At 66.7% G+C, this 48580-nt stretch carries 40 protein-coding genes and 1 tRNA gene; 19 read left to right on the forward strand and 22 right to left on the reverse strand.

Features of this window, described 5'->3' with window-relative positions:
* From FJ386_06485 to ruvA, 6 genes are all read right to left on the reverse strand, one after another.
* Window positions 1-217 (reverse strand): gfo/Idh/MocA family oxidoreductase (locus FJ386_06485; protein MBM3876350.1); only part of this gene is annotated, 217 nt, incomplete at its 3' end.
* 83 nt (window positions 218-300) lie between these two features.
* Window positions 301-747, reverse strand: a complete 447-nt coding sequence (locus FJ386_06490) for a hypothetical protein (protein ID MBM3876351.1) — start codon at window positions 745-747, stop codon at window positions 301-303.
* A 17-nt stretch (window positions 748-764) separates the two neighbouring features.
* A complete protein-coding gene (locus FJ386_06495; GenBank protein MBM3876352.1) occupies window positions 765-2225 on the reverse strand; it encodes an arylsulfatase in 1461 nt (486 codons plus the stop codon).
* Window positions 2226-2248: 23 nt separating this feature from the next.
* Window positions 2249-2899 carry a DUF1080 domain-containing protein gene (locus FJ386_06500; GenBank protein ID MBM3876353.1) on the reverse strand — a complete coding sequence of 217 codons (651 nt, stop codon included), beginning with the start codon at window positions 2897-2899 and terminating at the stop codon, window positions 2249-2251.
* A 109-nt stretch (window positions 2900-3008) separates the two neighbouring features.
* Window positions 3009-3716 (reverse strand): DUF374 domain-containing protein, encoded by a 708-nt coding sequence (locus FJ386_06505; protein MBM3876354.1) that lies wholly within the window; start codon window positions 3714-3716, stop codon window positions 3009-3011.
* Window positions 3713-4312 carry a Holliday junction branch migration protein RuvA gene (gene ruvA, locus FJ386_06510; GenBank protein ID MBM3876355.1) on the reverse strand — a complete coding sequence of 200 codons (600 nt, stop codon included), beginning with the start codon at window positions 4310-4312 and terminating at the stop codon, window positions 3713-3715. The genes FJ386_06505 and ruvA overlap by 4 nt, the downstream gene beginning before the upstream one ends.
* A gap of 375 nt (window positions 4313-4687) precedes the next feature.
* Here ruvA and FJ386_06515 point away from each other — a divergent pair, with 375 nt between their 5' ends.
* A complete protein-coding gene (locus FJ386_06515) occupies window positions 4688-6214 on the forward strand; it encodes a sialate O-acetylesterase (protein ID MBM3876356.1) in 1527 nt (508 codons plus the stop codon).
* A 28-nt stretch (window positions 6215-6242) separates the two neighbouring features.
* Here the strand turns inward: FJ386_06515 and FJ386_06520 are convergent, their stop codons facing one another.
* The 7 genes from FJ386_06520 to FJ386_06550 all read right to left on the reverse strand — a co-directional run bounded on the left by FJ386_06520 (window position 6243) and on the right by FJ386_06550 (window position 11956).
* Window positions 6243-7472 carry a class I SAM-dependent rRNA methyltransferase gene (locus tag FJ386_06520; protein MBM3876357.1) on the reverse strand — a complete coding sequence of 410 codons (1230 nt, stop codon included), beginning with the start codon at window positions 7470-7472 and terminating at the stop codon, window positions 6243-6245.
* Between the two features lie 84 nt (window positions 7473-7556).
* Window positions 7557-8675, reverse strand: a complete 1119-nt coding sequence (locus FJ386_06525; GenBank protein MBM3876358.1) for a flippase-like domain-containing protein — start codon at window positions 8673-8675, stop codon at window positions 7557-7559.
* Window positions 8672-9595, reverse strand: a complete 924-nt coding sequence (locus FJ386_06530; GenBank protein MBM3876359.1) for a sugar phosphate isomerase/epimerase — start codon at window positions 9593-9595, stop codon at window positions 8672-8674. The genes FJ386_06525 and FJ386_06530 overlap by 4 nt, the downstream gene beginning before the upstream one ends.
* A gap of 3 nt (window positions 9596-9598) precedes the next feature.
* Window positions 9599-10057 (reverse strand): hypothetical protein, encoded by a 459-nt coding sequence (locus tag FJ386_06535; GenBank protein ID MBM3876360.1) that lies wholly within the window; start codon window positions 10055-10057, stop codon window positions 9599-9601.
* A 69-nt stretch (window positions 10058-10126) separates the two neighbouring features.
* The gene (gene rpsU, locus FJ386_06540; GenBank protein ID MBM3876361.1) at window positions 10127-10324 is read right to left on the reverse strand and encodes a 30S ribosomal protein S21; all 198 of its coding nucleotides are present in this window, start codon (window positions 10322-10324) and stop codon (window positions 10127-10129) included.
* A gap of 121 nt (window positions 10325-10445) precedes the next feature.
* Entirely contained in the window at window positions 10446-10895 is a 450-nt protein-coding gene (locus FJ386_06545) for a phage holin family protein (protein MBM3876362.1), read from the reverse strand.
* Window positions 10896-10978: 83 nt separating this feature from the next.
* The gene (locus tag FJ386_06550; protein ID MBM3876363.1) at window positions 10979-11956 is read right to left on the reverse strand and encodes a mannose-6-phosphate isomerase; all 978 of its coding nucleotides are present in this window, start codon (window positions 11954-11956) and stop codon (window positions 10979-10981) included.
* 197 nt (window positions 11957-12153) lie between these two features.
* Here FJ386_06550 and FJ386_06555 point away from each other — a divergent pair, with 197 nt between their 5' ends.
* Window positions 12154-13254, forward strand: a complete 1101-nt coding sequence (locus FJ386_06555; protein ID MBM3876364.1) for a hypothetical protein — start codon at window positions 12154-12156, stop codon at window positions 13252-13254.
* Window positions 13251-14324, forward strand: a complete 1074-nt coding sequence (moaA, locus tag FJ386_06560) for a GTP 3',8-cyclase MoaA (protein MBM3876365.1) — start codon at window positions 13251-13253, stop codon at window positions 14322-14324. The genes FJ386_06555 and moaA overlap by 4 nt, the downstream gene beginning before the upstream one ends.
* Window positions 14325-14356: 32 nt before the next feature.
* On the opposite strand, the gene FJ386_06565 is transcribed toward moaA, so the two are convergent.
* The 3 genes from FJ386_06565 to FJ386_06575 all read right to left on the reverse strand — a co-directional run bounded on the left by FJ386_06565 (window position 14357) and on the right by FJ386_06575 (window position 19161).
* Window positions 14357-15586 (reverse strand): exo-alpha-sialidase, encoded by a 1230-nt coding sequence (locus FJ386_06565; GenBank protein ID MBM3876366.1) that lies wholly within the window; start codon window positions 15584-15586, stop codon window positions 14357-14359.
* Between the two features lie 104 nt (window positions 15587-15690).
* Window positions 15691-17136: a DUF1501 domain-containing protein gene (locus tag FJ386_06570; GenBank protein MBM3876367.1), complete on the reverse strand. Its 1446-nt coding sequence runs from the start codon at window positions 17134-17136 to the stop codon at window positions 15691-15693.
* Window positions 17137-17319: 183 nt separating this feature from the next.
* Entirely contained in the window at window positions 17320-19161 is a 1842-nt protein-coding gene (locus FJ386_06575) for an ABC transporter ATP-binding protein (protein ID MBM3876368.1), read from the reverse strand.
* 62 nt (window positions 19162-19223) lie between these two features.
* On the opposite strand from FJ386_06575, the gene FJ386_06580 reads away from it, so the two are divergent.
* The 10 genes from FJ386_06580 to FJ386_06625 all read left to right on the forward strand — a co-directional run bounded on the left by FJ386_06580 (window position 19224) and on the right by FJ386_06625 (window position 30192).
* On the forward strand, window positions 19224-19448 hold the full coding sequence (locus tag FJ386_06580; GenBank protein ID MBM3876369.1) for a hypothetical protein: 225 nt from the start codon (window positions 19224-19226) through the stop codon (window positions 19446-19448).
* Between the two features lie 23 nt (window positions 19449-19471).
* On the forward strand, window positions 19472-21130 hold the full coding sequence (locus FJ386_06585) for a hypothetical protein (protein ID MBM3876370.1): 1659 nt from the start codon (window positions 19472-19474) through the stop codon (window positions 21128-21130).
* Window positions 21131-21163: 33 nt separating this feature from the next.
* A complete protein-coding gene (locus tag FJ386_06590) occupies window positions 21164-23530 on the forward strand; it encodes a hypothetical protein (protein ID MBM3876371.1) in 2367 nt (788 codons plus the stop codon).
* 72 nt (window positions 23531-23602) lie between these two features.
* Window positions 23603-25975: a hypothetical protein gene (locus FJ386_06595; protein MBM3876372.1), complete on the forward strand. Its 2373-nt coding sequence runs from the start codon at window positions 23603-23605 to the stop codon at window positions 25973-25975.
* Window positions 25976-26001: 26 nt separating this feature from the next.
* The gene (locus FJ386_06600) at window positions 26002-26940 is read left to right on the forward strand and encodes a hypothetical protein (protein ID MBM3876373.1); all 939 of its coding nucleotides are present in this window, start codon (window positions 26002-26004) and stop codon (window positions 26938-26940) included.
* A 110-nt stretch (window positions 26941-27050) separates the two neighbouring features.
* Window positions 27051-28121 carry a zinc-binding dehydrogenase gene (locus FJ386_06605; GenBank protein MBM3876374.1) on the forward strand — a complete coding sequence of 357 codons (1071 nt, stop codon included), beginning with the start codon at window positions 27051-27053 and terminating at the stop codon, window positions 28119-28121.
* Between the two features lie 188 nt (window positions 28122-28309).
* Window positions 28310-28936, forward strand: a complete 627-nt coding sequence (locus tag FJ386_06610; GenBank protein MBM3876375.1) for a hypothetical protein — start codon at window positions 28310-28312, stop codon at window positions 28934-28936.
* A gap of 19 nt (window positions 28937-28955) precedes the next feature.
* Entirely contained in the window at window positions 28956-29549 is a 594-nt protein-coding gene (locus tag FJ386_06615) for a hypothetical protein (protein MBM3876376.1), read from the forward strand.
* A 104-nt stretch (window positions 29550-29653) separates the two neighbouring features.
* Window positions 29654-29728 (forward strand) — tRNA-Glu (locus tag FJ386_06620).
* Between the two features lie 98 nt (window positions 29729-29826).
* Window positions 29827-30192, forward strand: a complete 366-nt coding sequence (locus FJ386_06625) for a hypothetical protein (GenBank protein ID MBM3876377.1) — start codon at window positions 29827-29829, stop codon at window positions 30190-30192.
* A 40-nt stretch (window positions 30193-30232) separates the two neighbouring features.
* Here the strand turns inward: FJ386_06625 and FJ386_06630 are convergent, their stop codons facing one another.
* Window positions 30233-30847, reverse strand: coding sequence for an HNH endonuclease (locus tag FJ386_06630; protein ID MBM3876378.1), 615 nt, complete (start codon window positions 30845-30847; stop codon window positions 30233-30235).
* A gap of 180 nt (window positions 30848-31027) precedes the next feature.
* Here FJ386_06630 and FJ386_06635 point away from each other — a divergent pair, with 180 nt between their 5' ends.
* Both FJ386_06635 and FJ386_06640 read left to right on the forward strand, forming a co-directional pair.
* On the forward strand, window positions 31028-36154 hold the full coding sequence (locus FJ386_06635) for a DUF1553 domain-containing protein (protein MBM3876379.1): 5127 nt from the start codon (window positions 31028-31030) through the stop codon (window positions 36152-36154).
* 155 nt (window positions 36155-36309) lie between these two features.
* Complete coding sequence (locus FJ386_06640) at window positions 36310-37773, forward strand: DUF1501 domain-containing protein (protein MBM3876380.1); 1464 nt, start codon at window positions 36310-36312, stop codon at window positions 37771-37773.
* Between the two features lie 132 nt (window positions 37774-37905).
* Here FJ386_06640 and FJ386_06645 read toward each other — a convergent pair whose 3' ends face one another.
* The 5 genes from FJ386_06645 to FJ386_06665 form a co-directional block, all read right to left on the reverse strand.
* On the reverse strand, window positions 37906-39381 hold the full coding sequence (locus FJ386_06645; GenBank protein ID MBM3876381.1) for a M81 family metallopeptidase: 1476 nt from the start codon (window positions 39379-39381) through the stop codon (window positions 37906-37908).
* 90 nt (window positions 39382-39471) lie between these two features.
* Window positions 39472-40698 (reverse strand): c-type cytochrome, encoded by a 1227-nt coding sequence (locus tag FJ386_06650; protein ID MBM3876382.1) that lies wholly within the window; start codon window positions 40696-40698, stop codon window positions 39472-39474.
* Window positions 40647-42752, reverse strand: coding sequence for a hypothetical protein (locus tag FJ386_06655; protein MBM3876383.1), 2106 nt, complete (start codon window positions 42750-42752; stop codon window positions 40647-40649). The genes FJ386_06650 and FJ386_06655 overlap by 52 nt, the downstream gene beginning before the upstream one ends.
* 323 nt (window positions 42753-43075) lie before the next feature.
* Window positions 43076-43885 (reverse strand): diaminopimelate epimerase, encoded by an 810-nt coding sequence (locus FJ386_06660; protein MBM3876384.1) that lies wholly within the window; start codon window positions 43883-43885, stop codon window positions 43076-43078.
* Window positions 43886-43962: 77 nt separating this feature from the next.
* Window positions 43963-45045, reverse strand: coding sequence for a hypothetical protein (locus FJ386_06665; GenBank protein ID MBM3876385.1), 1083 nt, complete (start codon window positions 45043-45045; stop codon window positions 43963-43965).
* A gap of 149 nt (window positions 45046-45194) precedes the next feature.
* Between FJ386_06665 and FJ386_06670 the strand changes: the two genes are divergently transcribed.
* The 4 genes from FJ386_06670 to FJ386_06685 all read left to right on the forward strand — a co-directional run.
* Complete coding sequence (locus FJ386_06670; protein ID MBM3876386.1) at window positions 45195-46964, forward strand: phosphoenolpyruvate carboxykinase (GTP); 1770 nt, start codon at window positions 45195-45197, stop codon at window positions 46962-46964.
* Window positions 46965-47055: 91 nt separating this feature from the next.
* Window positions 47056-47394, forward strand: a complete 339-nt coding sequence (locus FJ386_06675; GenBank protein ID MBM3876387.1) for a Rieske 2Fe-2S domain-containing protein — start codon at window positions 47056-47058, stop codon at window positions 47392-47394.
* 267 nt (window positions 47395-47661) lie between these two features.
* A complete protein-coding gene (locus tag FJ386_06680) occupies window positions 47662-48198 on the forward strand; it encodes a GDSL family lipase (protein MBM3876388.1) in 537 nt (178 codons plus the stop codon).
* A 201-nt stretch (window positions 48199-48399) separates the two neighbouring features.
* On the forward strand, window positions 48400-48580 hold a 181-nt coding region (locus FJ386_06685; protein ID MBM3876389.1), incomplete at its 3' end, for a gfo/Idh/MocA family oxidoreductase.

Genomic DNA, 48580 nt, shown 5'->3' on the forward strand with positions numbered 1-48580 from the left:
TGTTGGCGCGCAGGTCGCAGATGTGCGTGATCTCGCAGTCCGGCTCGGCGAGGAAGCTGCCCATCACCGAATTGCCGCGCCCGCGCACGCCGATGCAGGCGACGCCGATCTTGCTGTTGGGCTTGGCACTGATGACCGCTGGCGCCGAGGCGAGGAAGATGCTGGCCGTGGCGGTGGTTTTCAAGAATGCACGGCGAGAGGAGGTGTCGGTGTTCATGTTGGGGGGACGTCGGGTGACGGGGGAATAGACGCCGATGCAGCCGCTCGTTGTTCGACGATTCCTGCACAACCGAGCCACGTTCAACGGCCTCGGCTGCTCGGCGAACAACCACGCGCCCGGCGCGCGCTGCATGGCCACCGGCAGGCTCGACAAGCCTGGCGTACCGACCTTCGCCGCGCTTGTCGCCGCCGCGAAGAGGCCGGCGTGCCCGCTGTCGAGTCGTCGAGCCCCTCGATTTCCCAAAGCGTCGCCTTCCGCAGCGCGGGCAGTGCGGCGAGATGTCGGAAATCCGCTGCGCGCAGTTCGATATGCTTGTTGTCGGACTTGCGATGCCCGCCGAGGTTGACCTCGCTCAGGGTGGCGAGCTTTTCGACGGTCAGCCCCGGCAGGCGCGGTTGCTTGAACCGCGCGTCCACGGACTTGAGCCACGCGAGCGCGTCGTCAGCCGGGGCGGCAAAGGCGTATGCGCTGACGAACAGCGAGGCCGCAAACAGTATTGATGGAGCTAAGTTGTGGATGGCTCTCATGAGGCGTGATGGTTACGTCAATTGTCCTTCTCGCCCCAAACTTTCGGCGACTTGAATTCGGCGGACTTGGGGGCGGATTTGGGCGGGACGGCTTGTTTGGCGAGGGCTTCGAGGCGGGTGCGGAGTTCCTTCACCTTGTCGGGGTGCTTGTCAGCGAGGTTGGTTTTCTCGGAGAGGTCGTCTGCGAGGTTGAACAGTTCGATGCGCGGACCGGTTGCGTCGCTTTTCGTTTCGGCTTGCTTGGCTTTCTTTCCCTTCTTCGCCGCGTCGGCGGGCGCGGCGGCTTCATCGCTGTCGGCGAGGTTGCCGCCCATGACGAGTTTCCAGTCGCCCATGCGGATGGCGCCGTTGCGCGGCGTGGTGTTGAGCAGGATGGCGTCGTGCGGTGACTTGGCGCCGGCGGTGAGGACGGGCCAGATGTCGAGGCCGTCGGGTGCGTGCGGTTGTTCGAGCTTCGCGCCCGCGAGGCGCAGGAGCGTGGGGAACCAGTCCACCATGTGCAGTGGTTCGTGGATGAGCGTGCCGGGCTTGATGCGGCCGGGCCACGTGGCGAAGGCGGGCACGCGCACACCGCCTTCGTAGAGCGTGCCCTTGGCGGCGCGGAGCTTGCCGTTGGTCGCGCCCTGCGCGATGGGCCCGCCGTTGTCGCTGGAGAAGATGAAGAGTGTGTTGGCCGTCAGCCCGCGTTTCTCGATGGCGGCGGCGATGCGACCGATTTGCTCGTCCACGGCGTGGACCATCGCGCAGTAGGTGCGGCGCTGCTTGTTCTCGATGTGTTCGTAAAGTTTGAGGTGCTCGGGCAGCGCCTGCAGCGGCGTGTGCGGGGCGTTGAAGGGGACGTAGAGGAAGAGCGGCTTCGCGGCGTCCTGCTTCTCGATGAGGCGGACAGCCTCGTTGCCGAGCAGGACGGTGGCATAGCCTTCGTCGCGGCAGACTTTGTCGTCGCGGTGCCAGTCGAAGCCGCCGTCGCGCGTGTGCTCGAAGTAGTCCAGCGCGCCGTTGTAATGGCCGTATTGGTGCGTGAAGCCGCGGCGCGTGGGCAGATACTCCGGCGCGAAGTGGCCGAGGTGCCACTTGCCGCAGATGGCCGTGACGTAGCCGGTGTCCTGCAACGCCTGCGCGAGCGTGCGTTCGGCGAGGGGCAGGCCGTATTGCGCCCACGGGCGGACGACGCCGACCTGCAAGCCGTGGCGCATCGGGTAGCGGCCGGTCATCAGCGCGGCGCGCGTGGGCGAGCAGACGGGCTGGACGTAGAAGGCCTCGAGCTTCGCGCCGGCGGCGGCGAGGCGGTCAATGTTCGGCGTCTTGATTTCGCCGCCGTGATAGCTCACGTCGGTGTAGCCGAGGTCGTCCATGAGAAGGAAGATGACGTTCGGCCGCGGGGCGGCGGCGGAGGCGGCCCACGCAACACACAAAAGACACGAAAGGCCGAGAGCCAAAGCGAGGGCAGTCGTTGTTGGTTTCATGATGCAGTTCATGCCGGGTAGCGGGTGATTCCCGTTCACTTCTCGGGCAGCGGTTTCACGGAGATGTTGCGGTAATAGATTTTGCTGCCGGGATCGTGGCCTTGGAGCGCGAAGGTGCCGCTGGTGAGCCGGCGCGCGGGCGCGCGCTTCTTGCCTTCGTCGGGCTTGGGTTCGGCGGCGGCGGGCTCGGTCCACTCGATGATGGTCTTGCCGTTGACCTTGGTCGTGACGTTCTTTCCCTGCACGATGACTTCCATCGTATACCACTCCTCGTCCTTCGCGGGCGCGGTGGGATTGTCCTTGATGCCGTAGAGGCCGGCGCCGCGCTTGGGGTCGCCGTGCGAGTTGTTGACCTGCACCTCGAAGCCCTTGCGCGGGAAGCCCGAGTCCTGCCACTCGGTGTGGAAGTAAACGCCCGAGTTCGCCTTCGGAAACGTCATGATGTCGAGCTTGAGGTGGAAATTCTTGAAGGCGTGATTCTGCACCGGCCCGACGTAGAAGAGATGCGAGCGCGGGCCGGACACGACGATCTTGCCGTCCTCGGGCTTGAAGGTGTCGGGGTTCTCGTTGGCCTTCCAGCCATCGAGGGACCTGCCGTCGAAGAGCGAAATCCAGCCGTCCTTGTCGGCGGCGGTGCCGGTGGCGATGGCGAACAGCGTGGCGGCGAGGGTGAGGAGGGGTTTCATGGCTGAGTGGGATTGGCGATGGTGCGGACGCTAGTCGCCCCCCCGGCTGCGGCAAGCCCGGCGCGGGCTGGCTGAAGGCGAAGTGAACTGCACTTGGGCGCCCGCCGGATCAGTCGCGGGTGATGGCGGCCATGCGTGATTCGAGTTCGGCGCGCAGGGCTTCGCGCTCGGCGTCGGCCGCCTCGCGCGGGACGCGCAGCAGTTTGCCGAACGTGACCACACAGCGCGAGAAGGGGAGCGGCACCTGGAATCGGTCCCAACTGCGCGCGCGAATCTTCCATCCGAGCTCATACGACACGGGCACGATGGGCAGGCCGGTGAGCTGCGCGAGGCCGATGATGCCGTCCTGCACGGCGTAGCACGGGCCGCGGGGACCGTCGGGCGTGACGGCGAGGTCGCAGCCCTGTTCCGCCGCGGTGGTCATCTCGCGCAACGCCTGCGGGCCGCGCCGGCTCGACGAGCCGCGGACGGGCGTGACGCCGAACAGCTCGAGCACGCGCGCGAGCATGCCGCCGTCGCGGCTCGCGCTGACCATCGCGGCGAGTTTGCGGCCGGGGCATCGCGCCTGCACGTGGCGGCGATAGAGGATGAGCGAGAGCGCGAGGCGGTTGTGCCAGATGCAGAAGATGGCTCGTTCGCCCAGGCTTTCGACCAAGTGCCCGGAGTCATCGCGCCAGCGCCATCGCAACGTGGCGGCGAGCGCGCTGGCCGCGGACCAGATGAGCCGCGCCACGAGGCGTCCGTGCCACGGCGCCTGCCGGGGAATGACGACGCCGCCGGGAGGCGCTGGCTGCGGTGCGGGCATGGCAGCCGTCATTTGCGGAGCGCCGCCCGGACGAGGTCCTCGATGGTCGCGGACTCGCCGAGGACGGCGAGCGCGGCGCGGATGGATTCGTGGGCGTCCACCTGCTTGAAGCCGAGGGCGACGAGCGCGAGCACGGCGTCGTTGAGTTTCTGGTCGGCGGGCGAGAGCGAGCGGGCGGCGCTGCTGGCTTCCCACGCGCCCGCGGCGCCGATCTTGTCGCGCAATTCGACCACGATGCGCTCGGCGGTCTTGCGACCGACGCCGGAGATGGACGCGAGCGCCTTGACATCGCCGTTCGCGACCGCGCCGCGGAATGCGGTGGCGTTCATGCCGCTGAGGATGTTGAGCGCGATTTTAGGGCCGATGCCGCTGACGGTGTGGATGAGCAGCCGGAAGAGGTCGCGCTCGGCGGCGGTCATGAAGCCGTAGAGCACGTGGGCATCCTCGCGCACGACAAGGTGCGTGAGCAGGCGCACGTCGCCGCCGGGGGCGGGGAGTTTTTGAAAGCTCGAAAGCGGGATGAGCACCTCGTAGCCGGTGCCGTGGACCTCGACGGCGACCTGCGTGGGTAGCGCCTCGACGAGCTTGCCGTGGAGGAATGAAATCATGCTGGCGAGTTGATAGCGGGACGCGAGGCCGAGGACAACCCTGAAGCGCCGCGCCCGCGCTCACATCGGCCGCAGCATTTCGTGGAGCCTGGTGGGGCGATGCTCGGCGGTGAATGGCGTGCGCAAAAACGGTTTCACGCCGGGCGCCTCGGCCCCGGCGTCGGTCCTGGTTGGTCCCATGGGGCAGTCCGCACCCGGCGGACTCAAGCGGCCGCCTGATTTGCCACTGCGACCAACTTCGACTCCGGGCGTCCCGGCATCGCAGGGAAACTAGCGGAAGCGGCGGGGAGGACAAAGAAAAAGTTCCGTGGGCGAACCGGGCTAAATATCCCGCCGCCCCGCCCCGTCCAACGCCCCGGTGAAAGAACCACTCCCATGAAACCAATGCCACTGACTCCCCGAATCCTCGTCGCCCTTGCCGTCTCGATGCTCGCGGCTGCCGCGCGCGCGGATGTGAAACTCCCCGCCATCTTTGGCGACCGGATGGTGCTGCAACGCGACCAGAAAGTGCCCGTGTGGGGCTGGGCCGACGAAGGCGAGAAGGTCAGCGTCGAGTTCGCGGGCCAAAGGGTCGAGGCGGTCGCGAAAGGCGGCAAGTGGTCCGTCTCGCTTGCGGCGCTCAAGGCGAGCGGCACCGGCGCGAAGTTCACCGTCACCGGCAAGAACAGGGTTGAGTTCAACGACGTGCTCGTGGGCGAGGTCTGGTTTTGCTCCGGGCAGTCGAACATGGAATGGAGCATCCGCCAGTCGAAGGACGCCGCGGCGGAAATCGCCGCCGCGAACAACCCGCTCATCCGTCATTTCAAGGTCCCGCATGTGACCGCCGACAAGCCGCAGGACGAGGTCAAGACGACGGGCGGCTGGCAGCTCACCACGCCCGAGCATGCGCCGGGCTTCACGGCGGTGGGTTACTTTTTTGGCCGCGCAATCCACAAGGAACTCGGCGTGCCCATCGGGCTGATCGGTTGCAATTGGGGCGGCACGCGCATCGAGCCGTGGACGCCGCCGGTCGGGTTTCAATCCGTGCCCGCGCTCAAGGAAAACTTCGCGGACAAGCTCGCGAGTTTCCCCGCGAAGAACCCGGCAAAGACCAAGGACGGCAAGGACGTGCTCGACAAGGAGGGCAAGCCGGTGATGAACATCAGCAGCAGCTCGCCGCTCTCGATTTACAACGCAATGGTCCACCCGGTCATCCCCTACGGCATCCGCGGCGCGCTGTGGTATCAGGGCGAATCCAACAACGGCGAGGGCATGCTCTACTTCGAGAAGATGAAGGCGCTCATCGGCGGCTGGCGCGCGCTGTGGAAGCAGGGCGATTTCCCGTTCTACTACGTGCAACTCGCGCCGTTCCGTTACAACAACCCGGAGCGACTCCCCGGCATCTGGGAGGCGCAGACCGCCGCGCTGTCCATCCCCAACACGGGCATGGCGGTCACGACCGACATCACCACGCCATTGGACATCCATCCGCCCAACAAACAGGAAGTCGGCCGCCGCCTCGCGCTGTGGGCGCTGGCGAAGACTTACAACAAGCCCGTCGGTGCCTACGCGAGCCCGCTGTTCGACACGCTCAAAGTCGAGGGCGGCAAGGCGCGCGTGGCTTTCAAGAATGCCGACGGCGGACTCAAGTCGCGCGATGGCAAGCCGCTCTCGTGGTTCACCGTCGCGGGCGAGGACAAGAAGTTCGTCGAGGCGAAGGCGGAGATTTCCGGCAACGCGGTGGTCGTCAGCGCCGAAGGTGTCGCCAGGCCCGTGGCCGTGCGCTTCGGCTGGCACGAACTCGCCGAGCCCAATCTCTCCAACGGCGCCGGATTGCCCGCGTCGCCCTTCCGCACGGACAAGTGGGCCGACGCCGTGATGCCCGCGCCGTCGGCGCTGCCCGCCGCGCCTGCGAAGAAGTAGCGGCCCGGCACCGGTCCGCGCCGCCGCTTCACGCGCGCCGCAGGTAGATGCACTTCAAGTAGTGCGCCTCGGGGAAGGCTGGCGCGTGGTCCGCCGGATGAAACGTGGTGGCAATCTCCACGAACCCGCCGGCCGGACGCCGCGTCGCGTGGCGCACGATTCCGAAGAACTCCTCCGCGGGCATGTGGGCCGAGCACGATGCCGCCACCAACACTCCGCCGGGACGCAACAGCCGCGAGCCTTCCGAGGCGAGCCGCGTGTAGGCGCCGGTGGCCGCCGGCTTGTCCGCCGCGCGCCGCGCGAGCGTCGGCGGGTCGAGGATGACCAGGTCAAAGGACTCGCTTCGCGCCGCGCCGAGCCACTCAAACGCATCCGCCTGCACCGGCTCGTGCCGGCACGCAGCGACCTCCGGCACGTCGCGGTTCAACTCGAAATTCCGCCGGGCCGAGTCGAGCGCGTGCGCGCTGATGTCGAGGTCGGTGACGCTCCGCGCGCCGCCGCGCGCCGCGTGCAGCGAAAAGCCGCCGGAGAAGCTGAACGCGTTCAACACGTCGCGCCCGCGTGCGAGTGTGCCGGCGCGCACGCGGTTCTCGCGCTGGTCGAGGAAGAAGCCGGTCTTCTGTCCGCGGACGATTTCCGCCTCGAACGTCAACCCGTGCTCCAGGAACACCACCGGGCCGCCGGGCGGGCTGCCGCGAAGGATGCGTCCGTCTTCGAGACCAAACTCCCGTGACGCCACGTCCTGCATGTTGCGGCTGAGCCGCAGCACGACGCGAACCGAGGGGAGGGCGCCGCCGAGGAGTGCGGTCAATTCCCCGAGCCCCGGCAGCCAGGCGGCGGTGTAAAGCTTGAGCACGAGCGAGTCGCCGTAACGGTCGAGCACAAGTCCCGGCCAGCCGTCATTTTCGCCGTGAATCCAGCGCCAGCCGGTCGTGCTGGCGTCGAAAAGGGGCCGGCGTTTCGCGAGCGCGGACTCGAGGCGCGCGGCCCACCACGCGCGGTCGGCGTTGGCGGGTTTGCCGGCGTGGAGCACGCGCACGCGGATCGGCGAGTGCGGGTCGAACAAACCGAGCGCGAGAAAGCGGTCGCGACGGTCGAAGATGACCGCGAGCTCGCCCGCGCGGCCGGGGCGGTTTTGCTCGCGGATGCTTTGGTCGAAGACCCACGGGTGGCCCTGCCGGATGGTGTTCTCGGCGGCGGCGGTGAGGCGGAGTCGCAGCCGCGGTTGGGCGGGCTGGGCTGCGATGGATTCCGTCACGCGGCGAGGCTATTCGCGGTGAGGAAGGCTGTCCATCGCGTCGGCTGGCAGCGCGAGCCGTTCCACCTCCCAGCGCGCCCGGCGCTAAACATTGTCCTGCGGTCCGACTTGCTGCAGTTCGGCCTCCGTGAGGTGGTGCTTCTGCTTGAACCCGAGATAGACGAGCCCGCCCACGATGCTCCACGCGAGGCTGCCGGCGAAGGCCAGCAGCGAGAGCGACAGCGCGGCCGTGTGCGGCACGGCAAGGCCCGGCGCGGCCAGCATGAGCACGTAAAGATTCTCGCGCAGCCCGAGTCCGCTCGGGGTGACCGGAAGCGCCGCGATGCAGATGATGATCGGCACGATGACGAACAGTGCCGTCGGCGGCACGCCCAGCCCGAGCCCGTGTGAGAGCGCGAGCAACTGAAGCACGCACAGGGTGTTGAGCGCGAGCGAGAGCGCGAGGCTCTGCGCGAGAAAGGCCGGTCGCGCTCCGAACACGCGGCACGCATCAAGGCATTGCTCGATCACCGCGCCCCTGGGCAGGCGACGCAGCCACTCGCGGGCGCGGGGCACGCCCTTCGACACGCCGCCCCAAAACGCGAGGAACATCAACCCCCCGCAGGCCGCGAGCATCGCAAGCACGAGCCACGACACCGCGCCAAGCCGCCCGTGCGACGAGAGCAGTTCGCGGTTGGGCAGCATCATCACGCTCGCAAAGAGCAGCATGCTGAACAATCCAATGAGCCGGTCCGCGAACACCGTGACGGCCGCCTCGGTCTTCTTGTGGTGCGTCTCGCGCGCGGCGTAGTAGGCCTTCATCAAGTCGCCGCCGCTCGAGCCGAGCAGGAACGAGTTGAAGAAATGCGCAACGAGCGAAATCTCGGTGGCGCGCGCGAACGAGAGGTTGAGCCCGTGGACGCGCAGGACGAGCCGCCACCGGACGACCGAGAGGAAGATCGTCGCCCCCATGAAAACGAGCGAGAGCGCGAGCGGGCCGGGGCGAACCGCGCTGACATTGCGCCAGAGCTCGCGCGGGCCGTGGATCCACGAAGCTTCGAGCCGCTGGGCGCGCGTGAGTTCCTGCCACGCGGGCTGCTGGCCGGTCGACGTCCACGCGAGCTGGCCCTCGTGCCAGAAGATGGTCTGGAAAATCCACGCGAGCAGCAGCCCGCAGACGGCAAGCCGCCACGCGAGGGCCAGAAACTTGCGGGTGGAGTTCATTCCGCCGCGCCTTCGCCCCACAGGGACTTGATGTGCGCCACGCCTCGGCGCAGGTCTTCGGCGGACGTTGCCGGGTGAAGCTCGAAAACCTTGATGTGGTCGCGCCGCACGAACGGCTTGAGCGCGGCGAAATCCACCGTGCCCGCGCCGGGCGCGTGATGGTCCTGCGCGGGAAACGCGACGTCGTGAATGTGGAAGCCCAGCAGCTGCGGCGCGAGCGATTCGAGGTGCATCGCGTGGTGGAGGAAGCCGAGGTTCTCCTTGATCTGCGCGTGGCCGGTGTCGTGCCAGTAACCGATCGCGGGCGAAGTGAACTGGCGGAAGAACAGGAAGAAGTCGTCATCGAGCGGGAGCTCCTCGAGGGCCTCGCGGTTCTCGACGCCGAGCTGGAGCCCAAGACGCGAGGCTTCGGCCGCGACGCGCCCGAGCATCTCGACGACCCGCGCGAACGGCGCTTCCTTGATGGCCTCGCGCCGTTCGAGCAACTCGGCGCACAGGCGGTCATATTTCGGCGAGTTCCTTTCGCCGCGGGCGACGAGTTCCTTCAGGCGGTCCGTGTAGCCGGGCATCGGAAGGCTGCCGAGATGCAGCACGACGAGCCGTGCGCGGACGCGCGCGGCGGTTTCGAGCGTCTTGAGCGTGTGCTTCCACGCGCTGTCGCGCTCGCGGCGGTCTTCGGCGGAGAATTGAAACAGGTTGGGCGCCGGCTTGTTCACGCCGAGCGGCAGCGGGCAGAAGTTGTGGAGCGTGGAGATGCGGATTTCACCGGCGTCCACGGCGGCGAGGATGCCTTCCAGCAATGAGAGCCGGATGCCGTGGCTGAGTTCGGCGAACTCGAAGCCGAGGTCGCGAATCTCGCGAAGCATCGCGCGGCCGTCGGTGTGGCGGCCGGAGTTCCAGCAGGTGGAAAGGGAATACATGGCTTAGTCCCCGTGGCGGGCGGCGGGGGGGGCGAGTCGCGCCAGGAGCGCGCGGTAGCGGGACTCGATCGCGGCGGTGTCCCCCGGCGAGGCGTCGCGGTGTCCGCTGCGGCTGAGGACGGATTTGCAAAATCCGGCGAGCCGCGGCACGAGCGGGACCAGTTCGGCGCCGCCGTTGCCGAGGCGGAATTCGATCACGGCCGCGAAGGAATCCAGCGCGGTGCCGTCACCGAACGCGTCTCGCTCCATCGCCCGCAACGCGGCTTCGACGTAGAATTGAAATCCCCCGGCGCCCATCCACATCAGGTCCTCGGTGAAGTAGGGGGCGTTGTCGCGGAAGAGCGCCCCGGCCTGGTCGGGCGACTTGCCGAGGATGTGCTTCGCCGCGACGCGCTCGTCGGGCGAGTCGAACTCATTGAGGTCCCGCGCTGCGGGCAGCGTCGGGGGCGTCGGGGTGTCCATTGGTCGGAAAACCAAAAAGCCGGATGCCGCTCCGGGAGAAGACAGCATCCGGCTGTGGGAGTTCAAAGGTTAGAGGTCGGCGTAACGGGCCTTGAGCATGGCGGTGAACTTGGCCACTTTCATCTTGCGGCGGCGCTTCTCGCTGGGCTTCTCGAAGCGGCGGTGGTTGCGGACTTCCTTGAGGGTTCCCTCGCGGTCGAGCCGCTTCTTGAGGCGCCGAAGCGCCTTGTCCACCGGTTCGCCTTTCTTGAGCTTGATCTCGGTCAATCGAATGTCACCCCGTTCCTGCTGCACTGGAGCCGCCGCGCCGGCATGGCGCGGGGGCGTCGAGTCAGGGTGCGGAGCGTAGGGGGGGCGCAGGGGGGTGTCAACCGGAAGAAACGGCGTGTCACACGTCGATGACCGGGCCGTTGCCGTCGTCCTTTCGGTTGGGAACTTCGGGCTTCGAGCCACGGCGGGAATCCACGCGCACGCGGGCGCCGCCCGTGCCGGTGAGCGCGTTGAGCGCGATCGAAACGAGGCTGATGACGAGCGAACCCCAGAACGCCGCGCCGAAACTCTGCACCTCGAAGTTCGGCTTGAGCAGCAGTCCCACCAGATAAAGCAGTCCGGCGTTCACGATGAACATGAAGAGGCCAAGCGTGACCAGCACCAGCGGGAGCGTGAGGATCACGAGCAGTGGGCGGACAAACGTGTTCAGAATGCCGAGGAACAGCGACGCGACGAACAGCGCCACCACGTTTTCATAATGGATGCCCTTCACCACGTAGCCCGCCGCAAGCACGGCCACGGTGTTGATGAGCCAGCGCTGCAGGAAAGTCTTGGCTTCCTTGTTCATCAGTTCAGCCGCGACCGGGCGGGCGGCGCGCGGCGTTGGAATCGAATCGCACGGGGCGACGTTGCGGCGGGACGGCCGCGCGTTCAACAGCATTTCCCGGCCGTGGCCCGCAGCCAGGCGGCTTGTGCGGTTGTCGAGAGTGCGACGGTCGTGTCCGCCGGAATCAGGCAAAACTCTCCCGCCTCCCGCCGGACTTCGAATCCGCCGCCGGCGATCTGCAATCGCCCGTCGAGACACGCAATGATGGTCGGGGCCGGGTGGTTCATCGTGAGGTGCGATTGCTCGGTCAGTTGCTCGTGCGCGACGGAGAACAGGTTGTCATTTACGAGGCAACGCCGCAACCGCTCCGGACTTCCGCCGGGCCGACCCGTGACCAGCGCCGGCTCGAAGTCCCCGAAGTCGATCGCCTCGAGCGCCTGCCCGACGTGCAGTTCGCGCGGCTTGCCATCGAGCCCCGGGCGATTCCAGTCGAACACCCGGTAAGTCGTGTCCGAGTTTTGCTGCACCTCGATCAGCACGCAGCCCGCGCCGAGCGCGTGCACACGGCCGCCCGGCAGGAACATCGCGTCGCCGCGTCTCACGGGGATGCGATGAAAACACTCCGCAACGGTTCCGTCGCGGACGCGCCGCTCGAACTCCGCGCGTGTGACTCCGCTCCGGAGCCCGGCGTGGATGCACGCATCCGCGGTCGCCTCGGTGAAATACCACAGCTCTGTCTTGGGCTCGCCGCCAAGCGCGGCGGCCTTTGCGGCGGGCGGGTGGACTTGCAGCGAGAGCGCGTCCCGCGCGTCGAGCAGTTTCACAAGAAGCGGGAAGCGCCCGCCGGCCGGCGCCGCGGCGCCGAGCAGTTCGGAGCCGTGATGCTCCATGAGCCAGCGCAGGGTGCGGCCGGCAAGCGGGCCATTGGTGACCACGCTTTCATCGCCGGGCCGGTCGGAAATCTCCCACGACTCGCCGATGCGCGCGCCGGGCGGCAGCGCCTTGCCATACAAGTCCTGCAACCGGCGCCCGCCCCACACGCGTTCCTTGAAGATGGGCTGGAAAGTGAGCGGGTAGAGCATGGGCGCGCGCCGAGTAAACCGCCCGCGGGCGCGGGAGGGAATCAGGATTTTCCGCCCCGCGAGCGGCGCGGGGGTTTGGACAGGCCGCGGTCCGTGTTGTTCGGTTGCCGTGGCGCGCGGTGCGGCGCCGCCGGGATGCGGGAGACGAGCAACCGGCACTTGCCAAACTCATGTTCGATGCACACACTCCCGGCCCTATGGAAAAGTCGCCCCTTGGTTCATCGCCAGCTTCCGCCTCGCCGGGAGCGCCCGTCGAGCCTTCGATGAAGCAGAAAATGGCCATCCTCGTGCTGGTCGCTGTCATCCTCCTGCTCGGTGTCGCGCTGCTCATGGTCCACAACAACGCCGAGGAGCAGAAGCGCCGCGACGCGGCGACCAACATCGGGCTCTCGAACAACATCGTTGAACTCAAGTCGCTCCTCGAGGCGCAGAAGAAGGTCAACTCCGCGCTCGAAGGCGCGCTCGCGCTCAGGACCGACGAGGCGCGGTCCGCCACAAACACCCTGCTCGCCCTCTCGAACACGTTCGTCACCGTCTCCAACCGCCTCACCACGCAATTGCAAGCCACCAACCAGGCACTCGCGATGACCGCGGCGGAACTTGCCAAGACCCGTTCCGACGCCCAGTCCGCCGCGGCGAAGGCCGCCGCCGACCTGGCGCGCATCAAGCAGCAGAGCGAGGCCGACTTCGCGCGCGCGGCCGCCACCGACAAACAGCGCCTTGAGGAAATCGCGCGGCGGGACGCCCGCATCGCCGAGCTCAACACCAATCAGGAACAACTCGGCAAGCGCATCACCGGGCTCAACGACGCCATCACCGGCCTCAACACGCAAATCGCGAGGACCGAGAAGGAACTCGAGAGCACCAAGGGGGACAAGGAGTTTCTCCTCAAGGAACTTCGCCGCCTCCAATCCGAGAAGGCCGAGCTTGAGCGGCAGATGAACGACCTCGCCTTCCTCCGCGAACAGGTCAAGCACCTCAAGGAGGAACTCTCCATCGCACGCCGCCTCGACTGGATTCGCCGCGGCATCTTCGGCCCCGACGAGAAACGCGGCGCCACGCTGCTCTCCGAGGGCTGGAAACCGCAGGCCGTGAAGACCAACCCGCCTGCCGGCAACGTCCTCAACGTCGAGCTCAAGCGCGACGGCACCGTGAACGTCACCCCGCCCGTCCGGCCCGCCACCAACGCGCCGCCGCCCGCGCCGAAGGGTTCCACCAACCCGCCTTCAGGCAAGTCCGGCACCGTGACCCTCCCGCCCGGCGCGCCGCCCGCGGGCGCCGCACCGCCGAAGAAATGACCGCGTCCGCGCCGTTGGCGGATTCGTTTGGCCGCGTCCTGCGCGACTTGCGGGTCAGTGTCACCGACCGTTGCAACTTCCGCTGCCTCTACTGCCTGCCCGAGACCGAGGAGGCCGCGAATTTCTACCGCTCGAAGTTTGACGCGCTGAACAATCCACGGCCCGCCGCGCCCGTCCCCATCGCGCTCAACTGGAAACCCAAGTCGGAAATCCTCAGCTACGAGGAAATCGCGCGCGTCGTGCGCGTCTTCACCACGCTCGGCATCCGCAAGGTCCGGCTCACCGGCGGCGAACCGCTGCTGCGGCAGGACCTCGAACGCCTCGTCGCCGCAATCGCCGGCCTCGCGGACATCGAGGACCTCGCGATGACCACCAACGGCTTTCAATTCCCGCACCGCGCGGCCGCGTTGAGGCAGGCGGGACTCCGGCGCGTGAGCTTCAGCCTCGACTCACTCGACCACGACAACTTCAAGCGCATGACCGGCCGCGACGGGTTGCGCGCCGTGCTCGCGGGCATCGTGCTGGCGGGGGAACTCGGCTTCGCGCCGGTCAAGGTGAACGCCGTCGTCATCCGCGGCATCAACGACCACGAAGTCGAGTCGCTCGCGGCCTTCGCGCGCGAGCAGCGCGTGAGCTTCCGCTTCATCGAGTTCATGCCGCTCGATTCCGGCCGCGCCTGGCTCAAGGAACTCGTCGTGCCGGGGCGCGAGATTCTCGGGCGGCTGAGGGCCGCATTCGACCTGCGCCCCGTCGAGCCGGCGAACCAGTCCGAGACGGCGCGCCGCTGGGCGTTCGCCGACGGCCGCGGCGAAATCGGCATCATCGCGCCCGTCACCGAGCCGTTTTGCGGACACTGCAACCGCATCCGGCTCACGGCCGACGGCAAGATTCGCACCTGCCTGTTCAGCCTCGGCGAACACGACCTCAAGCCGCTGCTGCGCGGGGGCGGCACGGACGCGGACCTCGCCGCGAAGCTGCGCGACATCGCGGTGCTCAAGGAAGACCGCCACCACATCGGCGAACCGGGCTTCGTCCAACCCGAACGCACGATGAGCTGCATCGGCGGGTGACGTGTGATGCGGTGCGTCCGTTTGAGTTCCACTCACCTCTCCGGCGTGTTCGCGGGGAAGGAATCCTTCCCGTCCGTGAGCCATTCGAGGTTGAAGCGCGCGAGGGTGAGCGAGCCGGTCTTGTAAATGTTCGCGCCGTCGGTGCTGCCGCGCTCGTAGAAGAGCAGGATGGTGCCGTCGTTTGCCACGGCGAGGTCGCTGTAGCCGCTGAAGCCCGGCTCCACGGTCTTGCTCAACGGCCACGTCGTGGCCTCGTCGTAGCTGAGTTTCACGGAGACGTTTTTCCGGTCGCGGTTTTTGCCGGGCGCTTCCTTGCCGTCGGCGCGGGAGAGGTTGTGCGGGTTGGAGAAGAGCAGGCGGTTCTTCGCGGGCGCTTCGCTGAGGCGGATCATGCTGGCCATGCAGATGGGTTCGAGCAGTTGGTCGTGGAACTGCGGTTTGGTCCAGCCGGTCGCGCCGTTGCGGCTGGTGGTGAGCAGGCGGCGGTTGGGTTTCGATTCGCTCCGCATGTTCAAGAGCACCCGGCCGTCGGCGAGTTGCACGGCGCAGGTTTCATTGGGGATGTTCCACTCGCCCTCGTTCGGACCGGCAATCTCGCCGCGCGTCCATGTGCGCCCGAGGTCGTCGCTGTAGATGACCGATGTGACGGATGGCCGGTGCGCGTGGCCGCCGGTGCCGGTGGAAATCCACACGGGCACAAGCAGGCGTCCGTGCCGGAGCTGGATGCCGTGGCCGGGACCGGTGGCGAGCACCTTCCAGTCATACTCGGGGCGGAACGTGTCGAACGACGCGGTGATTTCGACGGGCTTGCTCCACGTGACGCCGTCGTCGTCGGTGCGAATGTAAAAGCAGCGCGCGTATTCGAGGCAGAAGAGAAAATGCACCGCACCGTCGCGGTCGGGGATGGCGACGGGGTTGTTGTAAGTGACCTCGCCGTCCGTCGCGAGTCGCTGCGCGAGGGCGACGGGGTTCTTGGCCTTGGGGCCGGGCACGTCGGCGATCTTCACGCGCGGCTGCCAGCTCGCGCCGTTGTTGGTGGAGCGGCGGAGCAGGATGTCGATCGTGCCCCAGTCGCCGCGGTCGCTTTTGCGCGCCTCGCAATAGGCCAGCACGGTGGCGCGCTTCGTGGTCACGATGCCGGGGATTCGGTAGAGCGCGTAACCGTCCTTGGCCGCCTCGAAGAGGTCCACCTTCTCGATGAACGGCGCGGCGGCGGGCGAACGGAAGGGAGCCGCAGTAAGGAGAAACGCGACAATCAACAGCCCCGCGCAGGATTCCGGGGAGGAACGTGTCACGCCGCGACATGTCGCCGCTTGCGGCGCGATGGCCGCCACCGTCGCGCGACGTTGCGGCTCGGCGGGCAGGTTCACGCCACAAGCTCCCGCATCACATTCCCGCTCACGTCCGTGAGCCGGAAGTCACGCCCCGCGTAGCGATACGTGAGGCGCTCGTGGTCGAACCCGAGCAGGTGGAGCATCGTCGCGTGCAGGTCGTGGACGCTCGCCTTGTTCTCGACCGCCTTGAATCCAAACTCGTCCGTCGCTCCATACGCGGTGCCACCCTTCACGCCGCCGCCGGCCATCCACACGCTGAAGCCGTAGTGGTTGTGGTCGCGGCCGAGCTTGGACGTGCCGTTGTTGTTGAGCTCGACCGTGGGCGTGCGGCCGAATTCGCCGCCGAAGAGGATCAGGGTCTCGTCGAGCATGCCGCGCTGCTTGAGGTCGGCGATGAGCGCGCCGATGGGCTGGTCGATTTCCTTCGCGAGCTTGCTGTGGTTGGCCTGGATGTTCTCGTGGTTGTCCCACGGCTGCCCCGCGCCGTGCCAGAGCTGGATGAACCGCACGCCGCGCTCGAGCAACCGCCGGGCGATGAGCGTCTGCCGCGCGTGAATGCCCTCGCCATACATCGCGCGCACGTGCTCGGGCTCGCGCGTCACGTCGAAGGCGTCCGCCGCCTCCATCTGCATCCGATACGCGAGCTCGAAAGACTGGATGCGCGCCTCGATCAGCGAGTCGCGCCCGCGCGCGGCGAGATGCTCGGAGTTGAGCCGCGCGAGCAGGTCGAGTTGCTGGCGCTGCTCCTTCAACGTCGCGTGGCCGCTGCGGATGTTTTCGATGAGCTTGTCGAGTTGCGTGAACTGCGAGTCAATGAACGTGCCTTGGAACACGCCCGGCAGAAATCCCGCGCTCCAGTTGTCGGCGTCCTTGATGGGGAAGCCGCGCGGACACATCACGATGAAGGCGGGAAGGTTCTGGTTTTCCGAGCCGAGCCCGTAAGTGACCCACGCGCCGACGCTCGGTCGGCTCTGCACGGAGTCGCCGCAATTCATGAGCATGAGCGACGGCTCGTGATTCGGCACCTCGGCGTGCATCGAGCGGACCACGGCGAGTTCGTCCGCGTGCCGCGCGATGTTGGGGAAGATGTCGCTGATCTCGAGCCCGCTGCGACCGTGCGGCGCAAACTTGAACGGCGTCGGAAACGCCATCCCCGTCTTGCGCTCGGTGCGGAGGTTCTCGTAAGGCAGCGCCCTGCCGGCGTGGACGGCGAGCGCGGGCTTCGGGTCGAACGTGTCCACGTGCGACGGCCCGCCGTTGAGGAAGAAATGAATGACGCGCTTCGCCCTGCCCGTGAAGTGTGGCGCGCGCGGGACGAGCGGGCTCGCTGTGGGCGCTGCAGCCGTTGCGGTTGCCGCGGCGCCGTTCTCGGCGAGCAACGACGCGAGCCCGAGCGTGCCGAAGCCCATCCCGCAGCGCGCGAGGAACTCGCGCCGCGGAATCAACGCCGCAGTCGGCGGTGGTGTGGCGCGGGGCATCGTGGACCCTTGGTAATCCGCCACGCGCGGAATGGCAAGGGCGGCGGATGCTCACCGCTGCCTTGTCCTAATCGTGATCTTGATCCTAATCTCGGGGTTCATGCCGGTTCAGGCCGGAAGATCAGGATTACGATTAGGACTAGGAACTGCCGCCACGCGCGTGAACCCTTCGCGCTCGCGCGGTTACTCCAACGCCGTCTGCCCGCTCACCACGCGCGCGTAATAGCCGCCCGTGCGGCGTAGTTCCTCGGGGGTTCCGTTCTCCGTCACGCGGCCGCCTTCGAGCACGATCACCCGGTTCACGCGCTTGATCGTCGGGAGGCGGTGCGCGACGAGGAGCGTGGTGCGGTTGGCCATCAACGTGTGCAGCGCCTCGACGACGAGCGCCTCGCTTTCGGCGTCGAGCGCGCTCGTGGGTTCGTCGAGCAACAGCACGGGCGCGTCCTTGAGGAAGGCGCGCGCGAGGTTGATGCGCTGGCGCTCGCCGACGCTGAGCTTGATGGCGCCCTCGCCGACGGGGGTGTGGTAGCGCGCGGGCATCGCCTCGATGAAGAGGTGCGCGTTGGCGGCCTGCGCGGCGGCGATGACCTCGTCGCGCGTCGCGCCCGGCCGGCCGCAGGCGATGTTCTCGTAGATGGTGGTGGGGAGCAGGAACGGCTCCTGCATCACCACGGCCACGTGCGAGCGAAGGTCCTTGAGCACGAGCGAGCGCAGGTCCGCGCCGTCGAGTTTCACGTGGCCGCGCGCGGGGTCGAAGAACCGTGGCACGAGATTCAGCAGCGTGGTTTTGCCCGCGCCGCTCGGGCCGGTGATGGCGACAGATTCGCCGGGCCGCACGGTGAAGGACACGTCCTGCAACACCGGCTTGGCATCGAAGGCGAAGGTGACGCGGTCGAACTCGATCCCGCCGGTGACGATGAACGAATCCTTGGTGAGATGCGCCGTCTGGCTGAGCGTGCGCGAGATGCCGGCGAAGGCCGTCGCACCCTTGCGGACGACGGGCCGGGCGTCGGGCGCATCCCTGAGCTCGCCGGGCATGTCGAGGATTTCGAAGACCCGGCGCGCGGCTGCGCCCGCGGTGGCGACGGTGGCGCCGACATGCGCGAGCTGGTTTACGGGCTCGTAGAGCTGCGCGAGATACGCGAGGAAGACGAGGAGCTGGCCGACGGTCAGGTTGCCCGCGAGCACCTGGCGCGCGCCAACCCACGTGATGAGCGCGATGCCCACGCCGAAGATGGCCGCGACCGCAAGCCCGTAGGAGACCTCCCAGCCGTGCTGGGCAAGGCGGCGTTCCTGCGCGTTGAACGTCCGCGTGCGGAACTCGCGCGCCTGCAGTTCCTCGAGCGTGTAACCCTGCGTGAGCGGCATGGCGGCAAGCCCCTGCTGCACCGCGCTGGTGACTTCGCTGTCGGCCTGTTGCGCCTCGGCGCCGCGCGCGGCCATGTGCGGGCCGATCTTGCGCATCACATAATACAGCACCGGCCCGATGAGCACCGCGATGAGCGTGAGCAGCGTGTTCGTGCGCAGCATCACCGCCAGCATCAGCGCCAGCGTGAGCGCCGCGCCCGCGGTCGTCACCACGCCTTGCTGGAACAGCGTCTGAAACGAATAGGTGTCCCATGACGCGCGCTGGATCAGGTCGCCGCTCTTGGAGCCGGAGTGAAACCGCAGCGAGAGCCGGTGCAGCGCGGTGAACATCTCCTCCCGCACGCGCCGGAGGCCCGCGAGTCCGACGCGGATCGAGGCGAAGTGCGCCGCCGCCGCCACCGCGCCCTGGGAAAAATGCACCAGCACCACCGCGGCCGCGAGCAGCGCGATGAGCCCCTCGCGGCTGGTGACGACGCCGAACGGGCCGAAGTCGAACCGCGGGTTCACGGACGCGTCGAGCACCTCGTCCACGATGAACGCGAGGGGCCAGGGCTTGAGCAGGTTGAGCAGCACGCCGCCCGTGAGCAGCAGGAGCACCTGCCTGATCGCCCGCACATCGGGCTCGAAAAACCGCCAGGATCGCACAACCAAATCCATCGCGCTGCGCAGTGTAGGGGCGGCGGTTGCGCGGGCAATCTGTTTCACGGCCCGCTGCGTCGATGTTTGAGACGGAACCCGCGCCCGCCGCCGCCAACCTCGGCGAACCGGTGAAGGAGGACATCGCCCTCGGCGTGGACAGCCGGCCGCCCGCGGGCAGGTCGAACAGCGGCGTCCTGCTCACGCTCGCGTCCGGCCGCGCGGTCTTCACCGCTGCGCCGGTCGCTTCGATTCATTTGCCGCAGAATTGTCCTGAACACGTTTGCTTTTCGATGGCGTCCATGTAGAAGAACGGAAGCACACCCACGGCATGATCCCGCCTGAATTGCTCGCGCGACTGGAGCCGGTGGCGCGTCGCCATCGCCGGCTGCAACTGCGGCGGGAACTCGCGCTTTGCTACGGCATCGCGGCCATCGCGGGCCTCGGGCTCATCGGCCTGCACGGGCTCACGGGCTTCTGGTCCACGGCGCTGGTGCGGCTGCTCGGCGCCGCGGCGTTCGCGGCCGCGATCTTTGTATGGTGGCGCTGGCGTCAGCAACCCGTGGACTGGCATTGGGTCGCAGGCGAGATCGAGGCGCGCCACCCGGAGTTGAACACGCTCCTGCTCGCCGCGCTCGAGCAGCAGCCGCAACCGGACGGCAGCTTCAACTTCCTCCAGCAACGCGTCGTCTCCCAGGCGCTTGAGCACAGCCGGAAAAAACGGTGGACCGACGGCGTGCCCGGCGGCCAGCTCGTGCGCGCGCAGGCGGTTCACCTCGGCACGCTCGCGTGCCTGCTGCTCGTGGTGTTTGGCCTGCGCAGTTCCGCCGAGAAAGCCGCGGTGCAAAAGGCCATCGAGGCCGTCGGCGTGCAAATCACCCCCGGCGACGCATCGCTCGAAAAAGGCCAGTCGCTCATCATCTTCGCGCGCTTCGCCGGCCCGCTGCCCGCGGGCGTGGATCTCGTGCTCGCCGGCACGCCTGACGGCGGGCGCACCCAGCCGCTCGTCAAGAGCCTCGATGATCCCGTCTTTGGCGGCAGCGTGTCCGAGGCGCAATCCGACTTCACGTATCGCATCGAATACTCCGGCCAGCGCTCGCGCGATTTCAAGGTGAAGGTCTTCGAGCATCCGAAACTCGAACGCGCCGACGCCGACCTCGCGTATCCGGCCTACACGGGACTGCCTGCGCGCCGGATTGAAAACACCAGGCGCCTCACCGCGGTCGAGGGCACGAAGGTCCAGCTCGCGTTTCAGTTCAACAAGCCCGTCGCGCGGGCGCAACTCGTCGCGCGGGACCAGTCCGCCATCCCGCTCGACATCGTGACCAACAGGCCCGCCGCGTTGCTGAAGGACTTTGCGATCGAGGAGAGCAAAACCTACGACCTGCAACTGGTGGACGCCGACGGCCGCACGAACAAGGTGCCGGCGCACTTCGTCTTCGAGGCGCTCAAGAACCGCCAGCCCGAGCTCAAGCTCACCGCGCCGCGCGGCGACCAGCGCGTCTCGGCGATCGAGGAGATCACCTTCAGCGGCGAGGCGTGGGACGACTTCGGGCTGCGCGCCTACGGGCTCGGCTTCATGATCGGCGGAGGCGATGCGCAGTTCATGCAACTCGGCGACGACGCCAGGCCGGGCGAGAAGCGGCCGTTCTCCCACGTGCTGCCGCTCGAGCCGATGCGGCTCGCGCCCGACGAACTCATCGCCTACTTCATCTGGGCCGACGACACCGGGCCCGACGGCGAGGTCCGCCGCACCGCAAGCGACATGTATTTCGCCGAGGTGCGGCCATTCGAGGAGATTTTCCGCGAAGCCGCGGGCGGCGACCAGGACCAGCAACCGCAACAACAACAGCAGGGCCAGCCACAGGGCGGGCAAGGGGAGCGCCTCGCCGAACTGCAGAAGCAGATCATCAGCGCGACCTGGAAACTCCAGCGCCAGGCCGCGGGCATCAAAGCTCCGGCCGCGAAGGGAAAGTCCTCGTTTGAATAGCGACCGCGACGCCTTACACACTCACCACAAGCCATGAAACCACGCCTGCTCGCCATCGCGCTCACGAGCGCAGTCTTCGCCACCGCTGTCGTCGTCGCGCAGGAGCGCCGCGCCGCGCCGCCCACGAGACCCTCGCCCGCCGTAAAGCCCACCGGCAATTACAAGGAGGACGCCGCCGTCGTCCACGAGGCGCAGCAGAAGGCCCTCGAATTGGCGCAGGTCCTCGCGGGAAAGGCGCAGGACCCCAAGGCGCAGGCCGCCGTCAGCGCCGCCATCGCCGAGATGGAGCGCGCCATCAAGCTGCTCGACGAGGCCAAGGACAATCCGACGAAGCTCACCGCAGCCGTCGCCGCCGAGCAGGCCGCGTATGCGCACCTGCTCAAGCTCGCCCCGCGCGAAATCAACGTCTCGCAAAAGAAAGGCCAGAAGGGCCAGCAAAGCGGCAGCCAGCAATCCCGCCAGCGCCAGCTCGACCAGCTCGACCTCAAGATGAGCGAGAACAAATACGAGCAGCAACGCCTCGCGCAGGACGCCAAGCAATCGCCCGAGCAGCGCGAGCAGTTGCAGGTGCTCAACCGCCTGCAGGAACTCGCGCGCCGCCAGCAGGACTTGAACGAGCGGCTCAAGGAACTCCAGACCGCGTTGCAAGAGGCCAAGTCCGAGCAGGAGACGGAGGACATCCGCCGCCGGCTCAAGCGCCTCCAGGAGGAGGAGCAGAAGATGCTCGCCGACGTGGATGAACTCCGCCAGCGCATGGACCGGCAGGAAAACCAGTCCAAGATGCAGCAGGAGAGCAAGCAACTCGACCAGACGCGGCAGGACGTGCAGCGCGCCGCCGAGGCCATGCAGAAGGGCAACGTGCAACAGGCGCTCGCCTCCGGCACACGCGCCGAGCGCGACCTCGAGAAGATGCGCGACGAGATGCGGAAGAAAACTTCCAACGCCTTCTCCGAGGAGATGCGCCAGATGCGCCTTGAGGCCCGCGAGCTCGCGCAAAAGCAGGAGCAAATCGGCCGGCAACTCGACCAGCTCACCGACAACAACCGCAGGAAATCCCTCACCGACACCGGCGAGAAACAGGAGCTCGTGAAACAATTCCAGGAACAGAAACAGCACCTCACAAACCTCGTGGACCGCGCGAAGGAAATCAGCGAGCGCGCCGAGCAGGCCGAGCCGCTCCTCCACAAGCAGCTTTACGACGCCGTCCGCAAGAACGCCCAGGCCGACGCCGCGAACCTTCGCGGCATGACCGAGGAACTCCTGCAACGCGGCAAGATGCTCCGGCCCGTTTACGAACTGCTCGAGAAGAACAAGAACACCGAGCCGGGCACCGGGCTCGAGATCGCCGCCGAGTTGATGAAGAACGGTTTCCTGCCCGAGACAAAGAACATCGAGGAGCGCAGCCGGCGGAGCATTGACGAGTTCAAGCGCGGCGTGGAGCGCGCCGCCGAGAGCGTGCTCGGCGACGAAGCCGAGGCCCTCCGCATGGCCCGCAAGGAAGTCGAGGCCCTCGCAGAAGCCGTCCGGCGCGAACTGGCGCAGGCCGAGCCGCAAGGCGAAGAGGCGCAGGCCGGCAAGCCGCCGGGCAAACAGGCGGGCCAGCCGTCCGAGTCCGGGCCGAAAGGCCAGCCCGGCGGGAAATCCGGCGAACCCAAACCCGGCGCGGGCAAGCCGGGCGAACCGAAGCAAGGCGAAGGCAAACAGGCCGACCCGAAACAGGGTGAAGGCAAACAAGGCGACGGTCAGCCCGGTGAGCCGCAGCCCGGCCAGGGAAATCAGGGGCAGGGGAAGCAAGGCGAGGGCAAGCAGGGCGATCCCCAGGCACAGAACAACAATCCGCAAGACGGCAAACAGGCCGGGCGCCAGCCCGGTCAGCAGCCGGGCGAGAACGCGGGCAAGCAAGGCGGCAAGAGTGGAAAAGAGGCGGGCCAGCCGAACCCGGACGGTTCACGCGACCGCGCCGACCTTCAGAATCGCGTCCGCAACGGTGGCGACGGCGGCGGCGCGAGGCGGACGGGCGGCTTCGACGAGTGGCTCGGCAACCGGCCGGTGTTTCCCGGGCCCATCCGCGGCGAAGATTATCTGCAGTGGAGCGACCGCCTTCGCGACGTGGAGGAAATGATCGAACTGCCCGACCTGCGCCTCGACGTGCAGCGCGTTCGCGAGGAAGCGCGCCGCTTGCGTCAGGAAGCGCGCCAGGAACCCACCAAGCCTGACTGGGTGCAGATCCGCACCAAGATCGTCGCGCCGCTCGCCGAGGTGAGCAAGCGCCTCGGCGACGAGATCGCGAAGCGCGAGTCGAAGGAGGCGCTGGTGCCGATTGACCGCGACCCCGTGCCCGGCAAGTTCGGCGAGTTGGTGCGCCGCTATTACGAGGAGTTGGGCAGGAGCAAGAACTGAGGCGGTTGCTGCGCGAAGCTTCCAACCGTGGCCGGTTGACCGGCGGCGCCTTTGAACGACACTCTGCCCGCGATGTTCGCCTCCATCATCTTTGCCAACCGCGACTGGCTCGCGCCCGTGGGCGTCACGCTCGCGGTGGCGCTGGTTTTTCTCGTGCGCGGCTACCGCGTGTCAGGAGCGGAGCCGTCGGTCCGCGGACTGTGTTTCGCGTTGAAGCTCCTCGGCCTCGTGGCGCTCGGCCTCTGCCTGCTTGAGCCGCATTGGAGCGGCGAGCGCGCGCGGCCCGGCGCGAATCACTTCGTCATCCTCGCCGACAACAGCCAGGGCATGCAGATCAAGGACCGCGACGCGACCGAGACACGCGCCGATTCGCTGCGCAAGCTGCTCAAGTCCGACCAGGCCGCGTGGCAGTCCAGGCTCGACGAGCACTTTCAGGTGGCGCGTTACGTGTTCGACTCGCGGTTGGTCAGCACCAAGGACTTTTCCGAGCTGAACTTCGACGGCCGGGCCTCGGCCCTCGGCGCGGCGCTGCGGGGCGTGAAGGAACGCTTCGGCAACCGCCCCATCGCCGGCGTGCTGCTGCTCACCGATGGCAACGCAACGGACATCTCCGAGGCGCCGCCCGGGCTTGCGGGCGTGCCCGTCTTCCCCGTCGTCATGGGAGAGAACGCGCCCATCCGCGACCTCGCGGTCCAGAAGGTCGCCGTGAGCCAGACCGTGTTCGAGGACGCGCCGGTCAACGTGCAGGCGGACGTGCTCGCCACGGGCTACAACGGCTACGAAATCGTCGCGCAGATGCTCGACCGCACCGGGAAGAAGATCGAGGAGCAGGCGCTCAAGTCGCAGCGCGACTCGGACCCGCTCGCGTTTCGATTCCAGTTCAAGCCCGACAAGCCGGGGCTTTCCTTCTACCGGCTGCGCGTCTCGGCGAAGAACGAGCTTGAGCAGTTTGGCAACGCGGCGCTCTCCACCGAGGCGACGCTCGCGAACAATGCGCGCGTCGTCGTGGTGGACCGCGGCCGCGGGCCGTATCGCATCCTCTACATCGCGGGCCGGCCGAATTGGGAGTTCAAGTTTCTCAACCGGGCGCTGGCGGAGGATGACCAGGTGCATCTCGTCGCGCTGATCCGCGTGGCGAAGCGCGAGCCGAAGTTCGAGTTCAAGGGCCGCGTGGGCGAGTCGAGCAACCCGCTCTTCCGCGGGTTTGGCAACCAGAACCCCGAGGAGATCCAGCGCTACGACCAGCCCGTGCTCGTGCGCCTCAACACGCGCGACCAGGAGGAGCTGCGCGGCGGCTTTCCCACTTCGCCCGAGGAACTCTATGCGTATCACGCGGTGATCATCGATGACTGCGAGGCGGAGTTCTTCAAGCCCGACCAGCAGTCGCTGCTCCAGCGCTACGTGTCCGAGCGCGGCGGCGGGCTTCTCATGCTCGGCGGCGCGGAGTGCTTCCACCAGGGCAAGTATGCGCGCACGCCCATCGGCGACATGCTGCCCGTCTACCTCGACCGCAACACGGAGAACTCGGCGCCGCAGCAGGGCTACACCTTCTCGCTCTCGCGCGAGGGCATGTTGCAGCCGTGGTCGCGCGTGCGGGCGAACGAAGCCGACGAAAGGCGCCGCGTCGAGGCGATGCCGAAGTTCGACGTGCTCAACCAGGTGAAGGAAGTGAAGCCGGGCGCGAGCGTGCTCGCCACGGTGAACGACGGCCGCAGGGAGTATCCCGCGCTTGTCACGCAGCGCTTCGGCCACGGCCGCACCGCGGCGCTCCTCATCGGCGACCTCTGGCAGTGGGGCATGCACGATGCCGAGTCGCACAAGGACATGGACAAGTCGTGGCGCCAGACCATCCGCTGGCTCGTGTCCGACGTGCCCAACCGCATCGAGCTGGCGACCGAGGCGCAGCGCGGCGATGCGAATCAGGCCATGTTGCTGAATGTCCGCGTGCGCGATGAGAAATTCCAGCCGATGGACAACGCGTCCGTCGTGCTGCGCGTGCAACCGCTCGCCGCCGACGCGAAGGCCGGGGCGGAGACGAATTTCATCCGCCTCAACGCCGAGCCCGCCACGAGCGAGCCGGGGCTGTATCAGGCCACCTACGTCCCGCGCGAAACCGGCGGCTACCAGGTCACCGCGTTTGTCACCAACGCCATCGGCGCCGAGGTCGCGCGCGCCGAGGCCGGCTGGAGCACGGACCTTGCGGCCGAGGAATTCAAATCGCTCAAGCCGAACCGCCCCCTGCTCGAGGCCATCGCGAAAAAATCGGGAGGCGAGCTGCTCACGCCCGCGCGGCTGGATGACTTCGCGCGCGCGCTGCCGAACCGCCGCGCGCCGGTGACCGAGGCGTGGACGTATCCGCTCTGGCACACGCCGCTCGTGTTCCTGTTCGCGCTGTTGTGCTTCGTCGCCGAGTGGGGACTGCGCCGGTGGAAAGGAATGGCGTGAGGATGGCCGCGGCCCCCTTCGTGGCGCTGCTCGCGGCGGCCACCTGTGCCGCCGCCGCGGTGGCGCCGCAGCAGGCGAACCCCACGGTCATCGTCGCCGTCGGCGCCGCGGGCGAGGAGGAATTCGGGAATCAGTTCGGGCAGTGGGCGGCCAACTGGTCGAAGGCCGCGCGCGAGGCCGGCGCGAAGTTCATCGGCATCGGCCCCGGCACCTCGGCCTCGACCAACGATCTGGCGCTGCTCAAGTCCGCGATCGAAAGCGAGCCCGTGGACGGCCCGGCCGAGTTGTGGCTCGTGCTGCTCGGCCACGGCACGTTCGACAGCAAGGACGCCAAGTTCAACCTCACCGGTCCCGACCTCGCGGCGACGGACCTCGCCGCGTGGCTCAAGCCGGTCAAGCGGCCCGTCGCAGTCATCAATGCGTCGTCGGCGAGCGCGCCGTTCATGTCGAAGCTCGCCGCGCCCGGTCGCGTCGTCATCACCGCCACGCGCAGCGGGAACGAGGTGAACTTCGCACGCTTCGGGCGGCATCTCGGCGAGGCGATGCTCGACGCGCAGGCGGACTTGGACAAGGACGGGCAGACCTCGCTGCTCGAGGCGTTCCTGCTCGCGTCGAGCCGCACGGCCGAGTTCTACAAGTCCGAGGGCCGCCTCGCCACCGAGCACGCGCTGCTCGACGACAACGGCGACGGGCTCGGCACGCCGGGCGACTGGTTTCGCGGCGTGCGCGCGGTGAAGAAGGCGAGCGACGGTGCGGCGCTCGACGGGTTGCGCGCGCACCAGTTTCACCTCGTGCGCAGCGCGAAGGAACGGCAGATGCCACCGGCGTTGCGGATGAAACGCGACGCGCTCGAATTGCAGGTTGCGAAATTGCGCGAGTCCCGCCAGGGCGCGGGCGACGAGGATTACTTCAAGCAGCTTGAGGCCGTCCTGCTCGAACTGGCGCGACTCTACGAGAAGCAGTAGCGGGACGGGCGTCCCGCCAGCCGGCCCCGGTTCACGCTCGTTCTCCGCACGAATCCCCCGGCCGATTTGCCGGCTTGCGGGCGTCACCGCGGCTGTGTTCTATCCGCGCCGTGTTCAAGCTGCCCAAGGTGATGCGCGCCGTCGTTTACCGGGGCGTGAACGACCTGCGCCTCGAAACCCTTCCCGTGCCGCGGATCACCTCGGCTGAAATCCTCGTGCGCGTCGCGGTGTGCGGCGTCTGCCCGACGGACATCAAAAAAATCCAGCACGGGACCGTCGCGCCGCCGCGTGTGTTCGGGCACGAAACGTCCGGCACCATCGTCAGGGTCGGCGCGCGGGTGCGCGGCTTGCGCGAGGGCGACCGCGTGGCGCTTCATCACCACGTGCCCTGCCTCGATTGCCACGCGTGCCGGCACGGCGCGTTTGCCCAGTGCGCGCAATACAAGCGGACCGGCATTACCGCGGGCTTCGAACCGGCGGGCGGCGGCTATGCGGAGTTCGTGCGCGTCCTGCCGTTCTGCCTGCCCGGCGTGGTGAAGGTGCCGCCCCGAAACACGTTCGACGAGGGCGCGATGCTCGAACCGGTGAACACCGTGCTCAAGGCCGTCCACCGGCTCAGCTTGCAGCGCGGCGACTCCGTGTGGGTGGCAGGCCAGGGGCCGATCGGGCTGCTGTTCACCCGGCTGCTCGCGCTGCGCGGCATCCGCGTGCTGGCAAGCGATCGTGCGGAAGCGCGCCTCGCCCTTGCCGCCAAGTTCGGCGCGCGCTTAGTCCTGGGCGCGGACGACCCGGATTTCGAAACCCAACTGGACCTTGCGACGGCCAGCAACGGCCTCGACGCGGCCGTGCTGGCGGTTCCGGTGGACGCGCTCGTGACCCGCGCCCTGCAACTTGTCCGCGGGGGCGGCGCGGTGATGCTCTTCGCGCACACCCAACGGGGTTCTGCGATTGGCGTGGACCCCGCGGCAGTCTGTGTGGATGAAAGGTCCCTGGTCGGGAGCTACTCGGCGGACGTGACCTTGCAGAAGGAGGTCGCCCGGCTGGTGTTCTCCCGCCGGCTCGACGTTCGAGGGTTGGTGACCCACCGCTTTCCATTGGCGCGGACGGCCGACGCGGTGCGACTGGCCGCAAATCCCTCGGTGGATTCACTCAAGGTGGTTGTCGCCGCCGATACGACCTAGGCGGGCGAAACTGGCTGGATTTGGGGCGATTATCGGGACTTGCGACACGTCCGGACGTCGTCGGGACACGGTTCCACCCGCTGCCTTGCAAGTGCCCTGTCTACAGAGAAATCCTGACAAAAAAACTGTTGACGGCTCGAAAGCCGGCTGCGATGTTCGCACCGCACACGACAAAAGGAAAACACCACATGAAGGCCAAAGCGCTTCTCGTCGCAGGACTGGTTCTCGGTGCCGCAACCTCAGCGTTCGCGCAAGGCACGGTCTATTCGGTCAACGCCGTGGGATTCGTCAACAAGACCCTGCTTCCGGGCTTCTCACTCATCTCGAACCCGCTCAACGCGCCGACCAACACGTTGAACGCGCTTCTGCCCGCGGGCAGCGTTCCGAATGGCACCGCAATCTACAAGTTTGACGGGACAAGCTTCTCAAGCAGCTTCTTCTTCGGAACCTGGGTTCCAAACTTCACCGTCGTTCCCGGCGAAGGATTCTTCATCCGTAATCCCGTTGGGACGAACATCACGATCACGTTCGTCGGCAACGTCCAGCAGGGAACGCTTACCACGTCCCTCCCCGCCGGCTTCTGGATCGCGAGTTCCCAAGTTCCGCAATCCGGCGAAGTCGAGACGGTGCTCGGCCTGCCCGTGGCCAACGGGAATTCCGTCTATCGCTTCAACCCCACCAACCAGCAGTATTCGAGCTCCTTCTACTTCGCGGGTTGGGGTGGCAACGAGCCTCGTGTGGATGTCGGCGAAGCCTTTTTCGTCAACCGCGCGACTCCCGTGAGTTGGACCCGCGTTTTCTCCGTCAACCAGTAATTCGCAAACTTCCAAGCCTATGAAACTGATCCATCGCCTCTCCCTCGCCGCTTCAGTCCTCCTTGTGGCTGCTTCCGCGCGGGCCGACTACGTTGTCACATTCTTCAACTTCAACGCCGGTAATTCGCTCCTTGGTGTCGTGTATGACACGGGTGGCGTGACTCCCCTCGGCTCGGGGTTCTCGGCGCAGATTTATGCGGGAGCGAGCGCCGGCTCACTCGCAGCCATCGGGTCGCGTGCCAATTTTATCGACGGCACGGGCATCATTAACGCGGGGGATGTTTCCGTCACGAGCGCCTCGCTCAACGCCGGCTCCTTGGGTGCGTATCAACTGAAAGCTTGGGACAATGTTGGTGGGACCATTACTTCCTACGAAGCTGCAGTCGCGGCGGGCCGCAAGGTTGGCGAGTCGGCGATTGTCGGGTTGGGCGGAACCGTCCAGACTTCCGGTTTCGTCTTGGGAGGAACTATTCCCGGAACACCTCCGACTGTGGTTACCGCGACTGTGAACCTCCACCCGTCATTTTCCGTCGCACTTGTTCCCGAGCCCGGTCTCATGACGCTTGGGTTGCTCGGTGCCGCGGGATTGTTCCTGCGCCGTCGTCGCGACTAGGGATACCTGCTCTCTTCAAGCCGCCCGGAAACGGGCGGCTTTTTTGTTGCGCGTGGTTGACAGCACACTCGACCCAACACTAGCATCCGCGCGCTGGTTCAGCCGGCCTGTTCGTCTATCGGCTAGGACACGGCCCTCTCAAGGCTGAAAGATGGGTTCGATTCCCATACGGGCTACCAGCTCCGCGGGTTCGAATTCCGGGTTTGGAGATTCGGGTTTTCGCCCGTGAACCTCCCGGCAATCCACCTTGGAACTCGGAACTCAAAACTGATTTCGGATGCGCCAGTTCCAGATCATCTTCAATCCGACCAGCGCCGCCGAACTGGCTCGCATGCCGAAGGAGCTCCAGTTGCAGATCCTCGGCGATTTTCGGGGCCTGCCCGATGAAGTGATGGGGACGGAACTCCAGCACTTCGGCCGGTTGGAACGCCAGGGGCACGTTCTCCACCGCTTTCGGGTCGGCGACTACCGCATTTACTTCGAGCGTCACCCGCTTGGCGTCGTTGTGCATCGCATCCTGAGCCGGAATACGCTCAAGGATTTCCTCTACCGGTCGAGCCTTCCGACGGGCGAAGACGAGGCCTTGCAGGAGAATCCGCAGTTCTGGGCGATGATCGACTCGGCGGGTGCGAAGGTCCGGTAGCGATGCCGGACGGCGCGTGCGGGCACGCGTCAGGCAGGCGTCACTGTTCTCCCAACTCCACGTTCCAGTAGGCGAGGTCGAGGAAGTGCTTCCAGCTTTCGTGGCATTCCAAGCTCACGTTCAGTTGCACGAACGGCCGCCACTTCGGGCGCTTGGGTTTCCGGATCAGCCGCAGCCCCGCCTCCGCCGGCGTGCGGTTTCCCTTGCGCGTGTTGCACGGAATGCACGAGCAGACGATGTTCTCCCACGTCGTTGGCCCGCCGCGGTCGCGCGGGATGACGTGGTCCAGGTTCAGATCCTTCCGGTCGAAGATCTGACCGCAAAACTGGCACGTATTGCGGTCGCGCTCGAAGATGTTGTGCCGCGTGAACTTGACCTCCTTGCGCGGGAGCTTGTCGAACACCATCAGCATGATCACGCGCGGAACGCGAATCCGGAAGGACACCGTGGTGATGGACTCGGCGTGCGGTTCGCGTTCTGAAAAATCACGCCACTCCGAAAAGTCGAAGGTCTCAAACGCGCCGTCATCGTCGCCGACGACGACCTCGGCGTGGCCTTGGAACAACAGCGTCAGCGCGCGCCGGGCCGAGCAGACGTTCACCGCCTGCCAGAGCCGGTTGAGCACGAGCACTTGATGGTTCAGGTAGATGCCCATTCGCTTTTGCGCGCGGAAAATATCAACGCCTCCCGGCAGTGTCAACGTGCCGGCGGAGCGCGCGAATTCCCTGTTCCACGCCGCGCCGGGGTGTGCTATGAACAATCACCAAACCGGCTAGAATTCCGATTGGCGCACGGGCGTCTTTTCTTGGCTGTTCACCGGAGTGACATTGAACTTATGAAGCTCGCACCATTTGCAATCCTGCTCGCCGCCATGGCCGCCACGGCCCCGGCCTTCGGCGCGCCCGCGAAGAAGGAAGCCGCCAAGAAGGTCAGCTATTACAAGGAGGTCCGCCCCGTGTTCCAGGCCAACTGCCAGGGCTGTCACCAGCCGGCCAAGGTCAAGGGCAGTTACGTGATGACGGACTTCAAGAAACTGCTTGCCGGCGGCGAGTCCAGGCTCGCGGCCATCGTCGCGAAATCGCCGGACAAGTCGAACCTCCTTAAGCTCATCACGCCCGTGGAAGGCAAGGCCGAGATGCCCGAGGGCAGGAAGCCGCTGCACGCCGCCGAGATCGAGCTCATCCGCAACTGGATTGCGCAGGGCGCAGTGGACGACACGCCCGCGAACGCGAAAGAGCGTTACGACGCAAATCATCCGCCCGTGTATTCCCTGCCGCCGGTGATCACCTCCCTCGACTACTCCGCGGACGGCCAGTTGCTCGCGGTGCCGGGGTTCCACGAAGTGCTCCTTCACAAGGCCGACGGCTCCGGACTCGTCGCCCGGCTCGTCGGCTTGAGCGAGCGCATCGAGTCCGTGCGCTTTTCCCCCGACGGCACGAAGCTCGCCGTTGCCGGTGGATTGCCCGGCCGCATGGGCGAGGTGCAGGTGTGGGACGTGGAAAAGCGCAAGCTGCTCCTCTCGGTGCCCGTCACTTACGACACCGTTTATGGCGCGAACTGGTCGCCCGACGGCAAGCTCATCGCCTTCGGCTGCGGCGACAACTCCGTCCGCGCCATCGAAAGCGACACGGGCAAGGAAGTTGTCTTTCAAGGCGCGCACAGCGACTGGGTGCTCGACACCACGTTCAACGCCAAAGGCGACCACATCATCTCCGTGAGCCGCGACATGACCTCGAAGCTCACCGAGGTCGCCACGCAGCGGTTCATTGACAACATCACGAGCATCACGCCCAACGCCCTCAAGGGCGGCATCCACGCCGTCGCGCATCACCCCAGGCGCGAGGAAATCGTCTTCGGCGGCTCCGACGGCATCGCGAAGGTTTACCAGATCTTTCGCACCACCGCGCGGCAGATTGGCGATGACTCCAATGGCATCTTCCCGCTCGAGCCGATGCTCGGCCGCGTTTACTCGGTCGTGTTCAGCCGCGATGGCAGCGTGATCGCCGCGGGCTCCGCGCTCGACGGCAAGGGCGACGTATTCGCCACCACCTACACCAGCAGCACCAACCCCATCACCACCGACATGGCGAACGTGATGAAGAAGATTCCCGCGAGCCGCAATGCGCAGGACCAGGCCGCCATCGCCAAATACAAGGACAGCATCGCGAAGAAACTCTTCAAGACCCCGGTGGACGCGGGCGTGTTCGCCGTGGCGATTTCGCCGGACAACAAGACCACCGCCGCCGCCGGCTCCGACGGTGTCGTGCGCCTGTTCAACACAGCCGACGGCTCGCGCAAGGGCGAGTTCCTCTCCGTGAAAGTCAGCGAAGCCACGAAGGCGCTCGCGGTGAAGAAGTTCGAGCCCGACGCCGCGCCCGCCACCGCAAAGACCGAGGCCGGGCAGGAGAAACTTCCCCCCGGCGTGAAAGTGATCGCGCTCGAAGCCGAGCCCAAGACCCTCGCGATCGCGAAATGGACCGACAGCGCGCAGGTGCTCATCTCCGCGCGGCTCAGCAACGGCGAAACGGTGGACGTGACGCGCATCGCGAAGCTCGACATCGGCAGCTCGCGCACGGCCGACGTCACGGCGACGGGCGTTGTCCGCGCCAAGTCCAACGGCTCCACATCCGTCAAGGCCAGCCTCGGCGGCAAGAGCGTCAGCATCCCGGTCAAAGTTTCCGGAATCGAGAGACAACTCGACACCGACTTCATCCGCGACGTGAACCCCGTGCTCACCAAAGCCGGGTGCAACCAAGGCACCTGTCACGGCTCCAAGGAAGGCAAGAACGGCTTCAAACTCTCGCTCCGTGGCTACGACGCGAACTACGACGTCCGCGCGTTCACCGACGAACTCGCCTCGCGCCGCGCCAACGTCGCCTCGCCCGACGACTCGCTGATGCTGCTCAAACCCACCGCCGCCGTGCCGCACGTCGGCGCGAAGGTCATCGAACCCGGCGACCTCAACTACCGCATCATCCGCGAATGGATCGGCGCCGGCGCGAAGCTCGACGAGCAGTCCGCGCGCGTCGCGAAGATCGAGCTCTCCCCTCAAAACCCCGTCGTGCAGCGCGTCGGCTCGCGCCAGCAGATGCGGGTGGTGGCCACTTATGCCGACGGCTCGACGCGCGACGTGACGACCCTCGCCTTCGTCGAGAGCAGCAATCAGGACATCGCCAAGGCCGACGCGCACGGCGTGGTCAGCACGCTGCGCCGGGGCGAGGCCGCGATGCTCGCGCGCTTCGAGGGCGCCTACGCCGCGACGACCGTGACCGTGATGGGCGACCGCGACGGCTTCGCGTGGAGCGAGCCCGAGAAATGGAACAAGATTGACGAACTGACCGCCGCGAAGTGGCTGCGGATGAAGATCCAGCCGAGCGGGCTTTGCACCGACGACGAGTTCATCCGCCGCGTGTATCTCGACCTCACCGGCGTGCCGCCCGGCGCGGACGAGGTGAGGGCCTTCCTCGCCGACACGCGCCCGACCCGCGAGAAGCGAGACGCGCTCGTGGACAGGCTCGTCGGCGGAGACGACTACGTGGACCACTGGTCCAACAAGTGGGCCGACCTCTTGCAGGTGAACTCGAAGTTCCTCGGCGCGGAGGGCGCGAAGGCCTTCCGCGACTGGATTCGCAACGAAGTCGCGAAGAACACGCCCTACGACGAATTCGCGCGCAAAGTCATCACCGCAAGCGGCTCCAACAAGGACAACCCGCCCGCGAGCTACTACAAGATTCTCCGCAAGCCCGAGGACATCATGGAGAACACGACGCACCTGTTCCTCGCCACGCGCTTCAACTGCAACAAGTGCCACGACCATCCGTTCGAGCGTTGGACGCAGGACCAGTATTACCAGACCGCCGCCTACTTCGCGCAAGTCGGGCTGAAGAAGGACCCCGCCGCGGGAGACAGGCAGATAGGCGGCACGGCGGTCGAGGGCGGCAAGCCGCTCTATGAAATCGTCGAGGACTCCACCAGCGGCGAAGTGAAACACGAGCGCACCGGCAAGGAAACGCCGCCGCAGTTCCCGTATCCCGCCACGTGCGGCCCCGGGGCAAAGGCCGAGAAAAAGCCGTCGCGTCGCGAACAGCTCGCCGCGTGGATCACCGCGAAGGACAACCGCTACTTCGCCACCAGCTTCGCCAACCGCATCTGGGGCTACCTCACCGGCGTCGGCATCATCGAACCGCTCGACGACATCCGCGCGGGCAACCCGCCAAGCAATCCCGAACTGCTCGACTACCTCACGCAGGAGTTCCTCAAGAGCGGATTCGACACGCGTCACTTGATGAAGCTCATCACCAAGTCGCGCACCTACCAACTCTCGGTCGTGACACACAAGTGGAACGCCGACGACAAGGTCAACTTCAGCCACGCCACCGCGCGACGCCTGCCGGCCGAGGTGCTTTTCGACAGCATCTACAAGGTCACCGGCGCGAAGTCGAACATCCCGGGCGTGCCCGCTGGAACGCGCGCCGCCGCGCTGGCGGACGCGGTGAAACTACCCGACGGCTTCTTCGCGACCATGGGCAAGCCGCCGCGCGAATCCGCGTGCGAGTGCGAACGCTCGAGCGACATCCAGCTCGGGCCCGTGATGGCGCTCATCTCCGGCGCGACCGTCGGCGACGCCGTGAGCGCCGCGGACAATGCCATCGCCAAGCTTGTCGCCGATGTGAAGGACGACCGCGCGCTCATCCACGAGGTATTCCTGCGTGTGCTCAACCGACCCGCGAAGCCCGGCGAAATTGACGCGACACTCAAGAACTGGTCGCTCATCAAGCCCGACCACGAGCGTGTGACCAAGGAGCTCTCCGCCTACGAGCAGGTCTTCCCCGGCCTCCAGAAGAAGCGCGAGACGCAACGCGCCACCGACCTTGCCGATGCCAAGGTGGACCTCGCGGACTACGAAAAGGAGATCGCCCCGCGCGAGGCGAAGCTCGATCAGGAACAAAAGGAGCGCGTCGCGAAGGCCGAGGCGGAGTTGAAGCGCTTTAACGAGCAGGATTTTCCGAAGCGCGCGGTCGAGTTCGAGAAGAAGCAGGACCTCAAGGTCGCGTGGAAGGCCATCGCCGCGAAGTCCGCCAAGTCCACCGGCGACCTCAAGCTCAAGCAAGAGGACGACAAATCCATTGTCGTCACCGAAGGCAAGATTCCGCGCGCGGTTTACACCGTCACGTCGGACGCGCAACCCGGCGTGCTCGCGGCGCTGCGCGTCGAGGCGCTCGCGGACAAGAAGTTCCCCAAGGGCGGCCCCGGTCGCGCGCCGGACGGCAACTTTGTGCTCAATGAAATCGCCGTGACGTTCGCGCCGACAGGCGGCAAGCCGGAGGACACGAAGAAGCTCGACCTCACCAAGGCGCTTGCGGATTTCAGCCAGGAGAACTTCGAGGTCGCCAAGTCCATCGACGGGCAGAACAACCGGCAGACCGGCTGGGCCATCGCGCCCAACGGCGGCTCGACCCACTGGGCGACCTACGAATTGAAGACGCCGCTGACGAATACGGCGGGCGGCACGCTGACCTTCACGCTCACGCAGCAGTTCAACGGAGGCGAGGAAAAGGGCTACACGCTCGGTCGCTTCCGGATCTCAACCACGGATGCGAAGACGCCCGGCTTGAGCCAGTCCGAGGAACTGCGCGCCATTCTCGTGGTCGCGCCCGATGCGCGCGCCAAGGAGCAGAAGGACGCGCTGGAGAAATTCGTGCGCGGCAGCGATCCCGAACTCGCCAAGCGCAACAAGGAACTCGCCGAAGCGAAGAAGCCGCGGCCGATTGATCCGCTCTTGAAGGAACTGCAGGACTCCGTGAAGCGCCTCGCCGAACCGCTGTCGCCCGATCCGAAGCTCGCGCAACTCAAGCGCGCCTCCGAGCTCAGCACCAAGCACGTCGAGCAGCAGCGCCTCATCGGCGCGCAGGACCTCGCGTGGGCGCTCATCAACAACCCGGCGTTCCTGTTTAACCGGTGATTTTCAACCACGCGCGGACACACACGGCCACCGAACCGAAACCGTGTCGGACCTGGGAGCCCGATCCGGCTTCCCCCGTGTCCATCCGCGGTTAAATTCAATCCCTTGCAATCACGTCAAAGCAGCGTTACAAAACTAGGCAACAAAGCACCCTTATGATCCGCATCCCAGGCGAACTCGGCAAAGACCTCTGTGACCGTCACCTCGGAATGACCCGCCGCGACCTGCTCCGCATCGGCGGCTCCGGCCTGCTCGGGCTTTCGCTCGGTGGCGTGCTCAAGCTCCAATCCGTCGCCAACCCGTCCACGGGCGGCCGCGGCTGGAACAAGGCCAAGAGCGTCATCATGATTTACCTGCAGGGCGGTCCGTCGCACCTCGACCTGTGGGACCCGAAGGACAACGTGCCCGACAACGTCAAGAGCGCGTTCAGCTCCATCCCCACCAAACTCCCCGGGGTGCAGTTCACGGAGTTGCTGCCCAAGCTCGCGAAGGTGAACGACAAGTTCACGATGATCCGCTCGATGAGCTACACGCCCAACGGGCTCTTCAACCACACCGCGGCCATCTACCAGATCATGACCGGTTACACGACCGACAAAGTCAGCCCGTCCGGCCAGCTCGAGCCGCCGAGCCCGAAGGACTTCCCGAACTTCGGCTCCAACATCATCCGCCTCAAGCCGCCCGAGGTGCCGATGCTCCCGTTCGTCCAATTCCCGCGTCCGTTGCAGGAATCCAACGTCGTCGGCAAGGGCGGCAACGCCGGCTTCCTCGGCAAGGCGTTTGATCCCTACACGCTCTTCCCCGATGGCGACGACATGGACATGGGCAAGATGGACAAAATCAAGATTGACGACCTCAATCTGCGTCCCGACATGTTCGCCGCCCGCCTCGAACGCCGCGCCAGCCTGCGCAACGACATCAGCGACGCAATGCCCGAGATCGAGAAGGCCGTTGAGACCTACAACCTCGACGACTACTACAAAAAGGCCATGAGCCTCATCGTGAGCGGCCGCGCCCGCGAGGCGTTCGACCTCAATCAGGAACCTGACAAGCTCCGCGACCGCTACGGGCGGAACACCTTCGGGCAAAGCTGCCTCCTTGCCCGCCGCCTCGTCGAGGCTGGCACGCGCGTCGTCGAGCTCATCTGGCCCAAGGTCGCGAACTCAGACAATCATTCGTGGGACGTTCACGTCGGCCTCAACGACCGGATGAAAAAGCAGAGCGCGCCGATGCTCGACACCGGCCTCTCGGCACTGTTTGAGGACCTCGACCAGCGCGGGCTGCTCAGCGAGACGATTGTCGTGGCCATCGGCGAATTCGGCCGCAGCCCGCAGAAAGGGGTGAGCACTTCCGGCAACGGCAACGATGCGAACGGCCGCGACCACTGGCCGTATTGCTACACCTCCGTCATCGGCGGCGCCGGCATCAAGCGCGGCTACGTCCACGGCAAGTCCGACAAGACCGGCTCCGCGCCCGTCGAGGATCCCGTGCATCCGATCGAAATCCTCGCGACCATCTACCACAGCTTCGGCATTGACCCGGAGACCATCGTGATGAATCACCTCAACCAGCCCCGCGAGCTGGTGAAGGCGAAGGCCGTCACGAAGCTCTTCGCGTAACGCTCATCCTCGTCTTCGCTCCGAAGCTGCGAGCGAAGAAGCATCCTCGTCCTCGAAAAGGGGACGGGGATTTTTTCTTTCCAATGCAGAATGGGGGCCGCGATCCGGCTCCGGACCTCGCAATCATCAGCCTCAATCGTCGAGCGGATACACCGGCCGGCGCACTTTTCGGAACGGGAGCGACTTCAAATTGCTGCTGCACGGGCCCGGCGTGTCCACCCACAACATGCGCGCCGCGATCTTGTCGTAGGCGCGGCGGTGCGCGACCGCGGCCTTCACGCCGATGATCGAGAGCAGCGACGGCTCGATCCCCTGGCTGCGCCATTGGCCGAGGTCGAACGGCGGCGTCCGCCTGCTCGTGAGCAGGATCGTGACGCCCTCGTGCCTCACCACGGCGCACGGGCCCATGTCGAACGCATTCCCGCACATGGACGCGAGGTGGCTGTTCTTGTCCTCGAGTTCGAAGCGGCCGCCCCGATGCGAAACGAACTCGACGCTGAGCGAAAGCGGACCCGCGTCCAGCCGGCTGCCCTTGCCGCCAACCGCGAGCGTGAGTGTGTCGCCCGGCGGGCGCGTCGCGAGGTGGGCGACCGCCTCGGGATCGTTCAGGCACACGGCGCAGTTCTTCACGCGATGACTCACCAGCGCGCGCAGGATGCCCGTGCCGTCGCCGGGCGCGCCGCCACCGATGTTGTCCGAGGGTTCGACGAGCACCGTCAGTCCCCCGCCCGACGGGAGAATCCGCCGCATCACTTCCTCCAGGGGCGGGTCGGTGACATTTCCATCGGCCTTGTGGCGCAGCGCAAACTCGCAGAGTCCGCCCAGCGCGGCGCGCGCCTCCGCATCGGAGCCGGTCGTTGAGATGCAGAAGCTCACGCCCGTTTCCGGCGTGTCGGCGAAGGCGAATCCGGCGGACACGCTCACGGCCCAGAAATGCGGATGCTCCTGTTCGAGGCGGCGCGCCATCGCCTCGAGGCTGCGCATGGGCTCGGTCTGCGTGCCCGTGCCCGTCGGCGGCCAGATGATGGGCGGATGCTCGAACATCATCCGCGGCACGCGGCCTGTGCGGAGGCAGCGGTCGAGCAGTTCCGCCGCCCGCACCGCGGACGCGCGCGCGTCCGTGTGCGGGTTCTCACGGTAGGCGACGAGGCAGTTCGAGAGCGCGGCCAAGCGCGCCGTGAAGTTCGCGTGCAGGTCGAACACGCCAAACACCGGCACGCGCTCCGCGCCGCGCAACCTGCGAAGGCGCGCGAGCAGCTCACCCTCCACGTCGGGAAATGACTGCGACGTCATCGCGCCGTGCAGCACGAGGTAGATGCCGTCCACGCCGCGCGCGAGCTCGGGTCCGGCGTGTTCGCGAAATTCGCCCCACCACGCCTCGATGACGTCATCGTCCACGGTGGCGCTCGGCGGGGCGCGGAAGTCCACCGTGGGCAGCACCGTCCAGCCGGACGTGCGCGCGAACTCGAGCACGCCGCCGAACGGCGAGGCGTCGCCCTCGCACGCGAGCAGTTCCGCGCCGCGCCGCGCCTGGAATTCCGCGAGCGGCGTCGTGCCCTCCACGAAGCAGTGGGTCTCGTGGAAAATCCCTGCGATTAGAACGCGCATCGCGGTGCAAAGTCGGTCTGAAACGTCCGGCGTGGGACCGGTGCTGCGCAGGTTCGGTTGACCGGGATCTCCCCGCGCGGTTTCATGGAATCACTTCGACGCCTTCTGCAGCGAGGCGAGATACTCCACGAGATCCATGAGTTCCTGCGTGGTCATGGTTTGCTGCAAACCCGCGGGCATGATCGAGAGTCTGGCCTGCGCGCGGCTCTTGATGCCGGACGTTTTGTAGCGCGTCACCAGCCCGCCCACGGACTTGATCGCCACCTCGTCCGCGGCGTCGCTCACGATGAGACCGAACGCGTCCTCGCCGTCCTTGAGCAGGAGCGTCCACGCCTCGAAGCCCATCGAGATGCCCGCGCTTGGGTCGAGGATGGCTTCGAGCAGCGCGTCGCGGCCGAGCTTGGCGCCGATCTCGGAGAGCGCGGGGCCGAAGTCCTGTCCGCGCCCGTTCACCACATGGCACTTGGCGCACTGGGTGGCCTCCCGGAAGAACACGGCCTCGCCGCGTTTCGCGTCGCCCGCCATTTTCAGCAGCTCGGCTGCGGGCGGAAGCGGCTGCGCAGTCAGCGACGGCGGGCGCGGCAGGAGTTTCGCGGCCTCGGCCTTGATTGCGGGCCAGCGCGTGGCGGCGAGTTCGGAGCCGGCGGTGAACTTCAGTTCCTCGGCGAGCTTCGACTCGCGCGCGAGCCTGAGCAATTCGGCCGCGCCCTCCTGCGTTTGCGCGAGTGCGCGCACGACTTGTCGGCGCACGGCCCCGTCGCGGTCCGCGTTGGCTAGAACCGGCAACAGGTGCGGGATCACCTGTTTGTCGGCGGTGTTGCCGAGCGCCTGCACGACGGCGGCGGCGTTGGTGGAGGCGAGCGCCGTGGCGAGCGCCGTGGTGTCCTTCGCAGCGAGCACGAGTCGCGCGGCGGTGACGCCCGCCTCGTCGGCGGGGAATTTCGAGGCGACTTCGAGAAGCCCGGCCTGCTGGTCGGCGAGCTTGAATTGTTCGACGAGTTTCGCGAATCGGGCCGTGCCGCGCGTGGCGGCGAGGACTTTGTCGAGAGCGTCGCGGAGGCGCTCGTTGGCTGTTACCTGCGCGGGTTCGAGTCGTGAGAGCGCCTCGATGATGGTCTCGACGCGCGCGGGATCAAGCTGCTGGGCGGGCGTCGATGGGACGAAGAGGACGACGACGACGAAGGCGAGCAGTCGCTTCATGACGATGAAAAACGTGCGCACCCCGCGTGAGTTGGACCGCGGCGCCCGCGTCGTGCGCACCGTGTTCAAATCCCGCCAAGGGCGATCGCGGCGAGGGCGTCGTCCTTTTCCTTGCATTTGGGGATGAAATCGAGCGCGCGGATGTAGCGGGCCTTCTCGGCCTCGGTCGTGGTCTTGTCGGTGGCGATTTTTGCGAGGAGCGTCGCGGCCTTCGGTGCCCGCGAGCGCCACAGGATGTCGCGGCCGGCCGGTGAATTCCACTTGTCGCCGACGGCGGCGAGCCAGGCGTCGAGGCAGGCGGCTTCATTCTTGTCCGCGCCGATGCCGAGCGCTTCGAGATACCAGCGGTCCTTGCCGTCGTGCTTGAGCGCGAGCTGCGCCCAAAGTTTCGGCGCCTCGGGCGACTTGCTGTGTCGGAGCGCGATGGCGCACTCGCGGCGAACGAGGGCGGAGGCGTCGCCGGTGAGTTTCTTCACCGTGGAGGGCACGTCCATGCCGCGCTCGCGCGCGATGCGCAGGCCGGTGGCGCGGATGTCTTCGTTCGCGTCCTTGAGGGCGTCCTCGATGTATTTCATTTCCATGCCCTTGATGCGCGCGAGCAGGTGCAGGGCGCGGGCGCGCTGGCGCGGGTCGGTGCCGGTCCAGAGTTTCTTGAGCTCGGACTCGGCCTTGCCTTGCATGCCGTGGAGCGCGGTCCACGCGATGTAACGTGTGGCGAGGTTGGGCGACTGCAACGCGGCGACGCCCCCGGCCGCAGACTTGAGGTTGACCGCCGGCACGGTGGGTTTGTGACCCTTCGGGGCGACGCGGTAGATGCGGCCGGTCATCGTGGCGAGATCGCGGTCGGCCATGTTGTGACCGCCGACGCCGGCGTCGTGCCAGTCGGCGATGAAGACTGAGCCGTCGGGCGCGACGCACACGTCGGCGGGGCGATACCACGTTTCGGTGCTGGTGAGCAGGTCAACACTCTGGGCGGTGTAGCCCGCGCCGGATTTCGTCACGGGATACGCGCGAGTCGTGCGCGGGCCGGCGTCGCAGTGGATGACCTGGTTGCGAAATGGAGCCGGGAGGAGGTTGCCTTCATACACCGCGATGCCGGTCGGCGAGCCCTGTCCGGTGTGCAGGAGGTTTGGCACGACGCCCGGATCGTGCAGGTGCCATTGGTAAAGAATCTTGTTGTCCTCGGACTCGCCCTTGGCCTTGGCCTTGTTCCAGCCTTGTCCCCAGCCCGCGCCGGTGAGTTCTTCGGTGTAGCCGTAGTTGCCGAATTCCATCACGAAGTTGATGCGGACGCCTTTGTTGCCGTCGTCGTCGTTGTCGGACTGCCAGAGCGATCCAAAGGAATCCACGGCGACCTCGTAGTTGTTGCGGAAGTTCCAACCGAGCACCTCGAACTGGGAACCGTCAAGGTTGCAGCGGAAGACCATTCCCTGCCGGAAAGGGTTGCGCGAGTCGTTGACCACGGTGCCCTCGACGTCCTTCACGGGGTTGCCGTCCTTGTCGTGGACCGATTTGCCGGTGTTGCCAAAGTTCCAGTAAAGCTTGCCGTCGGGTCCGAAGACGAACGAGTGCGCGGAATGGTCGTGCTGCGGCTGGCCGGTCTTGGTGAAGAGCAGCTCTTTCTTGTCCGCCTTGTCGTCGCCATTCTCATCGGTGAAGACGAAGATGTTCGGCGAGCAGGAGACGATGACTTTGTTGCCGAGCACGCAGAGCCCGAGCGCGTTGTTGACGTCGGTGCCTTGATAAAATGTGGTGGACTTGTCGGCCTTTCCGTCGCCATTGGTGTCTTCGAGGATGAGGATGCGGTCGCCCTCGGGCCGGAGGGGCGGGTTGGACCAGCGGCGGTAATTGGCGCCCTCGGCGATCCAGATGCGGCCGCGGGAATCGATGTCCATGCACGCGGGGTTGATGAGGCGTGGTTCGCTCGCCCAGAGGGTGGCTTCGAGTCCCTCGGGCGTGGTGAAGGTCTTCATCGCGGCCTGCGCGGCCTCGGGCCCGGACGGGTGCGGTGCTTGCGCGGCCTTCTCGCGCTCGGCCTTGGCGGCGTCGCGTTTGGCCTTCTCGGCGGGGTCGAGCTTTTGCTTTTCCTGCTCTGCCGAGGCTGCGAAGGAAAGCAGCGCGCCGGCGAGGGCGGCAGCGGCGGCGAATCGGATGGCGACGGTGTTCTTCATGGCGATGGGTTGGGGGCGGGAAACACTGAGCCCTCGACGCGGCCTGCCCGTGGGACATTCACGACAGGAAGCGATCGTCGGCGCCGTGGCTCAATGACCGGACTTGGGGAGGCAGCCGATCTTGGCGAACGCGATGCAGTAGGCGAGGACGACCGCGCCGAGGATCCACCATCCGCCGGGTGAAACGGTGGCCTTATACATCCCCCAGCCGAGCACGAGGCCGAGGACGACATAAACCGCGAGGGTCGAATAGAATTTCATGGGCCGCGAGAATAGTGCGAATGCCGGGGGGCGCAAGCCGCAAGTCCGGTCCCCGGGCCGGGTCAGACTTCGACGCGGCCCTCGAACACGAACTCGGCCGGACCGGTGAGATGCACATCGGAGAAGCCGGCGTCGTCGGACTTGAAGCGCACTTCCAGCAAGTCGCCGCCCTGCACCTGCACCCGGACGGGCGAGGTGAAGCCGTGCACCCGCGCCGCGATCATCGCCGAGGCGCTCACTCCGGTGCCGCACGCAAGCGTCTCGCCCTCGACGCCGCGCTCGTAGGTGCGGACGCGGATGTGCCCGGGACCGAGCACCTGCACAAAGTTGACGTTCGTGCCCTTCGGGGCGAAGTGCGGATGAAACCGCACCTCGTGGCCGAGTTGCTGGACCATCGCGCGGTCGGCGTCGGGCACGAAGACCACGGCGTGCGGCACGCCGGTGTTGAGTGAATGGATCACGGCGGGACCGGTGGAGAGCGCGACCGCTTCGCCGAGCCGCAGGCCGTGGGGCGGCGTGAGGTTCACGGTGACGCGCGCGCCTTCAAAACTCGCCGCGATGACGCCCGCGCCGGTCTCAAACGTGAACCCGCGCTCCGCGCCCGTGAGCCGCTGCACGAACCGGCCAAAGCACCGCGCGCCGTTGCCGCACATGTCGGCGGAGCTGCCGTCGCTGTTGTAGAATTCCCATGCCCAGTCGGCTTTTCCCGAGGCGCATGGAACGAGCAGGAAGAGTCCGTCCGCGCCCACGCCGCGTTGCCGGTGGCAGAGGCGGGCGACTTGTCCGGGTGTCAGCCGGATCGTTCCACCGCGGTTGTCCACGAGCACGAAGTCGTTCCCCGCGCCGTTCATCTTGGTGAACTCGATCATCATCGGCGCGGACGGTAGCGGCGGGTGTGCGTGGGTTCAAGTGCGGCGTGGTCTGCCGCGGCGAGCCGAGGTGGTCCGGCCTACTTCGCGATTTTCAACACGCGGTGGTTCCCGCTGTCCGTGATGAAAAGCGTGCCGTCGCGGTGCACGGTGACGCCGTGCGGCTGGCTCATTTCGAGTTCGAGGGGCGGGCCGCCGACGCCCCCGGTGCCTTTCCTTCCGCTGCCGGCGACGCGCGTGATCTTTTCAGTGCCGGGCGAGTAGCGGCGGATGACGTGGTTCTCCGTGTCGGCGATGAGGACGCTGCCGTCGTGGTCCATGCAAAGGTGTTTCGGGCCGTTCAACGTCGCCAGACGCGCCTCGCCGCCGTCGCCGGACAGGCCCTTCTGCCCCGTGCCTGCCACGGTGCGGATGCGGCCGTCGGGCGTGACCGCCCGCAGGGCGTGTCCGCCGCGTTCGAGCACGTAAATCGTCCCTTTCGCGTCCGCGCAAACCGCGCGCGGGTCCACGAGCGGCGACTTCGCGGCCTCGGCGCCGTCCTCGGGCGTGCCGCGCTGGCCGTTGCCGGCGATCGTGCGCGCGATGCCAGTCTTGAGGTTCACGGCGCGGATGCGCCGGTTGTCGAGGTCGGCGAGCAGGAGGTTCTCGGCCTGCGGATCGAGCGACACGCAGTAGATGTTTCCGAAGTCGGCTTTCACTGCCGGGCCGCCCTCGCCGGTGAATCCCTTCGTGCCCGTGCCCGCGACCGTCGTGATGACGCCGGACTGCGCGTCAATCTTCCGCACGCGGCTGTTCCAAGTGTCGGAGACGAAAATGTCGCCGTTCGGCGCGACGGCGAGGTTGTGCATGCCGTTGAATTGGGCCTGCGCCGCCGGACCCGCGTCGCCCGCGAAACCTTTCTGGCCGGTGCCGGCGATCGTGGTCAGGATGCCCTTCGCATCCACCTTGCGCACGCGCTCGCCGCCCCCCATCTCGACGAGGAAGAGCTGGCCAGCGCGGTCGAAGTCCACGCCGAACGGCGCGACGAGCTTCACTTCAGTCGCGGGCGCGTCCGCGGGTTTGTCGCCGCCCCCGGCGACGAGCGCGACCTTGTCGGCGCGCGCGGTGAGGGTGGCCATAATGGTGAACGCGGTGATCGCAATGCAGGCGGGTCGCTTGAACATGGCGCGCAGGCTAAGAGGGCCAATGGTGCAACGCAAGCGGCCGCACGTGGTTTGCGGATGAAGCACCGGCCTGCCGCGTGCAGGCCATCCACTCGCGGCGGCCGGGAGTTCGCTTGCCAAAGCACGCACCGGGGCGAACCATCGCGTGCATGAGCGAACTTGGAACGACCAAGCCAGCCAACCGCTGCGTCCTTGACTGGATCGATGAGCAAGTCGCGGTCTGCAAGCCCGACCGGGTTTTCTGGTGCGACGGCTCGGCCGCGGAACGCGCTGCATTGCTCGATCGCGCCGTGGCCGAGGGCGTCCTGCTCAAGCTTAATCCTGAAAAGCTGCCCGGCTGCTACTACCATCGGTCCAATCCCAACGACGTCGCGCGGGTCGAACAGTGCACGTTCATCTGCACGCACTACGAGGAGGATGCCGGCCCGACGAACAACTGGGCCGAGCCCGGCGCGATGAAGGCGCGGCTCCGCGCGATGTGCGATGGGGCGATGCGCGGCCGCACGATGTTCGTCGTGCCTTATCTGATGGGGCCGCCGGGTTCGGCGCTCGCCAAGGTCGGCGTCGAACTCACCGACTCCATCTACGTCGCGCTGAGCATGGGCGTGATGGCGCGGATGGGCCGCGTCGCATGGGAACAACTCGGCGCGGGCTCCGGCTTCAACCGCGGCCTGCATTGCATGCTGGACGTGAATCCCGAGCGGCGCCTCATCTGCCATTTCCCGGAGGACAACGCCATCACGAGCGTTGGCTCGAACTACGGCGGCAACGTCCTGCTCGGCAAGAAGTGTCTCGCGCTGCGCATCGGCTCGTATCAGGGCAAGCGCGAAGGCTGGCTTGCCGAGCACATGCTCATCCTCGGCCTCGAGTCGCCCGAGGGTGAAAAGACCTTCGTGGCCGCCGCATTCCCGAGCTCCTGTGGCAAGACGAACTTCGCCATGCTCGTGCCTCCGCCGCGTTTCAAGGGCTGGAAAGTCTGGACCGTCGGCGACGACATCGCGTGGATGAAGCCCGGCTCGGACGGCCGGCTTTACGCGATCAATCCAGAGGCCGGTTATTTCGGCGTCGCGCCCGGCACGAGCGAGAAGACGAATCCCAACGCGATGCGCGCCATTGCGCGCGACACCATCTACACCAACGTCGGCCTCAAGCCCGACGGCACCGTGTGGTGGGAAGGCCACGATGCCCCGCCGCCCGCCGAGTGCCTCGACTGGCGCGGGAACCGTTGGACGCCCGACTCGAAGGAGAAGTGCGCGCACCCCAACAGCCGCTTCACCGCGCCCATGACGAACAACCCGATGCTCGCCCCCGAGGCCAGCGACCCACGCGGCGTGCCGATCAGCGCGATCATCTTCGGCGGGCGGCGCGCGGACACGATGCCGCTGGTTTACCAGGCCTTTTACTGGATCCACGGCGTTTACATCGGTGCCACGCTCGGCTCCGAGACGACGGCCGCCGCGACCGGCGCGGTCGGGCAGGTCCGTCGCGACCCGATGGCGATGCTGCCCTTCTGCGGCTATGACATGGGCGACTACTTCCGCCACTGGCTGCGCATGCGCAAGCTCATCAAGTTCCCGCCGCGCATCTTTCACGTGAATTGGTTCCGCAAGGATGCCGCCGGCAAATTCCTGTGGCCCGGTTACGGCGAGAACATGCGCGTGCTCAAGTGGATTGTGGACCGATGCCGCGGCCGCGCCGACGCCGAGGAAACACCGCTCGGATGGGTGCCCGGCCCGCACAGCTTTGACCTCGAGGGACTCCCGCCGGACGCGCACGAACGACTCGACCAGGCGCAGACCATCAACATCAAGGAGTGGCGGCGCGAGCTGCTCCTGCAGGACGAACTCTTCATGAAGCTCCATTCGCACCTTCCGAAAGAGCTCATCTTCCAGCGCGAACTGCTGGTGGCCCGGCTTTGAGAGAGTATTCAGTGTTCAGTCCACAAGGCTCTCCCTGCGCTTCCGACGGCCCTTCCGAATACTGAACACTGAATACTGAACTCGCTCCCCCATGCCCCACCAACGCCTCGCCACGACCGCCGAGCTTGCGCCCGGCGTCACGCGGGCCTTCACCTACAAGGACGCCGATGGCATCCGGCGCGACGGTTTTGTCGCGAACTTCGACGGCAACTTCGTCGCCTTTGAAAACGTCTGCCGGCACATCCCCGTCACGCTCGATTATGCGGATGGCCGGTTCTTCACCACGGATGGGCGGCACTTCATCTGCCAGACGCACGGCGCGACTTACGAGCCGCTGACGGGCGTCTGCGTCCGCGGTCCGTGCATCGGCGCGAGCCTCAAGCCGCTCACCATCGAAGTGCGCGACGGCGCGGTGTGGCTCGTGTCCTGAGGCGTGAATCTCCGCATCCAGCGCGCGTCAGAACACCCGGACGCCGAAGTCACTCCACCCATGAAGACCAACACGACACTCCTCACGCTTGCCACACTCGCATTCGCGCTGAATCTTTCGGCGCAGGACACCAAGCCCGCCGCGAAGCCCGCGCCGCAACCGCCCGATGTCGCCGCGCCGAAGTTCGGCAAGGACGGCCAGCCCGACGCCAATTTCATCAAGCGCCACGAGAGCTTCGTCGCCACCGCGAAGGCCGGCGGCGTGGACGTGGTTTTCCTCGGCGATTCCATCACGGCGGGTTGGGGCGGCCAGAAGGCCATCTGGGACGCCGCGTTCGGCAAATACAAGCCGGCCAACTTCGGCATCGGCGGCGACCGGACGCAGCATGTCCTGTGGCGCATTCAAAACGGCGAACTCGACGGCATCACGCCCAAGGCCGCCGTGCTCATGATCGGCACCAACAACTCCGGCTCCGACTCCGCCGAGGGCATCGCCAAGGGCATCACCGCCATCGTGAAGCACCTCCGCTCGAAGACGCCCCACACCCGGATACTGCTGCTCGCGGTCTTCCCGCGCGGGCCGATGCCCAACCCGACTCGCGACAAGCTCAAGCAAGTCAACGACACCATCGCCAGGCTCGACGACGGCAAAAGCGTGTTCTACCTCGACATCGGCGCGAAGTTCCTCGAACCCGACGGCACGCTCACCAAGGAAGTCATGCCCGACTTCCTGCATCTCTCCGCGAAGGGCTACCAAATCTGGGCCGACGCCATCGGGCCGAAGCTGGCCGAGCTGGTGAAGTAAGCGTCGCGCTTCGCGCGTCCGGTGCCGGTAATCAACCACCCGCGCGGTCGCGCCCGCCGCGGCTGTGCGATCCATTCGCGCACATCCTGCGCCGGCTGCGGCCCCGTCGAGAAAGGACTTGCCGCTGCTTTCTGGCGGCTGAGATACTTCCCTCCACGCGCCGCGCTCGACTCCTCCCTTACGCATTACGCATCACTTCCAATGAACCACGTCCGTCTCGGCATCGTTGGCCTCGGCAACATCGGCAAGTTCCATTGTGGCTACCTGCTCGACAAAAAGATCTCGCGCTGCCAACTGACGGCGGTGAGCGACGCCTTTGCGCCGAGCCTGGAGCCGTTCAAGAGCAAGCCCGGCCTCAAGACCTTCGCCAGCGCGGAGGCGA

It is taken from the genome of Verrucomicrobiota bacterium, from assembly GCA_016871675.1.
Lineage (GTDB): Bacteria > Verrucomicrobiota > Verrucomicrobiia > Limisphaerales > VHCN01 > VHCN01.

Bases quoted from the DNA above. Each gene is read 5' to 3' on its own strand.
- FJ386_06500 (MBM3876353.1), bottom strand. From the start codon at position 2,899: ATGAAACCCCTCCTCACCCTCGCCGCCACGCTGTTCGCCATCGCCACC.
- FJ386_06650 (MBM3876382.1), bottom strand. From the start codon at position 40,698: ATGCAAGGAAAAGGACGACGCCCTCGCCGCGATCGCCCTTGGCGGGAT.
- FJ386_06610 (MBM3876375.1), top strand. From the start codon at position 28,310: ATGAAGGCCAAAGCGCTTCTCGTCGCAGGACTGGTTCTCGGTGCCGCA.
- FJ386_06645 (MBM3876381.1), bottom strand. From the start codon at position 39,381: ATGCGCGTTCTAATCGCAGGGATTTTCCACGAGACCCACTGCTTCGTG.
- FJ386_06580 (MBM3876369.1), top strand. From the start codon at position 19,224: ATGTTTGAGACGGAACCCGCGCCCGCCGCCGCCAACCTCGGCGAACCG.
- FJ386_06595 (MBM3876372.1), top strand. From the start codon at position 23,603: ATGTTCGCCTCCATCATCTTTGCCAACCGCGACTGGCTCGCGCCCGTG.
- FJ386_06575 (MBM3876368.1), bottom strand. From the start codon at position 19,161: ATGGATTTGGTTGTGCGATCCTGGCGGTTTTTCGAGCCCGATGTGCGG.
- FJ386_06640 (MBM3876380.1), top strand. From the start codon at position 36,310: ATGATCCGCATCCCAGGCGAACTCGGCAAAGACCTCTGTGACCGTCAC.
- FJ386_06515 (MBM3876356.1), top strand. From the start codon at position 4,688: ATGAAACCAATGCCACTGACTCCCCGAATCCTCGTCGCCCTTGCCGTC.
- FJ386_06660 (MBM3876384.1), bottom strand. From the start codon at position 43,885: ATGATGATCGAGTTCACCAAGATGAACGGCGCGGGGAACGACTTCGTG.
- FJ386_06555 (MBM3876364.1), top strand. From the start codon at position 12,154: ATGGAAAAGTCGCCCCTTGGTTCATCGCCAGCTTCCGCCTCGCCGGGA.
- FJ386_06635 (MBM3876379.1), top strand. From the start codon at position 31,028: ATGAAGCTCGCACCATTTGCAATCCTGCTCGCCGCCATGGCCGCCACG.
- FJ386_06670 (MBM3876386.1), top strand. From the start codon at position 45,195: ATGAGCGAACTTGGAACGACCAAGCCAGCCAACCGCTGCGTCCTTGAC.
- FJ386_06525 (MBM3876358.1), bottom strand. From the start codon at position 8,675: ATGAACTCCACCCGCAAGTTTCTGGCCCTCGCGTGGCGGCTTGCCGTC.
- FJ386_06655 (MBM3876383.1), bottom strand. From the start codon at position 42,752: ATGAAGAACACCGTCGCCATCCGATTCGCCGCCGCTGCCGCCCTCGCC.
- moaA (MBM3876365.1), top strand. From the start codon at position 13,251: ATGACCGCGTCCGCGCCGTTGGCGGATTCGTTTGGCCGCGTCCTGCGC.
- FJ386_06505 (MBM3876354.1), bottom strand. From the start codon at position 3,716: ATGACGGCTGCCATGCCCGCACCGCAGCCAGCGCCTCCCGGCGGCGTC.
- FJ386_06675 (MBM3876387.1), top strand. From the start codon at position 47,056: ATGCCCCACCAACGCCTCGCCACGACCGCCGAGCTTGCGCCCGGCGTC.
- FJ386_06545 (MBM3876362.1), bottom strand. From the start codon at position 10,895: ATGAACAAGGAAGCCAAGACTTTCCTGCAGCGCTGGCTCATCAACACC.
- FJ386_06550 (MBM3876363.1), bottom strand. From the start codon at position 11,956: ATGCTCTACCCGCTCACTTTCCAGCCCATCTTCAAGGAACGCGTGTGG.
- FJ386_06630 (MBM3876378.1), bottom strand. From the start codon at position 30,847: ATGGGCATCTACCTGAACCATCAAGTGCTCGTGCTCAACCGGCTCTGG.
- FJ386_06495 (MBM3876352.1), bottom strand. From the start codon at position 2,225: ATGAACTGCATCATGAAACCAACAACGACTGCCCTCGCTTTGGCTCTC.
- FJ386_06570 (MBM3876367.1), bottom strand. From the start codon at position 17,136: ATGCCCCGCGCCACACCACCGCCGACTGCGGCGTTGATTCCGCGGCGC.
- FJ386_06585 (MBM3876370.1), top strand. From the start codon at position 19,472: ATGATCCCGCCTGAATTGCTCGCGCGACTGGAGCCGGTGGCGCGTCGC.
- FJ386_06590 (MBM3876371.1), top strand. From the start codon at position 21,164: ATGAAACCACGCCTGCTCGCCATCGCGCTCACGAGCGCAGTCTTCGCC.
- FJ386_06490 (MBM3876351.1), bottom strand. From the start codon at position 747: ATGAGAGCCATCCACAACTTAGCTCCATCAATACTGTTTGCGGCCTCG.
- FJ386_06625 (MBM3876377.1), top strand. From the start codon at position 29,827: ATGCGCCAGTTCCAGATCATCTTCAATCCGACCAGCGCCGCCGAACTG.
- FJ386_06530 (MBM3876359.1), bottom strand. From the start codon at position 9,595: ATGTATTCCCTTTCCACCTGCTGGAACTCCGGCCGCCACACCGACGGC.
- ruvA (MBM3876355.1), bottom strand. From the start codon at position 4,312: ATGATTTCATTCCTCCACGGCAAGCTCGTCGAGGCGCTACCCACGCAG.
- FJ386_06535 (MBM3876360.1), bottom strand. From the start codon at position 10,057: ATGGACACCCCGACGCCCCCGACGCTGCCCGCAGCGCGGGACCTCAAT.
- FJ386_06665 (MBM3876385.1), bottom strand. From the start codon at position 45,045: ATGTTCAAGCGACCCGCCTGCATTGCGATCACCGCGTTCACCATTATG.
- FJ386_06615 (MBM3876376.1), top strand. From the start codon at position 28,956: ATGAAACTGATCCATCGCCTCTCCCTCGCCGCTTCAGTCCTCCTTGTG.